General features: G+C 62.8%; 44 protein-coding genes, 2 pseudogenes and 1 other annotated feature (1 of these 47 running past the window's edge). Of the genes and pseudogenes, 25 read left to right on the plus strand and 21 right to left on the minus strand.

The features are described 5' to 3' along the window. Positions 1 to 90 precede the first annotated feature (90 nt). On the minus strand, positions 91 to 864 hold the full coding sequence (locus tag HLH25_RS14845) for an MFS transporter (RefSeq protein WP_182974815.1): 774 nt from the start codon (positions 862 to 864) through the stop codon (positions 91 to 93). A gap of 165 nt (positions 865 to 1,029) precedes the next feature. Here HLH25_RS14845 and HLH25_RS14850 point away from each other — a divergent pair, with 165 nt between their 5' ends. The 4 genes from HLH25_RS14850 (at position 1,030) to HLH25_RS14865 (ending at position 8,981) form a co-directional block, all read left to right on the plus strand. Continuing rightward, complete coding sequence (locus HLH25_RS14850) at positions 1,030 to 2,325, plus strand: MFS transporter (RefSeq protein ID WP_246402514.1); 1,296 nt, start codon at positions 1,030 to 1,032, stop codon at positions 2,323 to 2,325. 483 nt (positions 2,326 to 2,808) lie between these two features. Next, positions 2,809 to 4,239, plus strand: coding sequence for an aldehyde dehydrogenase family protein (locus HLH25_RS14855; RefSeq protein ID WP_281376860.1), 1,431 nt, complete (start codon positions 2,809 to 2,811; stop codon positions 4,237 to 4,239). Positions 4,240 to 4,253: 14 nt separating this feature from the next. Further along, positions 4,254 to 6,371: a PQQ-dependent dehydrogenase, methanol/ethanol family gene (locus HLH25_RS14860; RefSeq protein WP_182974817.1), complete on the plus strand. Its 2,118-nt coding sequence runs from the start codon at positions 4,254 to 4,256 to the stop codon at positions 6,369 to 6,371. Between the two features lie 297 nt (positions 6,372 to 6,668). Continuing rightward, the gene (locus HLH25_RS14865; protein WP_182974881.1) at positions 6,669 to 8,981 is read left to right on the plus strand and encodes a TonB-dependent receptor; all 2,313 of its coding nucleotides are present in this window, start codon (positions 6,669 to 6,671) and stop codon (positions 8,979 to 8,981) included. Between the two features lie 367 nt (positions 8,982 to 9,348). Here HLH25_RS14865 and HLH25_RS14870 read toward each other — a convergent pair whose 3' ends face one another. Continuing rightward, the gene (locus HLH25_RS14870; RefSeq protein WP_182974818.1) at positions 9,349 to 10,359 is read right to left on the minus strand and encodes an AraC family transcriptional regulator; all 1,011 of its coding nucleotides are present in this window, start codon (positions 10,357 to 10,359) and stop codon (positions 9,349 to 9,351) included. Positions 10,360 to 10,489: 130 nt separating this feature from the next. On the opposite strand from HLH25_RS14870, the gene HLH25_RS14875 reads away from it, so the two are divergent. From HLH25_RS14875 to HLH25_RS14900, 6 genes and pseudogenes are all read left to right on the plus strand, one after another. Then, on the plus strand, positions 10,490 to 11,839 hold the full coding sequence (locus HLH25_RS14875; protein WP_182974819.1) for an APC family permease: 1,350 nt from the start codon (positions 10,490 to 10,492) through the stop codon (positions 11,837 to 11,839). Between the two features lie 167 nt (positions 11,840 to 12,006). Further along, complete coding sequence (locus HLH25_RS14880) at positions 12,007 to 14,418, plus strand: TonB-dependent receptor (protein ID WP_182974820.1); 2,412 nt, start codon at positions 12,007 to 12,009, stop codon at positions 14,416 to 14,418. An 80-nt stretch (positions 14,419 to 14,498) separates the two neighbouring features. Further along, positions 14,499 to 15,686, plus strand: coding sequence for a tyramine oxidase subunit B (locus HLH25_RS14885; RefSeq protein WP_182974821.1), 1,188 nt, complete (start codon positions 14,499 to 14,501; stop codon positions 15,684 to 15,686). 23 nt (positions 15,687 to 15,709) lie between these two features. Next, entirely contained in the window at positions 15,710 to 16,126 is a 417-nt protein-coding gene (locus HLH25_RS14890) for a Rid family hydrolase (RefSeq protein WP_182974822.1), read from the plus strand. A gap of 190 nt (positions 16,127 to 16,316) precedes the next feature. Beyond that, entirely contained in the window at positions 16,317 to 17,612 is a 1,296-nt protein-coding gene (locus HLH25_RS14895) for an NAD(P)/FAD-dependent oxidoreductase (RefSeq protein ID WP_182974823.1), read from the plus strand. 172 nt (positions 17,613 to 17,784) lie between these two features. Beyond that, positions 17,785 to 18,201: pseudogene (locus HLH25_RS14900) on the plus strand (IS5 family transposase); the annotation flags it as partial. Between the two features lie 236 nt (positions 18,202 to 18,437). On the opposite strand, the gene HLH25_RS14905 reads toward HLH25_RS14900, so the two are convergent. Both HLH25_RS14905 and HLH25_RS14910 read right to left on the minus strand, forming a co-directional pair. Further along, entirely contained in the window at positions 18,438 to 18,947 is a 510-nt protein-coding gene (locus HLH25_RS14905; RefSeq protein WP_114727577.1) for a hypothetical protein, read from the minus strand. 620 nt (positions 18,948 to 19,567) lie between these two features. After that, complete coding sequence (locus HLH25_RS14910; RefSeq protein ID WP_182974824.1) at positions 19,568 to 19,729, minus strand: hypothetical protein; 162 nt, start codon at positions 19,727 to 19,729, stop codon at positions 19,568 to 19,570. A gap of 249 nt (positions 19,730 to 19,978) precedes the next feature. Here HLH25_RS14910 and HLH25_RS14915 point away from each other — a divergent pair, with 249 nt between their 5' ends. After that, positions 19,979 to 20,488 (plus strand): hypothetical protein, encoded by a 510-nt coding sequence (locus HLH25_RS14915; protein ID WP_182974825.1) that lies wholly within the window; start codon positions 19,979 to 19,981, stop codon positions 20,486 to 20,488. A 73-nt stretch (positions 20,489 to 20,561) separates the two neighbouring features. Here the strand turns inward: HLH25_RS14915 and HLH25_RS14920 are convergent. After that, a pseudogene (locus HLH25_RS14920) lies at positions 20,562 to 21,423 on the minus strand (DDE-type integrase/transposase/recombinase). Continuing rightward, positions 21,028 to 21,142: a sequence feature (AL1L pseudoknot), on the minus strand. It overlaps the preceding pseudogene by 115 nt. A gap of 341 nt (positions 21,424 to 21,764) precedes the next feature. On the opposite strand from HLH25_RS14920, the gene HLH25_RS14925 reads away from it, so the two are divergent. From HLH25_RS14925 to HLH25_RS14935, 3 genes are all read left to right on the plus strand, one after another. Then, positions 21,765 to 24,176 carry a TonB-dependent receptor gene (locus HLH25_RS14925; RefSeq protein WP_375272814.1) on the plus strand — a complete coding sequence of 804 codons (2,412 nt, stop codon included), beginning with the start codon at positions 21,765 to 21,767 and terminating at the stop codon, positions 24,174 to 24,176. A 462-nt stretch (positions 24,177 to 24,638) separates the two neighbouring features. Continuing rightward, positions 24,639 to 25,610, plus strand: coding sequence for a VOC family protein (locus HLH25_RS14930; protein WP_310889122.1), 972 nt, complete (start codon positions 24,639 to 24,641; stop codon positions 25,608 to 25,610). A gap of 177 nt (positions 25,611 to 25,787) precedes the next feature. Beyond that, positions 25,788 to 26,039: a hypothetical protein gene (locus tag HLH25_RS14935; RefSeq protein WP_182974827.1), complete on the plus strand. Its 252-nt coding sequence runs from the start codon at positions 25,788 to 25,790 to the stop codon at positions 26,037 to 26,039. Between the two features lie 163 nt (positions 26,040 to 26,202). Here HLH25_RS14935 and HLH25_RS14940 read toward each other — a convergent pair whose 3' ends face one another. From HLH25_RS14940 to HLH25_RS14955, 4 genes are all read right to left on the minus strand, one after another. Continuing rightward, positions 26,203 to 27,024, minus strand: a complete 822-nt coding sequence (locus HLH25_RS14940) for a DUF429 domain-containing protein (protein ID WP_182974828.1) — start codon at positions 27,022 to 27,024, stop codon at positions 26,203 to 26,205. A gap of 172 nt (positions 27,025 to 27,196) precedes the next feature. Further along, positions 27,197 to 27,892 (minus strand): YkgJ family cysteine cluster protein, encoded by a 696-nt coding sequence (locus HLH25_RS14945; RefSeq protein WP_182974829.1) that lies wholly within the window; start codon positions 27,890 to 27,892, stop codon positions 27,197 to 27,199. Positions 27,893 to 28,376: 484 nt separating this feature from the next. Beyond that, positions 28,377 to 30,014, minus strand: coding sequence for an acetolactate synthase large subunit (locus HLH25_RS14950; protein WP_182974830.1), 1,638 nt, complete (start codon positions 30,012 to 30,014; stop codon positions 28,377 to 28,379). Between the two features lie 279 nt (positions 30,015 to 30,293). Next, positions 30,294 to 30,743: a lipocalin-like domain-containing protein gene (locus tag HLH25_RS14955; protein WP_310888984.1), complete on the minus strand. Its 450-nt coding sequence runs from the start codon at positions 30,741 to 30,743 to the stop codon at positions 30,294 to 30,296. 217 nt (positions 30,744 to 30,960) lie between these two features. Between HLH25_RS14955 and HLH25_RS14960 the strand changes: the two genes are divergently transcribed. The 3 genes from HLH25_RS14960 to HLH25_RS14970 all read left to right on the plus strand — a co-directional run bounded on the left by HLH25_RS14960 (position 30,961) and on the right by HLH25_RS14970 (position 33,940). Beyond that, positions 30,961 to 31,884, plus strand: coding sequence for a LysR substrate-binding domain-containing protein (locus HLH25_RS14960; RefSeq protein ID WP_182974831.1), 924 nt, complete (start codon positions 30,961 to 30,963; stop codon positions 31,882 to 31,884). Between the two features lie 43 nt (positions 31,885 to 31,927). Then, on the plus strand, positions 31,928 to 33,028 hold the full coding sequence (locus HLH25_RS14965) for an NADH:flavin oxidoreductase/NADH oxidase (protein WP_182974832.1): 1,101 nt from the start codon (positions 31,928 to 31,930) through the stop codon (positions 33,026 to 33,028). Between the two features lie 366 nt (positions 33,029 to 33,394). After that, positions 33,395 to 33,940 (plus strand): Dps family protein, encoded by a 546-nt coding sequence (locus HLH25_RS14970; protein WP_114727658.1) that lies wholly within the window; start codon positions 33,395 to 33,397, stop codon positions 33,938 to 33,940. A gap of 121 nt (positions 33,941 to 34,061) precedes the next feature. Here HLH25_RS14970 and HLH25_RS14975 read toward each other — a convergent pair whose 3' ends face one another. Genes HLH25_RS14975 through HLH25_RS14990 form a run of 4 tightly spaced genes read right to left on the minus strand, consistent with a single transcriptional unit; the run spans position 34,062 to position 39,497 of the window. Continuing rightward, a complete protein-coding gene (locus HLH25_RS14975) occupies positions 34,062 to 35,147 on the minus strand; it encodes an MFS transporter (protein WP_182974833.1) in 1,086 nt (361 codons plus the stop codon). Between the two features lies 1 nt (position 35,148). Beyond that, positions 35,149 to 36,249 (minus strand): ROK family transcriptional regulator, encoded by a 1,101-nt coding sequence (locus HLH25_RS14980; protein WP_182974834.1) that lies wholly within the window; start codon positions 36,247 to 36,249, stop codon positions 35,149 to 35,151. Further along, positions 36,246 to 37,013 (minus strand): DUF1868 domain-containing protein, encoded by a 768-nt coding sequence (locus HLH25_RS14985; RefSeq protein ID WP_182974835.1) that lies wholly within the window; start codon positions 37,011 to 37,013, stop codon positions 36,246 to 36,248. The genes HLH25_RS14980 and HLH25_RS14985 overlap by 4 nt, the downstream gene beginning before the upstream one ends. A 3-nt stretch (positions 37,014 to 37,016) precedes the next feature. Next, on the minus strand, positions 37,017 to 39,497 hold the full coding sequence (locus tag HLH25_RS14990; protein WP_182974836.1) for a TonB-dependent receptor: 2,481 nt from the start codon (positions 39,495 to 39,497) through the stop codon (positions 37,017 to 37,019). A gap of 285 nt (positions 39,498 to 39,782) precedes the next feature. On the opposite strand from HLH25_RS14990, the gene HLH25_RS14995 reads away from it, so the two are divergent. Beyond that, the gene (locus tag HLH25_RS14995; protein ID WP_182974837.1) at positions 39,783 to 40,562 is read left to right on the plus strand and encodes an acetoin reductase; all 780 of its coding nucleotides are present in this window, start codon (positions 39,783 to 39,785) and stop codon (positions 40,560 to 40,562) included. 16 nt (positions 40,563 to 40,578) lie between these two features. Here the strand turns inward: HLH25_RS14995 and HLH25_RS15000 are convergent, their stop codons facing one another. Both HLH25_RS15000 and HLH25_RS15005 read right to left on the minus strand, forming a co-directional pair. Further along, the gene (locus tag HLH25_RS15000) at positions 40,579 to 41,247 is read right to left on the minus strand and encodes a flavin reductase family protein (protein WP_182974838.1); all 669 of its coding nucleotides are present in this window, start codon (positions 41,245 to 41,247) and stop codon (positions 40,579 to 40,581) included. A gap of 53 nt (positions 41,248 to 41,300) precedes the next feature. After that, complete coding sequence (locus HLH25_RS15005; RefSeq protein WP_182974839.1) at positions 41,301 to 42,650, minus strand: cytochrome P450; 1,350 nt, start codon at positions 42,648 to 42,650, stop codon at positions 41,301 to 41,303. A 438-nt stretch (positions 42,651 to 43,088) separates the two neighbouring features. On the opposite strand from HLH25_RS15005, the gene HLH25_RS15010 reads away from it, so the two are divergent. Then, positions 43,089 to 44,171, plus strand: a complete 1,083-nt coding sequence (locus tag HLH25_RS15010) for a polyamine ABC transporter substrate-binding protein (protein WP_246402516.1) — start codon at positions 43,089 to 43,091, stop codon at positions 44,169 to 44,171. Further along, positions 44,158 to 45,795, plus strand: coding sequence for a GGDEF domain-containing protein (locus tag HLH25_RS15015; RefSeq protein WP_182974840.1), 1,638 nt, complete (start codon positions 44,158 to 44,160; stop codon positions 45,793 to 45,795). The genes HLH25_RS15010 and HLH25_RS15015 overlap by 14 nt, the downstream gene beginning before the upstream one ends. On the opposite strand, the gene HLH25_RS15020 is transcribed toward HLH25_RS15015, so the two are convergent. The 4 genes from HLH25_RS15020 to HLH25_RS15035 all read right to left on the minus strand — a co-directional run bounded on the left by HLH25_RS15020 (position 45,728) and on the right by HLH25_RS15035 (position 48,051). After that, positions 45,728 to 46,204, minus strand: coding sequence for a GAF domain-containing protein (locus tag HLH25_RS15020; protein WP_182974841.1), 477 nt, complete (start codon positions 46,202 to 46,204; stop codon positions 45,728 to 45,730). The genes HLH25_RS15015 and HLH25_RS15020 overlap by 68 nt on opposite strands. Positions 46,205 to 46,446: 242 nt before the next feature. Continuing rightward, positions 46,447 to 46,731, minus strand: a complete 285-nt coding sequence (locus tag HLH25_RS15025) for a SelT/SelW/SelH family protein (protein WP_182974842.1) — start codon at positions 46,729 to 46,731, stop codon at positions 46,447 to 46,449. Between the two features lie 120 nt (positions 46,732 to 46,851). Beyond that, positions 46,852 to 47,121, minus strand: coding sequence for an HU family DNA-binding protein (locus HLH25_RS15030; RefSeq protein WP_182974843.1), 270 nt, complete (start codon positions 47,119 to 47,121; stop codon positions 46,852 to 46,854). 162 nt (positions 47,122 to 47,283) lie between these two features. Further along, positions 47,284 to 48,051, minus strand: coding sequence for a glucose 1-dehydrogenase (locus HLH25_RS15035; RefSeq protein WP_182974844.1), 768 nt, complete (start codon positions 48,049 to 48,051; stop codon positions 47,284 to 47,286). Positions 48,052 to 48,362: 311 nt separating this feature from the next. Here HLH25_RS15035 and HLH25_RS15040 point away from each other — a divergent pair, with 311 nt between their 5' ends. Further along, complete coding sequence (locus tag HLH25_RS15040; RefSeq protein ID WP_246402518.1) at positions 48,363 to 50,168, plus strand: HAMP domain-containing methyl-accepting chemotaxis protein; 1,806 nt, start codon at positions 48,363 to 48,365, stop codon at positions 50,166 to 50,168. 179 nt (positions 50,169 to 50,347) lie between these two features. On the opposite strand, the gene HLH25_RS15045 is transcribed toward HLH25_RS15040, so the two are convergent. Next, positions 50,348 to 50,917 (minus strand): HNH endonuclease, encoded by a 570-nt coding sequence (locus HLH25_RS15045; protein ID WP_182974846.1) that lies wholly within the window; start codon positions 50,915 to 50,917, stop codon positions 50,348 to 50,350. A 177-nt stretch (positions 50,918 to 51,094) separates the two neighbouring features. Here HLH25_RS15045 and gluQRS point away from each other — a divergent pair, with 177 nt between their 5' ends. From gluQRS to HLH25_RS15060, 3 genes are all read left to right on the plus strand, one after another. Continuing rightward, positions 51,095 to 52,015, plus strand: a complete 921-nt coding sequence (gluQRS, locus tag HLH25_RS15050) for a tRNA glutamyl-Q(34) synthetase GluQRS (RefSeq protein ID WP_182974847.1) — start codon at positions 51,095 to 51,097, stop codon at positions 52,013 to 52,015. Between the two features lie 122 nt (positions 52,016 to 52,137). Further along, on the plus strand, positions 52,138 to 53,340 hold the full coding sequence (locus HLH25_RS15055; protein ID WP_182974848.1) for a pyridoxal phosphate-dependent aminotransferase: 1,203 nt from the start codon (positions 52,138 to 52,140) through the stop codon (positions 53,338 to 53,340). 11 nt (positions 53,341 to 53,351) lie between these two features. Further along, complete coding sequence (locus HLH25_RS15060) at positions 53,352 to 54,566, plus strand: pyridoxal phosphate-dependent aminotransferase (RefSeq protein ID WP_182974849.1); 1,215 nt, start codon at positions 53,352 to 53,354, stop codon at positions 54,564 to 54,566. A gap of 96 nt (positions 54,567 to 54,662) precedes the next feature. Here the strand turns inward: HLH25_RS15060 and HLH25_RS15065 are convergent, their stop codons facing one another. Continuing rightward, positions 54,663 to 55,538 (minus strand): peptidylprolyl isomerase, encoded by an 876-nt coding sequence (locus tag HLH25_RS15065; RefSeq protein ID WP_246402521.1) that lies wholly within the window; start codon positions 55,536 to 55,538, stop codon positions 54,663 to 54,665. A 281-nt stretch (positions 55,539 to 55,819) separates the two neighbouring features. Between HLH25_RS15065 and HLH25_RS15070 the strand changes: the two genes are divergently transcribed. Further along, on the plus strand, positions 55,820 to 57,671 hold the 5' portion of the coding sequence (locus HLH25_RS15070) for a TonB-dependent receptor (RefSeq protein WP_182974850.1). Its footprint extends 518 nt past the window's final position; only the first 1,852 of its 2,370 coding nucleotides appear in the window; its start codon is at positions 55,820 to 55,822; its stop codon lies off the right edge, out of view.

The raw sequence follows: 57,671 nt of genomic DNA on the forward strand, positions 1-57,671 counted from the left end.
ATCACCAATTCCCGCGTCTCCATCGAACGCCGCTGCTATTCGCGCCATGCCGCTTCCCTCCCATCGGAGAGAACCTAGCAGATTATCACTCTAAGTGAACAGTATTGGGGGGAGCCCCATCCCTTGCAGCCCCATCCCTTGTGACGCAGCGTGCGGACGCGCGGAGCGGACGATGGGGGTATCCCGGTGGGGCGTGGCGCGAAGCCAGAGGCCCAGCAGGAGGAAGGGAAACGCCGCCAGAAAGGGGATGCGCCAGCCCCATGACAGGAAAGCGGCTTCGGGCAGTTGGCGGGCAGCCCAGAGAGCCGCGCCCCCCAGGACCATGCCGGCGGCGACGCCGGACTGGGTCAGGGCGAACGCGATCCCGCGATGGCGGGCGGCGGGATTGTCGGCGCCGAGCAGGAGCACGGCGCCCGCCCATTCGCCGCCGGCGGCGAAACCCTGGGCCAGTCGCAGCACCAGCAGCAGAAGCGGCGCCAGCACCCCGATCGTCGCCTGGCCCGGTAGCAGGCCGATGGCTGCGGTGGCGATGCCGATGATCGTAAGGGTGTAGCGCAGGGCGCGCGCGTGGCTCAGCCTGTCGCCCAGCAGCCCGAACAGGATGCCGCCGGCGGGGCGGACCAGAAAGCCCGCACCGAAGACCAGCATGGGCTCGATCTGTGCCAGCAACCCGTCATCGTGCCGGGCGAAGAACAGGCGCTGGAAGACCAGCGGTGTGGCGGCCGTGTAGAGCGCGAAATCATACCATTCGACGATATTGCCGATCGTGGCCGCGGCGACGGTGCGGAGGCGGATCGTCGTGACATGCCCGGTCGGGCGGGCATGGGAGGGGGTACATTCTTCCTGCGTGGATGGCTGGGTCATGAATGCCGGTTTCCGGGAGGGGCGGTCCCTGATTAAAGATTCTTTATCGTTATAAAACCTATATCGAAATGGTGGCATTTTCAACTGATTTATACTATAGCCTGATCGATGCAGGGGCACCGTTCCTGATCGTTCGTCCGCCATGACAGCCTGGAAAAGTAGAGAATGCTCCCATTCGCCATGCGCGGGCCGCGTCCGCTGCCGACGACCTTCCTGTTCGGTTGTGCCTATGTACTGTCATTCGTCGACCGGCAGATCCTGTCCCTGCTGATCGGGCCGGTAAAGGCCGATCTGCATCTGAACGATTTCCAGTTCGCCGTTTTGAACGGCTTTGCGTTCGCGGTCCTGTATTCGGTACTCGGACTGCCGATCTCGATGCTGGCCGACCGGTTTCCACGGCCGCCGATCATCGTCGGCGGCCTGGCCTTGTGGAGCCTGTCCACGATCGGCTGCGGATTGTCCGATGGGTTCTGGGGGCTGTTCTTCTGCCGGATGGGCGTGGGGATCGGCGAGGCCGCGCTGGTGCCGGCCGTCTATTCCTTTCTGGCCGATATCGTGCCGCCGGCACGGCTGGGGCGGATCATCGCCCTGTTTTCCGCCGGTTCGTTCCTGGGGGCCGGACTGGCCTATCTGTCCGGCGGGCTGCTGATGGACGTGCTGCATGCCGGGGCCGTGCCCGGCGGCCTGGTGCCGTGGAAGTTCTGCTTCGTGATTGTCGGCCTGCCGGGCCTGCTGCTGGCGGCGGTCATCGCATTGTTCGTCCATGAACCCTCAACGCGCGGCGCGATCGAGGCGCGAGCGGGGTTGATGAAAACATACGAATTCATTGTTGGACAGAAATGGCTGTTTCCTCTGCATTTCCTCGGATACTCATGCAGTGCGATCATGCTGTTCTCGCTCATGGCCTGGTCGCCGGCCTATCTGATGCGCGTCATGGCCATGCCGCACGGCACCGTCGGGGGCGTCATGGGAGCGATCGCGATCGTCTGCGGGTGTGGTGGGATCTATACCAGCGGGCGACTGATCGATGCCCTGACGACGCGCGGGATCGTCCAGGGGCCGATGATCGTCGGAGCGGGAGGCATGGCGGGCGCGGCGCTGATGTTTCTGGCGAGCGCCCTGTGCGGCAAGGGAAATGCGGGCCTGGTATTCTTTGCGCTTGCGTTCTTCTTCGCCTCCTTTCCCATGGCGCCGTCGGCCTTCGTCATTCAGACGGTATCGCCGCGTGCGATGCGGGCGCAGATTTCGGCGATCATGTTGCTATGCAATGCCCTGATCGGATTGTCGGCAGGTTCGATGCTGATCGGCATGCTGGACGACCGGGTGTTCACCGCCGCGGACGGTATCCGATACGCCCTGCCGATCGTGGCGGTGACCGCCAGCATGGCCGGCGCACTCATGATCGCGGGGACGGCGCCGTTCTATCTGAAGCGCCATCGCGCCCTGTCGCACGCGCCGTAGAACGACGAGGGACCGATGACCTTCGTGAACCCGACTCTTGTCCCGTAATTCACCATTATGGCGGGCTGCGAATCCGATGCGAAACCGTCACAATTAACTTGAATTATCCACTATTGCCTCATAGCATCAACTGACAGGCTTCGTCCGTCGCAGCAGCTTTGCAATCCGCAGGTGGTGAGAATCGTGTGTTTCGATGCAATCGGCCGTCAGCTTTGTCGGCGTCAGTCGGGATGCCGTTTGAGAATCGGGATCACGAATCCTGTCCGGCCCCTGTGTCGGGAGAAACGGGGCGATGCCTGACGCGCCGCTGCTGACCGGGATTCGCTCCGCGCGCGTCTCCGGCGGGCATGCGTCCTTCCCGACACATCTTACGCAACAGGGCATGGTTTCGGCCGCCCCATGCAACATGGAATACTCCATATGACGACGGTGCAGTGTCTCCCGCAGGTTCGGGATTTCCTTTCCCGCGAACATGGACTCTTCTTGGATGGAGAATGGGTTTCGTCGTCGGGACAGGAGCGGATATCCGTTTTCGACCCCGCGACGGGCGAACCGATCGCCTCCATCGCCGATGCGACAGCAAAGGACGTAGACCGGGCTGTCGCGTCAGCGAAGCGCGCTTTCGATTCGGGCGTGTGGCGGCTGATGCGGCCGGGCGAGCGCGAGCGGATCCTGCTCCGTCTTGCCGATCTGGTGGAGCGGGACGCCGAAATCCTTGCCCAGCTTGAAACGCTGGAGCAGGGAAAATCGATTGTTCTCTCGCGGATCGTCGAGGCGGGGGGCGCGCAGAGCTGGATACGCTATGTGGCCGGGCTGAGTACGAAAATCACCGGACAGAGCCTCGATGTCTCCATCCCGCTGCCGCCGGACGCGCGCTATACCACCTATACGAGCAAGGAGCCGATCGGCGTGGTCGCCGGTATCGTGCCGTGGAACTTTCCCCTGGCGATCGGTGTGTGGAAGGTGCTGCCGGCCCTGGCGGCGGGTTGCTCGGTCGTCGCCAAGCCGTCCGAGGTCACGCCGCTGACCTTGCTGAAACTTGCCGAACTGGCCAGCGAAGCCGGCGTGCCCGATGGCGTGTTCAACGTCGTGACCGGCCTTGGTGCCGTCGCGGGCGATGCGCTTGTGCGGCATCCGGATGTGGCGAAAGTCAGCTTTACCGGGTCGACACCGGTCGGTAAGCGGATCGCCCGCGTCTGCGCGGACAGGCTCGTGCGTGCGTCGCTGGAACTTGGCGGAAAAAATCCGGCCATCGTGCTGGCGGACGCGGACCCGGCGCGTGTGGTCGCCGGCCTGACGCTCGCGGGGTTTCTGAACCAGGGACAGGTCTGTGCGGCCTGCTCGCGCGTCTATATCGAAGCGCCGCTGTTCGACCGTGTGGCCGAGGGGTTGCGGGACGTCATCGCCGGCATGCGCATCGGACCCGGCATGGACGAGGCCGCGCAGATCAATCCGCTGGTCTCCGCGATGCAGCAGAAGAAGGTGCGGGCTTTTGTCGATGGCGCGGTCGAGCGGGGGGCGGAGGTTGTTTTTGGACAGGAGGTTCCCGATACGTCCGGTTTCTATGTGCGCCCGGCGCTGGTGCTGAATCCCGACGACGCGATTCCGCTGGTCAGGGAAGAAGTCTTCGGGCCGGTCATGACGCTGACACGGGTCGCGGACGCGGCCGAGGCCCTGGCGCGCGCGAACGACACGCCGTTCGGGCTGGCCGCCAGCGTCTGGACGACCAGCCTGGCCGCCGCGATGGATATGCCGCCACTGATGCAGGCCGGAACGGTCTGGGTCAACAGCCATGTCATGATCGATCCGAACATGCCCTTCGGCGGTGTGAAGGAATCCGGAATGGGCCGGGATTTCGGTACCGGCTGGCTGGATGCCTTCACCGAGACCAAGACCATCTGCATCCGTCATTGAGGGGATTGGGTACCATGCGCAGCGCGGCTTTTTTTCGGACATTTGGCGCGGCATGTCTGGTCGCGGCGGCACCGCTGCGCCTGGCGGCCGCCGACCTCGCCCCCGCGCCCGCGGCGTCCACGCCCCTCGCGGACCCCGTGCCGCGTGGCGACTGGCCCCAGTATGGCCGTACGGCGTCCGAGCAGCGATACAGCCCGCTGGATGCGGTCAATACCGCAACCGTCGGCCGCCTGGGCCTGGCGTGGCATCAGGACCTGCCCTCGATGCGCGGCGAGGAGGCGACGCCGCTCGTCATTGACGGCATCATGTACGTCACCACCAACTGGAGCCGCGTCGAGGCGCTGGACGCCGCGACGGGCGCGGTCCTGTGGCACTACGATCCGGGTGTGCCGGGGACGGTCGCCAGCAGGGGGTGCTGCGATACCGTCAATCGCGGCGCGGCCTACTGGAAGGGCCGGATCTATTTCGGAACGTTCGACGGGCGGCTGATCGCTCTGGATGCCCGGACCGGACACTTGGTCTGGAGCGTCGATACCATCCCCGTCGATGCCGCCCTGGGGGATATCCGCTCCTACACGGTCGATGGTGCGCCGCGTATTGCGAAGGGCGTGGTCATGATCGGCAATGGCGGGGCGGAATTCGGTGCCCGAGGCTTCGTCTCGGGCTTCGATGCCGAGACCGGCAAGCTGAAATGGCGGTTTTTCACGGTCCCCGCGCCCGGCAACAAGCCCGATCACGCCGTCTCGGACGCGATTCTGGCTAAGGCGGCGTACCCGACATGGAGCCCGGATGGCGGGTGGGTCCATTCCGGGGGCGGTGGAACGGTCTGGGATTCCATCGTCTACGATCCGGTGACCGACCTGGTCTATCTCGGCGTCGGCAACGGTGCGCCCTGGAGCTACAAATTCCGCTCCAACGGAACCGGCGACAATCTGTTTCTGGCCAGCATCGTGGCGATCCGGCCGGAAACGGGCGAATATGTCTGGCACTTCCAGGAAACGCCGAAGGATCAATGGGATTTCACGGCCAGCCAGCCGATGATGATCCTGGATCTGCCGCTGAAGGGGGAGATGAGGCACGTCATCGTGCAGGCCCCGAAGAACGGCTTTTTCTATACGCTTGATGCCCGCACCGGTGCCTTCATCTCCGCCATTCCCTATACGTTCCAGAACTGGGCCAGAAGCATCGACCCGGTCACCGGCCGGCCGGATATCGTGCCCGATGCCATGTGGTCGCTGACCGGAAAGACATGGATGGGCATTCCCGGTTCGCTGGGGGGGCATAATTGGGCACCCATGTCGTACAGCCCGAAAACGGGGTATGTCTATATTCCAGCCCAGCAATTGCCCGAACCGTTCAAGGCGCGCGAAAATTTCAGGCTGCACGGCATGGGCGTGAATCTTGGAATCGACATGACCGGCCTGCCGGACGATCCGCAGGTCGTGGCCGAGGTCTCGAAGACGGTTCAGGGGTGGCTCCTGGCATGGGACCCGGTTGCGGGCAAGGCGGCATTCCGCGTTCCGCACGACGCGCCCTGGAATGGGGGCGTCCTGGCAACGGCGGGGGACATCGTGTTCCAGGGCACGGCGACCGGCCGCTTCGAGGCATATGACGCACGGAACGGGAAAACGCTCTACACGTTCGACGCGCATACCGGTATCGTTGCGCCGCCGATCAGTTATGAGGTCAAAGGACGGCAATATGTCGCGGTCATGGCCGGCTGGGGCGGGGTCTTTCCATTGATGGGCGGCGCGTTGGCGCGAATCCGCAATCACAGCGTCAATCACGCGCGGCTGCTGGTGTTTGCCCTGGATGGTAAGGACCATCTGCCGGTGGAAACCCGCCAGGGGCAGGTCCCGGTCCGCAATACGCTGCCCTTCGATGCTGCGCGGGCACAGCGCGGCTATGCGCATTATCAGGATTATTGCATGGCCTGCCATGGCGACAACGCGATTGCGGCCGGTGTGCTGCCCGACCTGCGCTGGTCCGGCGCGCTTGAAACGCGCGACGGATTCTACAGCGTCGTCGGACGGGGCGCGCTGGCCAATTACGGCATGGTGGGGTTCGACAAGGCTCTCAGCCCGAACGATATCGAGGATATCAGGAACTTCCTTTTGAAAAGGTCCAGGTGACCGGGGACGGTCGGGATTGGAAAATTCGCAAAATCAATCCTGACACGAAACAATAATGATAGACATATCGCTTGAACATTCACATAATAACCTCATCGGAGCCTGCTGAGGTCGTGTAACAGGGGATGGGCGCACTCACTCAGGGAGTGCGCCCAGGTGGCCTGCCTGTGTTCCGATATATTACGATATCGTTTTGATATACATGTGGATGAAGGGAGAAATGAGGATATGCGATCAGGCATATGCAATGCCCCTGCGGACTGGCAGATATTCCGTAAGAAGCGCGGCGTGGGAACCATGCTTCGCTTTACCGGTTGCTCCGCCCTGACCATGGCGCTGATACTGAACGCGGCTGCTGCCGAGACCGCTCGGACGAAGAATGCCGGCGCGAGCACCGCGAAGAAAGCGGCGTCGGCGAGTCCTCCGGCCGGCAAGCCGGCCCCACACTATCAGGCGGCACATCTGGAAGATGTGATGGTCACGGCCCGGCGGCGCAACGAGCGTATCGAGCGGACCCCGATTTCCATGACGACCGTTACAGGAACACAGTTTACCGAGCGGGGGATTACCTCGATCGCGAAGATACAGGATCTTTCGCCGAACATCACATTCGGCAATGTCGCCTCGAATTCCGGTGTTGCGAACGCCGCCGCCGTCTTTATCCGCGGTATCGGCCAGACGGATTTCTCGTTCGGCGTCGATCCGGGCGTTGCCATGTATGTCGATGGCGTTTATGTCGGCAGCCCTGTCGGCTCGGTGCTGAATATGGTGGATATCGGCAGTGTTTCGGTGCTGCGCGGTCCGCAGGGGACGCTGTTCGGGCGAAATACGATCGGCGGCGCCGTTTCCGTGACATCGCTGGCACCGGACAGCGTGCTGGCGGCCAGGGCGGACGTGAAATACGGAACGGCCAACCGGATCAATGCCCGCGCATTCTTCAATGTGCCGCTGGCGGAACATCTGTTTGCGAATTTTTCTGTCGGCAGTTTCATGCAGGACGGATACGTGCATGCGCCGTATCAGAAGAACCAGCGTGAAATGGGCAGCCAGGACAGCCGCGTCTTCAAGGGCGCAGTGCGATGGAACCCCGTCGAAAAGCTGAACATCACCCTGCGCGGCGACTGGAACCGGGATCGCAGCAATGGCGCCCCCTTCGTGACCACCGGTGTCAATCCGGATTCGACCAATGGGATGATTTCCCTTGCCAACACTCTTGCCGGCGGCAGCCTGACGAACTGCACGGGACCGAACTGCTATAATTCCCGCTATTTCAGCAAGAACACCAATTACGGGTCCGACCCCGATTTCTCGAACCTCGTCGGCTGGTCGACCTCCGCGACGATCGACTATGAACTCTCGCGTTATCTGGAGCTGAAATCGATCACTTCCTATCGGAAGAGCATGGGCAAGTTTGCCCAGGATCGCGATGGATCGCCGATCGGCATCAATTACGTCTATGACAATTATCAGGAAAAGCAGTTTTCCGAAGAAGTGCAGGCGAACGGGCGGGCGTTCAACAATCATCTGCATTACTCGGCCGGTGTGTATTATTTCGATCAGTCCGGATACGATATCAATCCGACGCAGTTCTATATCATGAGCCTTCTCAGCGGCGGCTCGTTTACGGACAGGAGCTACGCGGCCTACGCGCAGGCGACCTATTCCGTGACGAAGAAGTTCAATATTACCGCCGGCGTGCGCTACACCGAAGACAATAAAAGTTTTCTGCCCAACCAATATTACAAGAATACCATCGGGCCGCCGATTTTCTACGAACCGTATGGCACACGTCTGGTCCCGTATCAGCGTTATCACAACAACAACGCGCGCTGGACGCCGATGGTGAATCTGTCCTACCAGATCACACCGGAACTGATGGCGTATTCGACGTTCTCGCAGGGATTCAAGGGCGGGGGCTTTACCCAGCGCCTGGCCAATATCGCCCCGGCCGCGCCGTCGTTCCGCCCGGAAAGTGTGAATTCCTTCGAAGGCGGCCTGAAATTCTATGGGCTGGGACACAGATTGCGCGTCAGTGCGGCCGGATTCTTCACGTTCTACGACGACGTGCAGTTGCTGGTGGCCGATGCCACCAATATCGGACCATACTACACCAATGCCGGCAAGGCGCAGATCTCGGGCTTTGAACTGGAATCGCAATACGCGCTTGGCGATGGATGGTCGGTCATGGGTTCGGTCGGCATGACCGATGCCCATTATACGAAGCTGACATCGAGCGTTCAGGGACTCAATCTGGATACCATGTTCGTTCTTGTATCGAAATGGACTGGAAACCTGGGTCTGTCCAAGCGGTTCGATTTCGGCACGTATGGCACGCTGACGCCGCGCGCGGATGCGACGTATCGTTCGCGCTATAATGCCAACCTGAATGCGATCATGTATGATACGCTGATCCAGAAGAAGTTCATCACGGTCAATCTGAGCGCGCGATGGCAGAGCAAGAGCGAGCGTTATAATTTCATGGTGGGGCTGGATAACGCCACGAACGAGAAGTTCATGGCCTGGGGCAGCTACTCCGGCAGTTTCGGGAACTTCCAGAAATCCTTCGATCGCGGCCGGCAATGGTATATTCAGGGCGGCGTGTCGTTCTGACAGTTCGACTGATGGTCTGACTGATGGTTCGTGGGTGGATGTCTTTCGTCGCGTTCCGGTCTTCGACCCGTTCGCTGTCGGCCGTCGCGGTATCCGCCGGGCAGGGAGGCGCATCCTGCGCTGCGCCATCCTGCCCCTTCAGAGAGCCGTGGGGGCGACCGGGCCGTTAAGGCCGCGCCGCTCCGAGGCTTCGGAACATGGAACGGGTGCGGCTTATGCGGGGCCGCCCCCGCTCGCCAGCGCGCATGTCCGGAGCCTTTCCACCCAATGCCGTCTCGACGGCAAGGCGCTGGCTTACCGGTTATGCGGACATTCTCATCTGTTCGACCCTGCGTATTCAGGCAGGGGATCTGTTCTCGATGGACGTTCAGTCGTCCTGCCGGGACTTTTCCCATCGGCGGCGGGCGCGCCAGAACGCGGTGGCCTCCGAATAACCGAGAGAAAATCCGATCTTGGAAAGATGGCCCTCTCCGTTTTCCATGCGGGCGGCGGCATTTTCCCGCCTGAACTCATCAAGGCAATGCCGCAGCGTTACACCCTTCTCCTGAAGGCGTCTCTGCAATGTTCTTGACGAGAGACCGAGGGCACCCGCGATAAACGATACCGTTATCTTTTCCCGCCCTATATGATTTTCGATCACGGCGTGGACACTCGTCATGATCTCGTCCTGATGATCGTGTCCGGAAATATCGTCTATGTGCCGTTCGAGTATGTTGATCAGGCCGCGATCTTCCTCGCGCACGCTTTCGTCCAGCCGGTTGCTTTCGAAAATGATGGCATTGCCGGGGGCGCCGAAGACGACGGGACTGCGGAACAGTCGTTCCAGCTTTCGCGCCTGACCGGTATCGTCATGCTCGAACCGGATTTCGACCGGTCGCCAGTCGGCGTGGAAATACATGCGGATCATCTGGCAGAGGCTGGCCAGGGAATATTCGGCGTCCTGACGGCGCGGCCATATTCTTCGATCCCTGATGGAATAATGCACCGTCGATATTTCGGAATCGAAGTCGAAATAGAATGAACTGTGACTCTGAAAGGTGTCGCCTTCGGCCGCGATTCTCTGAAGGGCGCGCCCGAGCGTGCCGGAAAGCGAGAACAGCACGCCTCTCGGCCCCAGGTCGGACGGTCTGAACCCGTTGCCGATATCCGCCCCCAGCATCGGATTGTTCAGACGCGATGCGGCGAATTCGAACAGGCGGACATAGGCGTTCAGCGAAACGAAACTATATGGATTTCTGGCATCATCCATATTGATTCCGTATTTTTTAAAAGAATCCTTCGCATCGAATCCTCGGGACACCAGATGCTGGAGCACCGGCCGCAGCGCCGACGCACGCAGGAAGGGATAGCTCGGCAGGGTCGGTTTGTGTTCCCGCATCGCTTTTGGCCATCATGATGAACGATGGCGCATAATGTTATCTTTTTGGCGCACTATGCAATACGGTTCGACCTCTCCGGCACCGTAACGTTGCGACACGATAACGTGTGCTTCGGAGGAGGAACATCAGATGAGTGGCAAGCCTCTGAACGGCCCGCCCGGCGCGATGACGATCAGCCTCTTCGTGATCTCCGCGGCGGCTCCGCTCACAACCGTGTTCGGGGCTGTTCCGGCCGCCTTTGCTTCCGGCATGACATCGGTGGTGCCGGAGATGTTCCTGTTGACGGGCCTGCTGTATCTCGCCTTTTACAAGCTGCTTCTCTCGGCCGCACGCAGCATGCCGGCATCCGGCGCCTATCATACCTATATCGCACACGGGCTGGGCAGGCGCGTCTCGTTCGCCATGGGGGCCGTTTCGCTGGTGTCCTACCTGTTCATCCAGCTGGGCGTGGCGGCGCTGTTCGGCGTCTTCATTCGTGACGTGCTCGGTCCCGCCGGTGCCTCGCTCTCGCCCTGGGTGTGGAGCATAGCGGCACTGTTGCTCGCCAATCCGCTCTGTCGGCGGCCCGTCAGGACATCGGCGCTGATTCTGGGCCTCATCATCGGCGTCGAACTGTCGGTGCTTTTCATCGTCAATCTCTTCCTGGTCTTTCACGCGAATATTCCCGGCAGCCTGCACAGGAGCTTTTCCGGTGCCGCATTGATGCATGACAGGACCGGTGCCACGCTGGCCTTTATCGTGGGTTCCTTCGTCGGGCTTGAAGCCACGTCGATGTTCAAGGACAACACGCCACAGGCGGCACGTAACGAGCGACGGGCAACCTATCTCTCGGTCCTGGTCATCACGCTCCTGTATGTCGTGTCCGCATACTGTATCGAGGCCTATTATTTTCCCTCGGATATCGCTGCCCAGGCGGTGCAGAAGCAGGAAGGGCTCTATTTCGACGCGATCCGCCTGCTCATGGGACAATGGTGCAATGCGGGCATTCGCATCCTGCTGATCGTCAGCCTGTTCGCCTGCATTCTCTCGCTCGGCCGCAATATCGATGAATATCTGTCGTTGTTTCTTTTGTTGCGTGACAGGGCCTCATCGGCCAGGCGCGGTGCGACTTATCATGTCCAGACCGCGTCGTTGATCGCGGGGGTGATGCTCTGCCTTGTTTTCGGCCTTGACCCGTACCGTGTCGTTTTTCCTGTCTGTTCTGAAATCGCGATATTCGGCATCGTTGTTACCCAGATAGCCGTCTGTCTGTCTTTCGTCGCCGGCCTTGGTACGGGAGGCCGGACGATGCTTCCTCGTTCCATGATGCCGTGGGTCGCGCTCGTTCTCGCCGGGCTTCTGGTCGAGTTCGTCTTCATCGTCGTGAATCCCCAGATCCTTTGCCGGAACTCGCTGATTCTTTCGTGCTGGCCGCTGGCCGGCATCGGCCTGACCGGCATTCTGACCTTCCTGATCGCGCCCCGTCGCATGACCGTCTGACCGCGCTTCGCCGCGCATATTCATCAATCGTTCTGACTACTGGAAAACGAAGAGAAAGGACGCCCATCATGTTGCCTTTGCAGCAGCCTTGCAACCGGGGGCCTGTCGCCTCGTCCGCGGCCGGCATCCGGCATGCCCGACCGTTCGTTCGTCGGGAGAGAGCCACGATGGCGCTGTTCCTGTTTGGCGTCAGCGTGCTGGCCTTGTCCGGCGCGCGCGCCGAGCCGGTGTCGCGGCATGCCGTCAAGGCATCGCATCCGGCCGGTGCCGGTGCCGGTGCCGGTGCTGGTGCCGGTGCCGGTGCTGGTGCCGGTGCTGGTGCTGGTGCTGGTGCCGGGCGGCGTGCGCCGTCACGGACACGGACCCCGCTCCGGACCCCTGCCAGGACGGCGGAAACCCTGACCGTCAGTACCCGCCGGCTTGCGCACAGTCCGGCGGAACAGGTTGTGACCCGCACGACGCTGGATCGCTTCGTGCCCGGCTCCAGCCCGCTTCAGGCGCTTGCCATGACCACGCCGGGCGTCTCTTTCGCATCGGACGACCCTTATGGTGTGGATAGCTTGGCCAATACCACCTACATGCGGGGGTTCAGCCAGAACCAGCTTGCCTTTGCGATGGATGGCGTACCGCTGGGCGACCAGTATTTCTTTTCCGGCAACGGTCTCGATATCAATCAGGCAGTGATCCAGGACAATATCGCGACGGTCAGCGCCTCGCAGGGCGCGGGCGCGCTCGACGTGCCGGGTGCGGAGAATCTGGGGGGCGCGATCCAGTTCACGACCGCCGATCCGGAGAACAGGATGGGGGGACGGATTTCCCAGACCTTTGGCAGCAACGCCAATTTCCGGACCTTCGGCCGCTTTGACAGCGGTGTGCTCAACCCGACGGGGACCAGATTCTACGTCGCCTACGCCCGGACCGACAACAAGCTGTGGAAGGGTTACGGGCATCAGACCGAGCAGCAGGCCAATATGAAGCTCGTCCAGCCGCTCGGTCCGCATGGGACGCTCACGGGGTTTTTCGGCTGGTCCAACTACAACCAGAACAACTACCTGAACATGAGCATGAACATGGTGAACCGGCTGGGGAAGGACTGGAGCTATCTGACCCCGAACTATCAGGAAGCCTATGATGCCGCGAACGGCATTTACACGCCCGCGGTGCAGGCACTGGGCAACGGCGCGGACGAGGCGTTCGCGACCTATTACGACGCGGCGACCATCCAGCGGAACTATCTGTCCTATCTGAAGCTGAACGAAGACCTGACGTCGCGGCTGTCATCCACAACCCTGTTGTACGCGCATGTGGGTAGCGGGGATTCCGAGGCTTCGGCCACCATTCCCTCACCGAACGGGGCCAGCCTCTCCCAGTCCGTCATCATGATGAACACGCGACGTATCGGCGGTATCCAGAGCTTTCATTACACGCTGGGCCGTCACACCATCCGGACGGGATTCTGGTTCGAGAACGAGACGTCGGACATGCCGGAGCGGCTGTTTGCCCAGCCCTATCCGGGCGAAGGGCCGGTCCGCTCGGCAACCGGGCCGTTTGTCGGGCCTTATGCGACCGCATGGGCCAGTTCCTTCAGCACCAATCTGTTTCAGTTCTATCTTCAGGACGAATGGCAGATCAGGGACGATCTGCGGCTTCTCGCCGGATTCCGTTCGCTGACGCAGACGACGCACGGCGGCGCGTCTTATAACAATACCGCCTATAGCGGCCAGGATGCGCTGCCTTCCGGGTCGCTCACCGCGTCCAATGCGTTCCTGCCGCACGTCTCGTTGAGCTGGCACCCGATCCTGAATCATGAATTCTATGTCGATATCGCCGAGAATATGAAAACCTATCCTTACAGCATCTGGGGCAGCAATCCCTCGGGCCTGTGGGGCGACTCCAACCAGCAGGCGTTCCAGCAGGGCAGGCAGGGCCTGCGTCCCGAGCGCACCTGGACCTATGTCGTGGGCTATCGTTATTCATCCGACCTGCTTTCGGCCAGCGTCGATTATTTTCATATTCATTATTACAATCGTGCCCTTACCGTCACGACGGGGCCGGTTTACCAGCTTGTCAATTCCTATTCCGATGTGGGGTCGGAGACGACCGATGGCGCGGATGCGGCTCTGACGATCCGTCCGATTCGTAACCTGTCGATCGACAACATGTTCAGTTATGCCGATGCGCGATACCAGGGCGGCACCATGTATGGCGGCGAATATTACAATCTGAACGGAAAGAACCAGGTTGCCTATCCAAAATATATGTACAAAGCGGGTATCAGTTATCAGGTCCGGAATGTCATGTTGAATTTCAACGTGAACTATCTGTCCCGTCGTCCTCTGTCTTATATGAACGACGCGCATGTGCCGTCATACTGGCTGGCCAATCTTGGCGTTTCATACGATTTCGGTGCGATCGGCGTGCTCCGTAATCTGAAAGCCTCTTTTAATATCTATAACCTGTTTAATACAACCTATATCGGCGGCATGGGGGTTGCAGGCTTTCCGATGGCGGGCGATCTGCCGACGGTGTTCGTCGGTGCGCCCCGGCAGTTCTTCGGGACTCTGTCCGCCCGTTTCTGATGTCCGTCGCGGCCCCGCATGGACCGGAGCCGCCGGACATGTGCGACTCTGTGCCGCGTATAAAAGAAAGATATCCATTCATGATGAAGACGAGCCAGGATTCTGTATCCCTGTCGGAGACGACGGTGGGGCAGGGGCTTCCACGCATCGATTTCCTCTATCTCTCCGAACAGGACATGCTGCGCGCGGGCGTGGCCGACATGGCTGGCTGCGTCGATACCATGGAGGAGATGTTCGCCCTTCTCCACGCTGGCGATTACCGTATGGCCGGCCCCAACAGCGATTCCCACGGCGCCATGGTCAGCTTTCCCGCACATTCGCCTTTTCCGACGATGCCGAAGCCGACGCCGGATCGGCGCTTCATGGCAATGCCGGCTTATCTGGGTGGCCGGTTCGGAACAACGGGCATGAAATGGTACGGATCGAACATCGCCAATCGGGAGAAGGGTCTTCCCCGTTCCATCCTGATGTTCATGCTTAATGATACCGATACCGGCGCGCCGCTGGCCCTGATGTCGGGTAACCTGCTGTCCGCTTATCGCACCGGCGCGATCCCCGGGGTGGGCGCGCGCCATCTGGCACGGGCCGATGCGCGGAGCATCGGCATTCTCGGTCCGGGGGTGATGGCGCGCACCGTACTCAGTGCCTGCATCGTGGCCCGACCGGGGATCGACACACTCAGAATCAAGGGGCGGGGACAGGCGAGTCTCGCGGCGTTCTGTGCCTGGGCACGAGAAACCTATCCGCAGCTCCGCGAGATTACGGTTGTTGAGAGGGATGAGGATGTGGTGAGGGACAGCGATATCGTCAGTTATTGCACGTCCGGCAGTGCGGGCGACGCGCGGACCTATCCCATCGTCCGGCGTGACTGGGTCAAGCCGGGGGCGTTTATGGCCATGCCGTCGCTCTGCAATATCGATTCCGGTCTGGAAGATAAGACTGTCCGGAAAGTCGTCGATAATATCGGATTGTATGATGCCTGGTATGAGGAAATTCCGCACCCGCTCCATAACACGGTGCCGATGATCGGCTGCAAGTTCATGGACATGATTGCCGATGGACGCATGGCCAGGGAAGAGCTGGAGGATATCGGCGGCATCGTCGCGCGCGACGCGCCGGGACGGCGCAATGACGACGAGATCATCATCATGTCTGTCGGCGGCATGCCGGTCGAGGATGTGGCGTGGGGCACGGTCATCTACCGCAACGCGATCCGTGACGGAATCGGCGTCACGCTCAATCTCTGGGACCGGCCGGTCCTGGCCTGATGCCGGCAACGAAAGGAAACATCATGTCCACGATACGCAAGGTCGCCACGGCGTCCATATACGAGGCAATGGGCAGCTATTCGCGCGCCGTTGCCGTCGGTGACTGGATCTTCGTGTCCAATACCGCTGGGCGGGACCCACAGACACAGGAAATGCCGGAGGATGTCCGCGACCAGACGATTCAGGTCTTCGCCAATATCTCGCGTGCTCTTCAGGCCGTGGATGCCGATCTGGCGGATATCGTGGCCGCCCGCATCTTCGTGCAGGACCCGAAGGATGTGCCGATCGTCATGGGCGTGGTGGGCGAAAGCTTCCGGGCCAGTCGTCCGGCCGCCACCGTGACCTGCCCGCCCCTGGGGAGCACGATCTACAAGGTCGAACTCGAAGTCACCGCCTTTCGCGGCGCATCGCGCATGCCGGTCGAGAGCGTGGTGATCTGAGAGCCAGACCGAAAATGCGCGCTGGCGGCGATCCAACGCGTGTTCCCTGCGCTTCGGTGCTCGGAAACACATGTCGGGCGCGGCCCGACACGGGCCGCTCTCGCTCGCCAGCCCACATTTTCGGTCAGGCTCTGAAGGCGTGCTGTCACCACGCCGTGTCTTTCCTTTCCTGTCGTCGAGGCTTGTTCCCATGGCTCCAGTCGTGTCTCCCGTTCCGACCTCGGAGGATCTTCCGTCTTCGACCGTCGTCGGCATCATCGGGGGAGGGATCGTCGGTTTGACGGCGGCGCTTGTGCTCGCCGAGCGCGGTATTCCGGTCGTCGTGCTGGAAAAGGGCCGTTTGGCGGGCGAGCAATCCTCCCGCAATCTGGGCTGGATTCGCAAGATGGGTCGATCGGTCGCCGATGTTCCCCTGGCTTGCGTGGCCGACCGGCTGTGGGCCGGCCTCGCCGCGCGGGTGGGCGAGGATGTCGGCTACCGGCAGGCGGGTATTATGTATCTGGCTCGGACACAGGCCGAGATGGACATGCATCGGGGTTGGCTCGACTCCGTTCGCGACCTGTCGCTTGATTCGCGCCTGCTGACGGCACCCCAGGTCGATATGTTGGTGCCGCATGGCCAGGGGACCTGGGCTGGCGGCATCTACACCCCTTCTGACGGGCGTGCCGAGCCGACACGCGCGGCCAGTGCGATCGCCCGTGCGGCGACCAGGCATGGCGCGATCATCGTCGAACAATGTGCCGTACGCACGCTCTCCATGGAGGGGGGACAGGTCAAGGGCCTCGTCACCGAGCGCGGCGAAATGCGGTGTGAGCAGGTTCTGCTTGCCGGGGGCCTGTGGTCCCGGCGTTTTTTGGGAAATCTGGGAATCGGCCTGCCGACCCTGCCGCTGGTCTGCTCGGCTTTGCGCACGAGCCCTCTGGACGGTATGGGCGAGATCGCTGTCGGAGCACCCGATTTCTCGTTCCGCAAACGGCTGGATGGTGGCTACACCATTACCCAACGTGGTGCATTGGACGCGCCCCTGACACTGGACCATCTGCGGATCGGGATGCGCTATCTGCCGACATTACGTCAGCAGATCGGGAACCTGCGGATTGGGATCGGTCGCGAGTTCGTCGAAGACCTTATGCTGGCGCGCCGCTGGGACAAGGCCGCCGTTTCGCCGTTCGAGCGCGTGCGCGTCAAGGACCCTGCTGCGAATGCGGCGCTGGTTGCCGAGGCCATGGACAATCTCGTGCGGGCATGGCCGACCTTTGGCAACGCGGCCGTCGCGCAGAGCTGGGCGGGGACCATGGATATCACGCCTGATTCTCTTCCCGTGATCGGCGCGGTGACGAAAATGCCGGGGCTTACGCTTGCGTCGGGCTTTTCCGGCCACGGGTTCGGCACGTCTCTCGCCGCAGGCGCGTTGGCTGTCGATCTGCTGACTGGACAGGCCCCGATCGTCGAGGCTACCCCCTATCGCCTTGACCGTTTTACCTAGGGTCTGTTAAATTTTAAAATTCTTCCCATATTGTATGGGATGGAAGAAGGAGAAGGAACGGGCACTTTTACGGACGAGACATGGGCGATCTGGGAACCTCTGATTGAGGCGGTTCGGTCACGAGGCAAGACGCCGCCCCATGATCTGCGGCGCACGATAGCAGCGATCGTGAGCACTTGGCCGCTCTCGCGGCGGTTATGGCACGAAAGTCTGCGTGATCGCTGATGGTCATGGAAAAGCCTTTGGTTTTGCGCTGACCCTTGGACAGCCTCATGAACTGTCCCTGGCACCAGCCATGCTCGACAGCCTTCCCGCCATTCCCCTGTGGGTCGTGGCGGACAAGGGCTACGCGTCGAACGCCTTTCGTGAACGGATATGGGACATGGGAGCCCGGCCCGCCATTCCTGCGAAACGACGCGATGGGGCGGTCGCCTGCCCAAAATGGGTCTACCGGTACCGGCATCTCGTTGAGAACCTCTGGGCTCGCCTCAAGGAGTCGCGTGCTGTCACAACCGGATACGAAAAAACAGCAACATCGTTCGTCGCCGTCATCCACATCGCTGCCGCAGCAGACTGGATCAAGCCATAACAGACCCTCGCGTTGCCAGGCGGTCAAGGGCGCGGCAGGGTCGCAACTCCGACGCAGGGATGTGGTGTCGATCGAACGTTTGAAGCAGCCTCTGCGACCTCTGGCGAGGCGGCCAGGGTCGAGACGGCGCAAGTTAGCAAGTCGATGGTGGTAAGACTGTGGACAGGTCGCATGAAAGGCGGGCGAAACGGCAATCTTGACCGGGGGTCTTGTCTGGCGAACGAAAACTTTCGGAGTCAAAGTTCCTGCCGCATGCGTTCGCGCAATTCATTGCATCTTTTGGCGTAACGCGAGGCTTTCGAGGCGGTGAAGAGATTGACGCACAATGCGCCCGCCAAGGAAATAAAAGAGAGGCTCGTCAGACTCTCGCCGAATGTGGAAAGCGTGTCGTCATAATGCGTGGCTGAATACCACAAGAGAGCAAGGCTCAATACGGCACCGAAGAAACCGAATACCCCCGTTGAACGCAGGAGAGAGTCTTCAGTGCTCTCAAACGCGGCTGTTTCCCGCCATAAATCGAATAACTGCCGATCTATGGCTCCGACGGCTTCGGTGTGCTTGCTCTCTTCTTCCGGTGTGCGCTTGTGGGGGTTCTTTCTGTGGATCTCTAGTTCTTCTCTCGCCTTGGCGAAGACGCGCCGTCGCTCCTTGATCGCGGGCAGGCTGATGTCCACGAAGCTGAATATAGCCACATTGAGGCCCGCGGATAATTGCGCGATCGCCTGAAAATCTCCCCAAGTCGTCATCTGGGTTGAGTCCTCTTTCCCTGTATCGGTACTGGACAGAGTTAATGAACGATGCCCACGACAGGTAGTAAGAGGAACGCGCATCTGCCCTTATAAGGATCAAATACCTACGCGCCGGTCCGAAAGAGAGCCGCTGCCAATGTGTATTTCCAGATTGGCTCTGACCGTCGAGGCCAGCCGCCATTCATGATGGTTCGATGATACCGGAAAGATGAAGATCCGAGGTGGTGATTGGGAAATGGGATGAATTTTGGGACGATCTGGCGATCGCGCACGCAGGGGCTGCCTGATTGGACCGAACAGTGAGAATGGGATGGCAGGGATTGTGGGCCGGAACGGAGGCTATCCTGACCCTGTTGCATCGTCCGGCGCGACGCTGGCAGATCGACGCTGGCAAACCCTTGAGGCAACCGCACGATCGACCCAGGCGACAAGGCGGGCTCGTGGCAGGGAGTGTGACCCAGAGCAGACGCATCTGGCGCGTGCGAAGAGCGGCAACCGCATATGCCTGTCAGCACGGCAGCCTGCCGACGGGGGCACGGAGCCATTTTTCAATGGCCGCTATGCACGCCAGGATCTGCCCCGACCTGTGTGGCCGGGGCGGTTCCAGGGAGGTGGTTTTATTGTGTCTTGATGTGTTCGATCACGTCGAGCCAGAAGCCCTGTTCCTTGAGGTCCAGCATTTCCAGCGCCACGCCATAGCGCTTCTCGGCTTCCGGCAGAGCCTGGGCCCCGAGTTCCTTTGCCATCTGTTCGGCTTTCTCTTTTGGATGCAACGCCATTGAGTTCGTCCTTCAGATTTGAGATCGGCCATCAGATCGCGCGATCCGCGGACCGGGAGCGAGTTAAGCCTTAAATTCGGGCGGAGCCAATATGGTCGGTATCCGGGTGCCTGGCAGCGGTGGAATGCGCCCATGAATCGCGACCGATCATTAAGGGCAGGTGTGCGTTCCCCTGACTACCTTTGGGGGGCATTTTTCATTATGAATTCCGCTTCGTAAGGTAAAGTGGGTAAAAAGGGCGCAACCTGGATGACGACTTGGGGAGATTTTCAGGCGATCACGCAATTATCCGCGGGTCTCAACGTGGCTATATTGAGTTTTGTGGATATCAGCCTGCCCGCGATCAAGGAACGGCGGCGCGTCTTTGCCAAGGCGAGAGAAGAACTGGAGATCCACAGGAAGAATCCCCATAAGCGGACGGCGGTTGAAAAGAGCGATCACGCCGAAGCCGTTGGGGCCGTGGATCGACAGTTATTCGATCTGTGGCGGGAGACCGCCGCGTTCGAGAGTGTTGAAGATTCTCTCATGCGCTCGACTGGGGTGTTCGGCTTTTTTGGCGCTATATTGAGCCTTGGTCTGCTGTGGTATTCGGCTATTCACTATAACGATACGCTTTCCTTGTCTGGCGAAATGCTGACGAGCCTTTCCTTTATTTCTTTGGCGGGGGCGTTGGGTGTCAATCTCTTCACCGCCTCGAAAGCCTCGCATTACGCTAAAAAGTGCAACGAGTTACGTGAGCACATGAGGCAGAAGCTCTGACATTGTGTCTCCGGGCTTGCTCCTCTTCAGGCTCTGAAGCGTCCCGGGTTTCCCGGAGGCTAATTGGTTTGAGTCACGCAGCCATATCGATGATCTGAAGGGCTGCATAGTAGTTGGCCTCGGCCTCGGCGGGAGGGATATAGCCGATAGGACCAAAGAGGCGGTGGTTGTTGAACCAATCGACCCAGCGTAATGTTGCCATTTCCACGGCCGATACGCTTGGCCAAGAGGCTTGCCGGCAGATGATTTCGGCCTTGTAGAGGCCGTTGATGGTCTCGGCCAGGGCGTTGTCACAGGAATCCCCGACGCTACCGACCGAAGGCACCAGATTGGCCTCGGCCAGGCGTTGGGTATAGTTCATGGCTAGGTATTGGACGCCCCGGTCACTTTGGTGGATCAAAGCATCCTCGGGGCTGGGCCTGCGTGCATGGATCGCCTGCTCCAGGGCGTCGAGCACGAAGCCGGCAGTGGCCGACGTGCTGACCTTCCAGCCGACGACGCGCCGGGCATACGCGCGGCATGTTCATGACAGGAGGATGGGGCGATCGCCAGTTCGCGGCAGATCGGCTCGATACCCAACTCCTCACGATGGCCGTCGATGAACGACATCATCATTTCCCGCGGCGGTCGAACTCCGCCATCGCAAAATACGCGGAGGTCTTGCGCAGGATCTCATTGGCGCGGCGCAATTCCTTGACCTCGCGTTCAAGCTCCTTGAGCCGAACCCGCTCGTCACCAGCTTGCCCAGCCGGCCCCTCTCGCCGCCTGGCCTCATCGCGGCACCAGCGGCACAAAGTCTCCGCCGGGCAACCAATCCTGGCAGCAATCGATGTCATCGCAGGCCATTCCGAGCCGTAGTCGGCCCGATGCTCACCAACCATACGGACCGCACGTTCCCGGACCTCAGGAGAAAATCTCTGGCTCATCGTGTTCATGATAGCTCCTTCTCGCAGATAGGAGCCTCCGGGAAACCCGGGACGCTTCAGACAACGCACCGGGCCATAAGCGGCGTGCATGGACGGATGTTGTCGTCAACCATGATCTGCAAGTGGACGTGCTGGCGGGCCCCTGAATGTTGCGACGTTGATTCTGCGTAGGCGGAATCTTTTGCAGAAGAAAGCTTGGTTTATGACAGTTCAATGAAGAAGAGCCCGCTTCGTTGAGGGTTCCCTGTATGGGCGGTGTCTCTCTGGCGACCGATCCGGATCGATAGATCGACGCTGGTCGTTCCGCGGATGTCGGAGCGGTGGCGGCAGCATGGTACCAGGGGACTCAAGTGAAGAAATATCTTCTTTTTTCGGCATGTGTCATATGTTGTTACGGCACGGCCGCCGACGCGGCGGGCAAGAATCAGAAGACTGATTCCAATGACGGCACGGCGCATTGGACGCCGGGCGGGAACGGTACATCCGCTGCTGCCGCGAAGGATGGGAAATCTTCCAGATCGGTCGAGAAATCGAAAGCTGAGAAACTGGATGTTCTGGGATACCGGACCATGGCGGGGGGCGGTATGATGGTGAAGCATACGACGCCGAAGACCGTCAGTACGCTGACCCATGACTATATCGATATGCAGTCGCCGACCTCGACGATCGAGTCCCTTATCCAGATGGTGCCTGGTGTCGTCTCCGCCAGTGAAGGTCCGCTGACGACCTCGTTCTCGACGCTTCATATCCGGGGCATGGCCCAGGCGGAAATCGGCGTGACGCTGGAGGGAATGCCGGCCGCGAATCCCTTTACCTACAGCACATATACCCCGTCACTGGTGGATAGCGAGAATATCAGCCAGATCAATGTGATGCAGGGATCGGTGGATATCAATTCGCCTACCTACAATGCGACTGGCGCCGAGATTTCCGCTTCGATCCGCAGGCCGTCCGACAAGCAGAATTTCTATGTTGCCGCGTCCGGTGGCTCTTATGGTACCAATAAGGATTTCATTCGCTACGATACCGGTGAGATCGGGCATACGGGCGTTCGTGGCTTCATTTCCGGGTCTTACGCGCGTTCTGACATGTGGCGCGGGACGGGTGATATCAGGAAATGGCATGTGGACGCGGCACTGACGAAGAGCTGGACGGCCAACAGCAATTCCGAAATTATTTTCGGTTTTACGCAGGCCGCGCAGAATGAATGGCTGTATCCATCGCTGGCGAACTGGAAAACCTATGGGATGAATTACGGGCTGGATGACCATTATTCGCCCGGAGATACGCATTACCAGGACCTGAACGGCAAGAATACCGGATCGTATTACGGCGCGCTGAAAAACCATTTCAGTTTCGGTCATGGGCTGAGCCTCGACGCGGAAGCCTATTCGGTCGAGTTTCATGGACCTTACTATTATGGGGAGACGATCCCGGTCAAGAATGGCTATGTCGGTGCGGTTCCCTATAAATATCTCGATAATTACAATAATCTTCCTGGATATGATCCGACCAGCAGCAAGCTGACGGGAGCGGAGATTTCGGACTGGTACACCTTGTCGTCAGGTGTGAATCTGGTCGGGCACTGGCAGCATAAATTCAATACGCTGAGCGTGTCGTACTGGTATTCCTACGCCCAGGAAGCGGCGAGCGAGCGGTTCTATCCTGTCAGCAGCACCGGGCAATGGAGTTCCAAGGTGCCGCTGACGGCGAACGGCGGGGTTCCTCTGAACGAAGATAATGAAAATGCCTTGCAGCAATTGAACAGCTTTGCCGTTGACGACAAGATATCGTTCTTCAACCATCGCCTGACGATCGATGGCGGTATCAGGATGGCGATGGCCAATCGGCAATATACCCAGGATCTGCCAGGTGTTGTCGGAAACAATTACAAGTCGATCAAGAATGTCTTCGTTCCGTCACCTCAGGTTCTGATCAATTATCAGTTCAATCCGCATCATCAGATCTATATCAACGGCACGACTGGCTATCATCTCCCGGCGGGACTGAGCTCCCAGCTTGCGACGTACAGCCGTTCTACCGGCAAGCCTGCGTCCATACCGATGTCGGATTACAAGCCGGAATATATGATCACCGAGGAAATCGGGTATCGCTATAGTGGCGCCGTGATGGCCAATGTGGCCGGGTTCCATTACAACGTTACCAACCATCAGATTTCCGCCCTGAGCTACCAGCCCGGATCGACCTCCACGATTTCGCAGTTGATCAATGCCGGTGGGCTGGAGGCCTATGGCATTCAGGCGGAAGTGGCTACGCATCCCTGGCACCATGTGAGCGTCTATGCCTCCGGCCAGTATATGCATACCCGTAATGGCAACAATATTGCCTATGCCGGCGACTATCTGGCGACCAAGGGAAAGCAGGAGGTCGGGGCGCCGAAATTCTCAGGCTCGCTCGGCCTGACCTATAACGATGGGACCTGGTTCGGGAACTTTAATTTGCAATATACGGATTCCCAGTACTCGACCCTGATGAACGACCAGAGCATTCCCCATTACATCACCGCCAATCTCGGCTTCGGGCGGCGTCTGCCGAAGATCGGGAATATCTCGCCCAAGCTGAAGATCAATCTGGTCAATATCGGGGACGCGCATTACCTGTCCTCGATGTATGGCTATACGACCAATGCGGCGGCGCAGACGGGCATCGTCACCGGGAAGAAGCTCAGCGGTTCTCAGCCGACCTATGTTATCGGCTCTCCGTTTGTCGTCATGGCGACGCTTTCGGCCACCTTCCCGTAAGGGCGGGCGGAGACAGCGAAGGGTTTTCCTGGCTTGCCGCCTGCCGGGCGGTGTGTCTGTCCGGCAACGGTTTGATGGGACAGAATGGGGCAGGTTCGGTTGAGCATGCCTGGAAATGCGCGTTGGCTCGCTGCCGGCGCGCATTTTCTTTTTGGCGCGCATGGAGCGCACGGCTGCCATGCTGTCGCCTCTTCGTGTCTGGATGATTGCTGCCTGATCATCCCGGGTGGGCGCATGTCTGCCGGAAACCGCGCGCCCCGTGAGGATGCGTCATCGTCGGAATTTTTGCGCACGAAGACTTTTACTCATGCAGGCTTTTACCCATGCAGGCAGTGAAACGCGCATAAGGGGTTCGGTGTTATTGCCATCACACGCAGACTGCTTCGTCGCCCGGTGCGGGAACTCGTGCCGCTTCATACGGGGCCGCTGCCTGGCGCCGGTCGGAAGAGAGGAACTCCAGACGTGTCATTACTGAACCCGCGCGTGTTTCGCTGGCATATATCCGGGCGCCGCGTGGCGGTGCTCGGGGTTACATTGGGGATGGCCCTGGCGAGCCTTGCCCGGCCGGCCGTTGCCGACGATGCCCCGTTCGTTGAGGCGGTGTCCTCTGTAGCGCACATGCCGGGAAAGCTGCTTTACGCCGAACTCGCGACGCCGGACCTGGACGCGGCAAAAGCCTTCTATGGCGCGTTGCTTGGGTGGACGTACCGCGATGCGACCAGCCCACGGGGGCGGGCGGTCGTGGCCCTGGTTCATGATCGGCCGGTCGCCAGTCTGATCGAACGGCCTCATCCCCCACGGCATGGGAGTCCGGCGTGGTTGCCTGTGCTCTCGGTAATCGATCCGGCCGATGCGGTGGCCAAGACGACATATTGGGGTGGCAGGGTGATCATGCCGCCTGCCGCCGTCGCCGAGAGCGGTCTTGCGCAAGGGGAGGAAACGATCCTGGCTGATCCGCAGGGCGCGCCTTTTGCCGCCTTCCATGCCCGGACGGGGGACGCGCCGGACGACGACGTGCCGCCCGCGCAGGGCGAATGGATCTGGAGCGCTCTGCTGACGCGCGACCCGTTCACGGCTGCCGGATTCTATCAGAAGGTCTTCGGCTATCAGGTGCAGGCCGCGCCGGATGCGACCAAGGACACCGCGTATCTGCTGCTGTCTCAATCCGTCACGCGGGGGACCGTCAACCCGCTGCCGGCGCGCGTGCTGCCCAACGCTCGGGGGCGCTGGGTGACCTTCGTTCAGGTGGATGGTGTTGGCGCCTCGGCCGAAGCGGTCGAGCGGCTGGGTGGAAAGGTGCTGGTCCAGCCGCATCCGGACCGCCGGAACGTGATGATCGCAATCGTGTCGGACCCCGCCGGAACGGTGTTCGGGCTTATGGAATGGCATGGGGCCGACCCGACGCCAGCAGAGCAGACGGAGAACGCGAAATGAAGCGCGGTTTCTTTCGCGTCCGCATCATGATCGGCGCGCTTTCCCTCATCGGGCTTCTTGGCGGTTGTGCCGATTATGGTGGGTATGGCGGTGGAAATGGCGGCTATTACGACTACGGCCCCGGCTGGGGTGGTGGCTGGGGCGGCGGCTGGGGCCCCGGATATCGGGTCGGCCCCTATGTCGGCGGTCGCTGGCGTGGTGGACCACATGGTGGTGGCGGTTTCGGCGGACGCGGGGGCGGAGGGCGCGGGGATGGTCGCCCCGGTGGCGGTGGATATGGTGGCGGTGGTCGCGGCGGACATGGTGGCGGTGGACCCGGCGGTCCTGGCGGTGGCGGACATGGTGGTGGTCCCGGGGGCGGCCATGGGGGCGGTGGCGGTGGTCGTGGCGGCCCCGGCGGTGGTGGGAGGCATCACTGACGCGGCGTGATCGGACGACCGTTTATATCAGTGACCTCCCGGCGGCCCGTTTTCGGGCCGCTATGGCGCGCTGATGTGCGGTGCGCGCGGTCCCCGGCCATGATCGTCGCGACGCGGCCACCTTACCCGGTGCCGGTAACCCGGCCTCGATTCCTGTGGCGGGGCTGTGGTTGTCAGATCGGGATGCTGCCGTCTATCTTTACCGAAAGTCTGCGGGCAGATCGCGTCAGATATTCGCGCACCGGCTGACTTGCCGGCAGAACCATGTAGCCCGAACATCGATCGCCAAGGAGCAAGGACGCTTCACGATGGCGTAGCCGCCAATGGAGCGCGATCAGCACACAGAGTGCCGCGTCCAGCTTGTCCTGATCCGGCTTGCGGGGGCTGGCCGTTTCACCCGCGACGCGGCACCATTCCGCCAGTTCCGTGCAGCCCAGAAGCCGGGCCTGTTGCGCGGCGCATGTCGCGACGTGGATCCAGTCGGCCATGCGAAAGGTCTTTGCGCGCGCCGGATTATATCGGGGCGCGTTTAGCCGCCCGTAGAAGTCGTCGCGTAGTGATGCCAGTGCGAGAGCCGGGAAGACCTCCATCAGATAGAGTCCGCTGGTCGCCTGCCGCGCTTCCTCGGGATGCTCCTTGGCGTTCAATGCCGTCAGGAAACGCCAGATTGGCGAGGCGTTGCAGAACATGCCCGATCGCCCCCGATTGGCCGGCTGCACGCCGCCGCCAAGCCAACTGACGAGGGTGGCGGCTACCCGCTCTACCGGCCGCATGCCGGTGGCATTGGGCACGATCGTCGGTTGATCCAGCGCGACAAGTGTGGTGCCGTGTCGGGAGCGGACGGTCTGGATGAAGGCGAGAGCCTGGTCGAAGGAAACCCGTCGCGGTGGGTGGAAGCATGCTGGATGGCTGTTCTCGATACCGACGGCGCAGATGGCACCGGGTGCCTTCGGGCTGTCGGTCCATGCGGAATCGAAGCCGATATACATGTCCATGCCTGCCTCCCTGGGGCGAGTTTCTCGCGCGAGAGCATAGGGGCGGGGTGTAAATATATCGCTCATCGTCAGTCGTGGCGTCCGATTGATCGGACGCGCAACGACGTGCGCGGTGGGCCTGGTCGGCAGGGTATTCTGCATTCAGGCGCACCGGACGAATGGGCTTTTTCCGCTATGATTCGGGTTGCAATGGCGGCGGGTCGAAGGGCTGGGCGCCGGTGCGCCAGCGCTCGGGTGCATCGGGCGTGGCGAGAAGCGTCCGGGCTGCGGTGTTGAGAAAGACGGGCTCGTTCCGGAGGCCGATTTCGGCTTCGATGCTTTCCAGGCGTTTTTCCAGGGCGAACAGAAAGATCATGAACTGGTGCGCGGCGTGCGCCTGATCGCCCTGGTAGCCGAGATGCTTTTCGCAGAAATCTCCCTGCCTGCATAAATCGACATTCAGGCTATAGTAACCCCTGCATACCATGGGGCGGGCAGCGTAGATCGAGCAGCTTCCCTCGAAGAGAAACGGGCAGAACGGGACGCCGGCCTCCGTGCGGTCTTTCAGGGCCTGAAGGCGATCCGGCGGGAAGGTCTGCCGTGCCTCATGGACGGCAAGAAGCGCGAACAGCGGATTGACCTGCACCAGGCTGCGGCAGCACGTATCGCAGCCTTTTGTGCAGGCCAGTGGCGCGGTGGGGCTGATCTGCCGGAGTGTCTCCGCGACATCCTCGCAGAGGTCGAGCGTGCGCCGCGCGAGACGAAGGAGATCGGCTTCGTCTCGCGCGGCTGGCAGGTCGCGTCGGAACGCGGCGTCGGCCTGATTCATCTTCTGGCGCATGGCGGCGAGGGGCGAGGCATCGCGGGGGGCGGGCTCGTCAGTGTTCATAAAACGGTTTGGTCCGAATTGACTGGAGGCTCTGCTGGGAGCGCCTTTTGAGGTTTGTGGTCGGGCCTGATCGAAAGACGGATTTCTATTGTGTTCAGAGGGGCTTGGAGAGGAAACGGGGGATATGTCGATCAGTTGCCGTGGGTTGGTTTGTGTCTGGATTTCTTTTCGTGGTGTCATGAATGGCGGGGATGGTCAAAGGAAAATGCCTGTCAATAGAGAAGATTTCTGAATGTTGGCTTCTGTCTGTTTTGCCTGATGGAAAGACGGGCGGGTGTCGATTCCATTTGGGGTGTGTGTGGATTTATTGGGATCGAATGATAAAATATTTACGGAATGCCACGGATTTTTTTGTTTTGAGGTGTGGTTTCGTATGCGCTGTCGGCAGGTTCGTACGGTCGGTGAACCGGACGGGGCGGCCGGCTTACGCCATGACCGGGCGCCGTTGGGGGATGGATGCGGGCGCCCGGCGGGGGGAGAGTGTTCAGGTGACGGGGATGCGCTTGCTCAGTTCGTCGATCAGTACGCGGATATTGTCGGAATAGTCGATCGGGATGGCGATGATCTGCACGCCGCCCTCGACGAAGGCGCGTTCGAGTGTTGCTTCGAAATCTTCGATCTTTTCGACGAAATGGCCCCTGGCGCCGTAGGATTCGGCGTATTTGACGAAATCGGGGTTGCCGAAGGTCATGCCGTAATCGGGGAAATGATCGACCGCCTGTTTCCAGCGGATCATGCCGAAGGCGCCGTCGTCGATGATCAGGGACACGAGGTTGAGCTTGAGGCGGACGGCGGTTTCGATCTCCTGGCTGTTCATCATGAAGCCGCCATCGCCCGAGACGGCCAGCACGCGCCGCTCGGGGTAGAGGAGGGCCGCCGCGATGGCCGATGGCAGGCCCGCGCCCATGGTCGCCAGCGCGTTGTCCAGCAGGAGCGTGTTCGCGACGCTGGTGCGGTAGTTGCGCGCGAACCAGATCTTGTACATCCCGTTATCCAGCGTCACGATGCCGTCCTGCGGCATGACCTTGCGGATATCGGCGACGACCCGCTGTGGCGTCCAGCGATTGTCGGTCGAGCCCTCCAGGATGTGCGCCAGGATGCCGTCGCGCAGGCCGAGAAGGGCATCGGCGTTGGTGAGGCGGCCCTCGACCTGATCGGCCAGGCGCGACAGCGAGACGCCGATATCGCCGATGACTTCGGCCTGCGGGAAATAGACCTGTTCGACCTGCGCGGGCTCGTAGCCGAAATGCACGACGTCCGGCCCGTTGGCGCCCATGATGAAAGGGGGTTTTTCGACTGTGTCGTGGCCGATCGACAGGATCAGGTCCGCGCGTTCGATGGCCTCGTGGACGTAATCGCGTTCGCTCAGCGCGGCGGTGCCCATGTAGAGGTCGCTGCATCCGCCGACCGCGCCCTTGCCCATCTGGGTCGTGAAATAGGGCAGGCGCGTGCGCGAGAAGAATTCATACAATTTGCCGGCCAGGCGGGGGCGGGAGGCCGCGGCCCCCAGCATGACCAGCGGGCGCTTGGCGGACAGCAGCAGGTTGGCCGCGATGCGCAGCGCCTCGTCACCGGCGACGGGGGCGTCGATGGGGTGCGGATGGATCGGCGCCAGATTGCCGCATTCCTCGCGCGCGATGTCTTCGGGCAGTTCGAGGTGGACCGGGCCGGGACGTTCTTCCGCCGCCACGCGGAAGGCGTCGCGGATCAGGGTCGGGATCATGTGGGCGGAGACGATCTGCCGCGCCATCTTGGTGAGCGGGCGCATCGTCGCCACCACGTCGACGATCTGGAAGCGGGCCTGGCGTTCCGACAGGATCGGCTTCTGGCCGGTCAGCATCACCATCGGCATCGCGCCCAGATGGGCGTATGCGGCGCCGGTGGCGAGATTGAGCGCGCCCGGACCGAGTGTTGCGAGGCATACGCCCGGCTTGCCCGTGAGGCGGCCATGGGTCGCGGCCATGAAGGCCGCCGCCTGTTCGTGGCGCGTGACCGTGAGCTTGATCGAGGACGTGCGCAGAGACTCCACGATATCGAGATTCTCTTCGCCGGGAATGCCGAAAATTCGATCGACGCCCTCGTTTTCCAGGGCTGCGATGAGGAGGTCTGATGCTTTTGTCATATGATCATCTCCGGACGGATCCTTGAACCCGTCATGCATCGTTTTACGGAAAGAACAGGGAAGAAAGCGTTCGGGCTCTTCACATCCCAATCAGGTCCGTCATGGTGCAGGGATGTTTCCCCGTGGCGAAAGCCATCCGGGTGGGGGTATCCGAACAGATCCGGTGACAAGGCTCAATCGGCAATTCGTGGCCGTCTGGTCCCCGGAATGCGCATGCGCTGCCGTTGTGTCGCAGGGGGGGAATGCGCACGTCACCGGTGCGCATTTCCGGTCTGGCGGTCAGGCGCGTTCGAAGCGGATCAGGCTGCGGGAGGCGCCGCGATCGGCCCAGTTGGGCATTTCGCGCCAGGGCGTGACCACGGTGGCGTAGGAACCCTCGACGCTGACGGTCCGCCGTTGTTCCGTGCCGACCCATTCGGGCGCCCAGGCGGTTTCGACGTCGGTGATCCACTGGTCCTGCTCGATCCGGTAGCGGCCGATATAGGCAACCAGCGTTTTCATGAGCTGCGCGCGGTCCCAGTCCGTCTCGGCCGGCTGGCGGTCGCTGCCTTCCAGGTTGAAGGCGACCCAGCCGTCGGCGGTGAAAACGACCCGGCCGCGCGGGGTTTCGCCCATGGCCTCGATCATCTCGCCGGTCTTCTTGTCTTCGACCTGATAGGAAACGAGCTTCCAGGTGCCGATCAATTGCTGTGCCAGATCGTTGGAGTGGGCGTGTTTTAACTGCGTCACTTTTGGAATGACTCCTCTTGAAACAAAAGGCCAAGTAAGTGAAGCCTTGTGGCTTCAGGCAGTATTCTTATTGTTCTTGTTTTGACTGTTTCATTGGATGTTTCGTGAATAATTATTCATTTATACGAGAGGACTGTAGGCCATTCGAGCGGTTTTTTCTATTCAAAATGGGACAAAAGATTTATGCTCAGGCGACAAAAATGGGAGCCGTCCAAAAATGATCTACGATGAAGTAGGCGATCTGAGGTTCTTCGTGATGCTGGCCGAGGCGCAGAGCATGACCAAGGCGGCGCGCGGCATGGGGACCTCGCCGGCCGTGGTGTCGCGGCGGCTGGCCCGGCTGGAGGGCCGGCTGGGCAGTTGCCTGGTGAACCGGAGCACGCGGCGCTTCAAACTGAGCGACACGGGGCAGATCCTGTATGATCGCGCGCTGCGGATCGTGACCGATATCACCGATCTGGAAGCCGAGATTTCCTCGGCCGAGCGGATGCCGCAGGGCAGCCTGAATATCGGCGCGCCGCTGGAACTGGGGCGGCGCCTGATCGCGCCCTTCGTGGAGGCGTTCAACGAACGGTATCCGGAACTGAAAATCGGGCTGGCGCTGGTCAGCGAGGGGCGGCACGAATTCGGCGACTGCCTGGACCTGATCGTGCGGCTGGGCATGCCCGACATGCCGACCGCCATCGTGACGCATCTGGCTTCGACGACGCGCATTCTGTGTGCCTCGCCGACCTATCTGGCCCGCGCGGCGGCGCCTGCGACGCTTCAGGATCTGGCGGTGCATGACTGTCTTTGCCTGCGGCGCAGCAAATCCATGACGCTGGTCAACCGTTGGGCGTTCGGCGAGGAGGAGAACAGGGAGGTGGTGACGGTGCAGCCGCGCCTGTCCTCGACGAGTTGCGAGGTGATCCATGACTGGGCCTTGTCGGGGCAGGGAATCGCCTACAAGCTGATGTGCGACGTTCATGACGACCTGAAATCGGGCAAGCTGGTGCATGTTCTGCCGGAGCTTTCCGGGGAGAGCATCGATTTCTATGCGCTGCGGCCGCACCGGCAGGGCGGGCGGGCGAATGTGGATGTGTTCCTGCGGGAATTGCGGGCTTATCTGCGGCGGTGCGGCGGGTTTTCCTACCGCGCATGAGTGCCTGACCGAAAAACGCGCCGCATGAAGACGGAGGATTTCCATGACGCGATCGAGGTTGTTTCAGCCGGTGGAGGTCGGTGGGCTTGCGCTGGCCAATCGGATCGTCATTGCGCCGATGTGCCAGTATTCGGCGGCCGAGGGCCGGATGACGGACTGGCATCTGATCCATCTGGGGACTCTGGCGCTGTCGGGGGCCGGGCTGCTGACGATCGAGGCGACCGCCGTGCTGCCGGAAGGCCGCATTACCTATGGCGATGTCGGGCTGTGGGATGACGGCACGGAAGCGGCGCTGCGCCGCGTTCTGGACGGTGTGCGGGCGTGGTCGGACATTCCGGTGGGCATCCAGCTTTCGCATGCCGGGCGCAAGGCGTCGTGCGAGGTGCCGTGGAAAGGCGGGCGGCAGATCGCGCCCGACGCCGTGGACGGATGGCGGACGGTCGCCCCTTCGGCCGTGGCGTTTACGCCGGAGACGCATGCGCCGCTGGCCTTGGACCGCGCGGGCATGCGGCAGGTGCGCGAGGCTTTCGCGGCCTCCGCGAAGCGGGCGGCGCGGCTGGGGCTGGACCTGGTGCAGGTGCATGCCGCGCATGGTTATCTGCTGCATCAGTTCCTCTCGCCGCTGTCCAACCTTCGGGATGACGATTATGGCGGCTCGCTGGAAAACCGTATGCGCTTTCCGCTGGAGGTCTTCGATGCCGTGCGTCAGTCCTTTCCGGACAAGCCTGTTTCGGTCCGCGTTTCGGGTACCGACTGGGTGGACGGGGGATGGACGATCGACCAGACTGTGGCCTTCGCGCAGCGCCTGAAGGAACGGGGGTGCGATGCCGTTCATGTCTCCAGTGCGGGATTGAGCCCGTTGCAGGAGATTCCCGTGTCGCCCAGCTATCAGGTTCCGCTGGCGCGGGCCGTGCGGCAGCAGGTGGATCTGCCCGTGGTGGCGGTGGGCCTGATTACCGATTTCGACCAGGCGGAAGGGATCGTCGCCACCGGCGATGCGGACATGGTGGCGCTGGCGCGGACGATCCTGTACGACCCCCGCTGGCCGTGGCACGCGGCGGCCCATCTGGGGGCGCGGGTGAAAGCGCCGGACCAGTATCTGCGGTGCCAGCCTTCGCGCTATCGGGATCTGTTCGCGGTCTGACGACCGGTTGCGGGAGGGGATGAAAAAACGGCACCGCCATCGGAGGATGGCGATGCCGCTTGAGGTTTCACGGCGCGAGGGTTGGGAAATCGACGGTTGGGAACTGCCGGAACGCCGTGAGTTCCTGACTAATAATGAGAATGAATATTAATTGCAACATAAATTATGGTCGGGTGTCCGTTTCCGGGGGAGCGGTGCTTTCTGGAGGGGCGGGTCGGGAGGGTATTGATTTATCTCAGGTCCATGGAAGCCGGGATGCAGGCGCATGCCCGATATGATTGTTCCATGACGGCGGGGCGGCGGGGTTGCCGATGCCGGGACCGCTCCCCACATGGCCTGTCGAACGTCATGTTCATGGAGAAGACAATGTCGAACAAGTCCAAGGGTCTGACCGCTGGCGAGGCCCATGTTCACACCTATCTCGGGACACCGACCGATCTGAAGAAAGAGGCGGTCGAAGGCATTTCCGCCGGTCTGCGCTCCGTTCTGGCCGATGTGTTCGCGCTCTATATCAAGACCAAGAATTTCCACTGGCACATGAGCGGTCGCCATTTCCGTGATTTCCATCTGCTGCTGGACGAGCAGAGCGACCAGATTTTCGCCATGACCGACCCGCTGGCCGAGCGCGCGCGCAAGCTGGGGGGGACGACGCTGCATTCGATCGGCGAGATCAGCCGCCTGACCAAGGTTGCCGATAACGACGCGCTTTATGTGACGCCGGAAGACATGCTGGCCGAACTGCGCGAGGATAATCTGGCGCTGACGGGCCGGCTGCGCGCGGTGCATGCGATCTGCGACGAGGGCGGCGACGTGGCGACGGCGAGCCTGCTGGAAAACTGGATCGACGAAACCGAGCGCCGGACCTGGTTCCTGTTCGAATCCACCCGCCCGTCTTTCGGCGGTAACGACTGACAGAGGCTGGCGTGCCTCACGCGGGCTGACTGGCGTTTTGTGCCCCGTCACGGCCGATGGCCGTGGCGGGGTTTATTGTCTGATCGGGGGTATGGAACCCGCTTTGGCGGCTGTGCCTGGATCAGACTGTCAGGAATGTCGCCAGATTGGCGAGCGAGAGCGCGAGCCGGAACAGCAAGGTGGCGGCGCCGGCGGTTTCGGCCTGTCTGTGTGCGGGGGACCACGCCGCCACCGCCGCCCAGAAGCCGACGACATTCATGCCGTGGCCAAGGCCGATGACGAAGGCGAAGGAGAGCGGGATGTCCATGCCCGCAACAGAGCTGGCGGAGGCATGTATCGCCGTGGCGGACAGCAGGATGGCCGCTGGAATGCCGAGCATGCCGACCACGCGGCCCTGGGTCCATCTGTCAACCAGAACGGTGGCCGTGATTCCGCATAATTCTCCGGCCATGCGAAGGATGTAGGCGTTGGTGGCGCCGGCATCGACGGCGTGGCGAATGATGGCCTGGGTGGCCGCATTGTCCATGATGGCCAGAAGAAACAGGACGAACAGCCCCTTCCAGGGCACCGGCAGAACGGTCGCGGACGCGGGCGGCGTGGCGGGGGCGGTCATGAGCGCGGGTCCGTGTGGCAGCCAGAGGAACCCGGCCATGCCCGCAAGGGAGGTCGCGGCCAGTCCGACCGCTGTCACCATGAGCGGCCAGCGGAGCGTATCGTCGTGGCTGGCCATGAACTGCATGAGCACGAACGTCACAGCGATATTGGCCAGCACTCCGCTGGCCGACCGCCAGCGGGACAGGCTGTGCCGGTCGGCTTCGCTGGCCGACAGGCGGGAGATCAGGCTGTTGGCCTGGGCATCGAGCCATGCATAGACCAGATGCAGCAGCAGGCCCGTCGCCAGCAGAAGAGGGATCGGCGCATGCGACAGGGCTTCGAGGAGCAGGGCGCAGAACAGGATCGTGAGGCAGAACGCGCGGGCGAACAGGGGGACCGGGGCCTGCCTGCGGTCGTCGAAGCGCCCGAAGCCGTAGCCGGCGAACGCGCCCACCGCGAACCATATGGCGAAAACGATGGCGGCCGCGTGTGCGGACAGGCCCGCTATGGCCGTCAGGAGGGGAAAGGTCAGCACTTCGTCAGCGTGCCAGATCAGGCTTTTGCCGCCATGGGCGGCGGCATAGGCGATCCGGGTGCGGCGGCTGACCGCCATGTCAGGGCAGAAACTGACTCAGGGGCAGGGAAGCGGCGCCGAGTGCCACGGGGCCGTTCAGGGACGAGGCATGAATGGCGGGTCTGCTCAGTCCGTTTTCCAGGGATTCGAGCGGCGCATCCTGAAGGAAGGTCGCCAGTTTTCGGCGTACATCCAGCGGAAGCGTGCCCCCGATGACGAATTGTGCCGGATCCAGCACCCAGATCAGGGTATCGAGCAGGCGCGCGAGTTGTCGGCCGGCCCGTTCGACCCATTGATCGACCAAGGCTTCGGGAGGTGTCAGACTGTCGAGAGCGGCGGTCGATCCGTCTCCGTGCCCATGTTCCGCCAGGAAAATCGCGAAATCCTCGGCGGAGGGGCGTGCGTGGCTGCGCGGGAAGCACATGCCGAATTCGCCGGCGTTGCCGTTATGCCCCTGTCGGACCCGCCCGCCTTCGACCAGGGCGCCGCCGACACCGTTGGTGAGGTATGCATAGGCGAAGCCGTCCGCCGAGAGGTCTCGGTTGAACAGGGCTTCGGCCAATGCCGCGGCATTGGCGTCATTGTCATGATAGATTGGCAGGTTACTGATGGCCGCGAATTGTCCAGTGATGTCGAGCGTGCCCCACTGCTCGATGCCCGGTACGGGCAGGCGCCGCCTGCCGCCCTCGGTGAAGGCGCCTGGCAGTGCGATCCCCAGCCCCAGGACGCGGGCGTATCGTGCCGCCGCCGGCCGGTGGGCCGCCAGCATCGAACGGGCATGTGTGACGACGATCTGCGGATCGTCGGAGCGGGTGGGTTCCACACGGTCGAGAATGATCCGGCCGGTGAAGTCGAGAGCCATGAGATGCAGGTGGTTGTAGCCGATCGACAGTCCGTAGGTCATCGCGCCTTGCGGATCGAGTTCCAGCAATTGCTCGGGCACGCCCTTGCGCCCGTCATTGTGGCGGGCGCCCTCGCGTACCAGACCCAGATTGAGCAAAGATCCCGCAACGCGGGTCAGCGTGGAGGGCGTGACGTGGGCCAGGGGAGACAGGCGGGCACGCGAAATGGCACCATGGCGTCTGACCAGTTCGAGAACGCGGCGTTCCGATGGAATCAGGTCTGGAATCGGAGCTGTCATGACTGGCGCGGTAGCGGAAAAAGCGGCGTGAAGGCAAGCATGTCGTCATAGGTGCAGAAGCGCGGGGCGCCGAGGGAAAGGGCGCGCCGTTCCGCCGGTGTTTCCGCGAGCAGGGCATCGATGCGTGCCTGTGTCCGGGCTCTCGCGTCCGGGTCCAGCGGGGCGATCGTGTAGGCCAGCGACATGTGGAATCCGTACCGGGCGTGACTGGGCCGGTGGATTGCCAGCCGGGCGGCGATTTCGTCGCGCAGGTGACGGATGGCGCCTTCCTGCGTGTCGTCGAAGCCCGTGACATTGAGCCGGACACCGCGATCGGTGATGCTCAGGCCCCTGGCGCGCATGACGATGGGTTGCGGATAGTCGAACGGGGCGGCGGTCAGCGCACGGGTCGCGTACTGCGTCGCGGTAGCGATCGGCGCGTCGATCGGCAGGGCGGCGGGCCAGTTCCGAGGGGTGCGGTCGTGGTCGTTCACGCCCTCGAAGACCGTCATGTGGAATGACGAGAGGGGGAGAAGGGCGATCTGGCGTGCAATCGGACTGTCCGCCAGGGCGTCATGCAGTGTTGCCATCAGGGTGGCTGCTGCCGAGCCGCGATCGAGCGGGATGATGATCGTATTGCCGTGGAATGGCAGCGCCGCGCCGCTGGCGTCGAACTTGCGTCCGACCTCGGGGATCTGGGCGGCGCGGCCGGTGCATGCGGGCAGGAGGCTGCCGGCGATGGCCGAGAGGACACGGCGGCGGGTCGTCGGAGCGGTGAGGGCCATGGCTCAGAATTCTGCCGAGAAGGTTGCGGAAACGGCGCGGGGCGAGCCCAGCGTGTAAGTGGGGGTGGAGGCGCCCGGCCCGGACGCGGCCAGATTGTAGGAATTGGGGTTCACGCCGCCGGTCGGGGTCAGATAGCCTTTGTTGAAGATGTTGGTAACGTTGATCAGGAGTTTCGGCGCGCTCATGGCGATGCCTTCGGCCAGCGTGACGGTGGGGAAGCGATAGCCTACGGACAGATCGACCGTCGCGTAAGGGGCGGCGGACTGGTCGTTCGTCAGGGTCGTGTCGCTTCGGCCGACATAGCGCACGCGGAGCGAACCGCTGACCGGCCCGTTGCGGTATGTCATCTGCGCGACGCCGATCCATGGCGGTGTGTTATAGAACTGCTTGCCTTTCGTAGGCAGATAGACCGTGGTGCCCCCGGAGGGATAGGGAATGTCGGCGGCCATTTTCGCGCTGGTATAGGTGGCCGAACCGTAGAAGCTGAAACCGCGCCAAGGTGTCGTGCCGATTTCCAGTTCCGCTCCCCGGTTGTGTGTGCCGCCGAGATTGGCGTAGGTCGCGGCGGCCAGGGGATCGAACGGGTTGGCGAACAGGCCGATGCGGTTGTAAAATTCGATATCGAAGCCGGTCACCTGCATGTTGAACCATTTGTGCTGGAAGCGATATCCCCAGTCCACGCTGACGCTGGTCTCGGCGTTGATATCGGGTGCGGCCCCGATCGCGCCGGTCTTCTTGTCCACCAGTTGCTGATCCACGAAATTGGGCGGCAGCCGTTGACCCGTGCTGATGCTGGCGAAGACCTGGTGGTTGGGCGTTATGAAATAGCGGGCGCCGGCACTGGGCATCATGCGCGTGAAGTCGCGCTCCACAGCATACCATTTATAGGATTGAGCCTGGTCGCTGGGCAGGTTCTCGAAGCGACGCGCGTTCTGCTGCCAGCGTGTTCCAAGTGTGACCAGCAGGCGGTCGTGGAAAAAACGCCCGGTCGCACCAACGGAAAGCTGGTGCGTCGTCATGTCGGTTTTCCAGAGCCGGTTTTGCAGGACCCTGCCGGTGGCGTCCTGAAGCAGGTTGGCGGCGCTGGAGAACAGGATGTCATCCACCGTACCGTCTTCATTGATGGACTGGAACGGGTTGGATTGATGCTGGAACAGGCGCTCGAACCAGTATCCCCCCTCGATCGTCACCCGGCCGATATCCTGCTCAAGGCGCAGGAGGTTGCCGATCCGGTCGAAGGCGCTTTGGCTGAAGCTGTTGACGACCACGGCGTCTTTCGTGTCGCCGTCGCCATTGAGGTCGACGGCGCGGTGCAGGCTGCTCGCCTCCTTCAGCAATGTTTCCGCGGTGCTTCCGCCATATTGGTGATGATAATAGGGCTGAACCGTCAGGCGGGTGTGCGGCGTGGGCGCGAAATGGCCGGCAAGGGTGATCAGCCAGCGGTCGCCGACGGTATTCATCATGCCGTAATAAGGCAGGTTATGGGCTGTATAGGGGACAGCGGCCCCGGTGTTGGCATAGACCGCCGTCTGTGCGGTGCCGGCCACCGGCGTGGGATTGAGGCCGAGGAAAGAGTCCAGATCGGTGCCGTATCCGTTATCGTAGCCATAGGCCCTGTATTGGGCCAGCGTCACATTCCGGTTCTTGCCGCCGTATTTGTAGTCGCGGAATGCCATCAGGTCGATCGTGTTTCCCGCGCCGAGATCGAGATGCGAGCGCAGATCGCCGTGATATTTCAGGATGCCGCCCTTGTCCTGATTATAGACGCTGGCGGTGGAACGGGAAAAACTGATGTAGTTCGTCAGGCGCCCGTCCAGCATCGCGCCGGTATTGTAGCGGGCGAAGGTTCTGACCAGGTCGTAGCTGCCGCCGGTCTGCTCGATGAACGCCTTGCGTGCCTTCGTCGGTGCACAGGTATGGTAAGCCATCGAGCCGCCGATTTCGCCACGCTGGGGCGAGAGCGGATCGGAGCCCGCCTGGGTGACGACAACGTTGCAGTAATTTTCTGAATCGTTGTTGGCCGTCAGCACGAAATCGTAGGTGCTGGCATCGTTCATCGGTACGCCATCGACGGTGAAGCCGATCAGGTTCCGGTCGAAGCCGCGAATGGAGATCGACCCGCCGTCGAACAGCCCCGTCGGATCGCCTGTCGTTGCGATCACGCCTGGTACCGTCTCGACCAGGGTCGCGGCGTTGGCCGAGGGGCGCAGCAGATCGAAGGCTTCTTTCGTCACCGTGCTTTGCGCGGTCGTGCCGGTATGGCCGGTCATCAGGCCGCCGCCGACAGGTTTGCGCGTGGCGCGCACTTCCAGTCTTTCCTCGGCAGACGATGGTCGGAACGCCGCTTTTTCCCGATGTGGCGAAGCACGGAGTGCGGCCTGATCGTCCGGGGCGGCGATCGCGGATGCGAAGGGGATCGGGGACAGGGCGGTCATGAGCATCAGGCCGCCGCGAATGAGACCGTGCGGATACGATCTGGACATATGAGGATTTCCCAAGGGCGAGAGCGAATGGCTGCTCTATATCGCTCGCCTGTCGGGACTGTCATGTTATAGTTTTGTTGCGGTAGTAAATAAAATTGAGGCGGAACCGTGGTGCGTTCTGGCCGGTGTCCGGCGTGCCGCTGTCGCAAGACCGCGACAGGTGTTGTGCGGGCCTGTCACGAGGACGTGAGAGCGGGGCGGCACGCTCTTTCGTGCGGTATCGGCCTATGGCGATCTGAGGGCAGACAGCCGGCGTCCCGCGCGGCTCAACAGGAGAAGAGTACGATGGCAATCACGGGAAAGGTCGCGCTGGTTACGGGGGCGGCTCAGGGTATCGGCCGCGGCATTGCCCTGCGTCTGGCACAGGATGGCGCGGACGTGGCGCTGGTCGATCTGAAAGCCGAGGGTCTGAGCGAAGTGGCGGCGGAAATCGCGGCCCTGGGGCGCAAAGCCACCATTTTCATGGCTGACGTGGGTGACCGGGCGCAGGTGCGGGCGGCGGTCGATCATGCCGCGCGGGAACTGGGCGGTTTTGACATCATGGTCAATAACGCCGGCATCGCGCAGGTCAAGGCGCTGGCCTCGGTGATGCCGGAGGATGTGGAGCGCATCTTCCGGATCAATGTCCAGGGTGTGCTGTGGGGGATTCAGGCGGCGGCCGACCGGTTTATCGCCAGCGGGCAGAAGGGCAAGATCATCAACGCCTGTTCGATCGCGGGGCATGACGGGTTTGCGCTGCTGGGCGTCTATTCGGCGACGAAATTCGCCGTGCGCGGGCTGACCCAGGCGGCGGCGAAGGAATATGCCAGCAAGGGCATTACCGTGAACGCCTATTGCCCCGGCGTGGTGGGGACCAGCATGTGGGTCGAGATTGACCAGCTTTTCTCGGAAATCACGGGGGCGGAGAAAGGGGCGACCTTCCGCAAATATGTCGATGGCATCGCCCTGGGCCGGGCGCAGACGCCCGAAGACGTGGCGGGGCTGGTGTCGTACCTCTCCGGCCCCGATTCCGATTACATGACGGGGCAGGCGGTCCTGATCGACGGTGGGCTGGTTTATCGCTGATCGCGTCGGGACCGGTTCAGGGCTGGCGGGAGAGGATGGCCTGCCAGGTTTCCTCGGTGGGGCGGCCCATATCGAACATCGCGTCGCGCCGGATCGCGGCGTAATCGCCGGGGCCGCCGGCGCGCAGGATGGGTTGCGCTCCGGCGGTGTCGTAACGGCCTTCGGCCAGCAGGCTGCGCCGGATATGCACCGCCACCACCTCGCCGAAGACCATCCAGCTTTCGACATCCTCGCCCCCGGCGGTGCGCAGTTGCAGCATCTGGGTCAGGCGGCATTCGAAATGCACCGGACTGTCCGCCACCCGTGGCGGGCGGACCTGCGTGGAGGGCAGGCGGGCCAGGCTGGCGAGGTCGAATTCGCTGACATCGGGCGGGACCGCGGCGGAACTCAGATTCATCGAACCGGCCAGGGGCAGGGTAGCGAGGTTCCACACGAATTCGCCCGTGGCGTGGATATTGGCCACCGTGTCTTTCCAGCCGATGCTGGAAAAGCCGATGATCGGCGGCTGGTAGTTGAAGGCGTTGAAGAAACTGTAGGGCGCGAGATTGGCCCGGCCCGCCGCGTCGACCGAGGAAATCCAGCCGATCGGGCGTGGCCCCACGATGGCGTTGAACGGGTCGTGCTTCAGGCCGTGGCCGGTGGCGGGGCGGTAGGAATGGAAGGCGTCGGGCGGATTGGATGACATGGCGGCGTCCTCGATGGAAGCTGTGGGAAGCATCCTGTGGCCGGCGGGTGAGGTCAGCGGCGGCGCAGGTGGAAGGCGGGGGCGTGGCTGGGCCGCGTCGAGAGCACCCCGACCGGCAGCACCGGCCGGTGGTCGGCGAGGGTGAGCGCGAAATCCTGGAGCAGGCGGGCCAGCACCAGCACGGCCTCGGTCATGGCCAGTTGCGCGCCGATGCAGACATGCGGCCCGGCGCCGAACGGCAGGAAGCTGAAGCGCGGGGGATCGGGGCGGTCCAGAAAACGCCGGGGGTCGAATTGCGCCGGGGCGTGCCACAGGGCGGGGTTGCGGTGCAGCATCCAGAAGGGCAGCAGCACCATCGCGTTGTCGGGCAGGGCGTGGCCGCACAGGTCGGTTTCGCCCACGGTTTCCCGGCCGCTCATGAAGGCGGGCGGATAGAGGCGCAGGGTTTCGCGCACCACGGCCGTCGTGACGTGCAGGGAGGGCAGCGAGAAGGCCGCGCCATCCGGCGTCAGGTCCTTGTCCCGCACTTCCTGCGCGATCTCGTTCTGCCATCGGGGGGACTGGGCCAGCAGCAGGCAGGACCAGAACAGGACCGATGCCGTCGTTTCATGCCCGGCCACGATCATGGTGGCGACTTCGTCGATCAGTTCGGACGTGGTGCCGCCGCCCTGGTCGCCGAAGGCCGTCTGCATAAGGTCGAACAGGTCGCGCGGGGCATCGGTGGGGGCCTGCGCGTGGCGCGCGGCGATGATCTGGCCGATCAATGCCACCCATTGGCGGCGGAAACGCGCGCGGCGCCAGCCCAGCAGGGTCGGCGTGCCGGGTGGCAGCAGGAAATCGGAAGGGCGAGGCGTGCCGATACCGGTCATGAAGCGGGTGACGGCGTTACGCAAAGGCTGGTCGAACGCGCCGATCTCCAGCGAGAACATGGAAACCGCCGCGACATCCAGCGCCAGGCGCCGCATGGTCGAGAACAGGTCGATCGGTCCGCTGGTCTCCAGGTTTCGGCAGCCCCGCTCGGCGCAGGCGGCGATATGTCCGGCCAGCACGGGCACCGTGCGCGGGGTGAAGGCCGGGGCCATGGCGCGGCGCTGCCGCCGCCACGTATCGCCCTCGCTGACCAGCAGGCCGCGCCCGACGATGGGGCTGAGCACGCGCTGGCCGACGCGCATGCGGCGATAATGCCCGGCATCCGATGTCAGGATCGCCTGCATGGATTCGGGGCCGGCGGCCAGCACCAGCGGGCGGCCCAGCGCGCGCAGGCTGACCACCGGCTGGGTGAAGCAACGCTGTGGAAAGGCCGAATAGCCGTTGCGCCGCAGGGACGTGAGAACGCGCAGGCCCCCGGCATGTTCCGACAGAAGAGGCGGCATCGGCGGAATGAGAGGGGATGAGTCGAGCACGCGCGGACCTTTGCTGGACGGGACGGCAGCGTAGCCAAACCGGTCGGGGCGGGAAAGCGGGGGTGGTGTGTGGGAGGGGCGATCGAGGGGGTATAGAGGGGCCATGCGCCGGCGGAGAGAGGAGTCGTTAATCCTCTGTCGCAACAAATTTCTGTTATGTGCGCCGGGGGGCGTGATAGAAAAACGAAGAGAACCGGCATTGTTTTGCCGGCGCCTGGATCGTCGCCCGTGGAGAGTTGATTGCGAAACCGAAATGCGCAATAGCACGTCGCCGATCCTTGGCGATGGCGGCGCGTGGTGCCTGTTGCGGGTGTTTTTTCGGTGCTTCGCATGATGGGGCGACGGACATTCAGGCGACGCGGCTATGGGGACAGGCGCGCCGGACGAGGCGATTTTGTGACGGATCGGGGTAGCGTGCGAGCCGGTGTGACAGGCCGTTTGAACAGGCGATCTGCCGGGCAGGGGGGCGGCCCGCGTTTTCTGGCCGCGATGCTGGGGGTCGGTCTGGCCCTTCTGGCCCTGCGGCCCGTCGTCGCGCAGGCGAATGCCCTGAATTTCCTTATCTGGGAATGGGGGATCAGCCCCGACGTGGTGCGGGCCTGGACGGCCATGACCGGGGTCGCGGTCAATCAGATCGTCTTCGACAATGGCGACCGGCGGGACCTGCTGATCGCGAACGTCGATGCGCCGATCGATCTGGCCGTGGTCGATAGTGCCCATGTCCAGGCGTTCGGCGAGCGGGGACTGCTGCTGGATCAGTCCGGCCTGCCCTTGCCCGAGACGTCGCGCAGCGAGGAGCAGTGGCGTGGCATGTGCGGGCGATACGGCGTGCCGTATAGCTGGGGGAATACCGGGATCGTCTATCGCGCCGACCGCCTGAAGGTGGCGCCGCAATCGTGGGGCGACCTGCTGAAGCCGGACCCCGCGCTGGCCGGGCATATCGCCATGACCGACGACCAGGAGGAATTGCTGGCCGCCGCCCTGAATTTCATGGGGCGCCCGATGAACAGCGGCGATCCGGGGGATCTGCGGCGGGCCTTCGAACTGCTGCGCGCGCAGTCGCCCGCCGTGCTGACCTATGGCCTGCCCTCGACGGCGCAGAGGCGGCGCGATATCCGGGGGCGGATCTTTATCGGCCTGGGAGCGACGGGAGACCAGAAGACCCTGAACATGGCCGGCGCGGGGACGGAGACGTGGCGCTTCGTGACGCCGCGCGAGGGCGCCATGGTGTGGACCGACTGCCTGGTCGTGCCCAAGCGTACGCGCAATCCGGGCATGGCGGAACGGTTCGTCGCGTTTCTGGCGCAGGCCGACAATGCGGCGGCGAATGCCATGTTCCTGCGCCAGCCGACGACCAACCCGCATGCCGCCGCCCTGTTGCCGGCCAGGATGCGCGAGGACCCGCAGATCTACCCGCCCGCGGAGTACCCCATTCTCTATCGCGGGCCTTTTCCGACCGCCAGCCTGCCGTTGCGCCGGCATATCCTCAGTGCCCTGCTGGCGATTCATGACGCTCAGTAGGCGCGCGCTCGCGGTTCTGTTCCCTATCGTCCTGCTGGGGCATATCCTGGCGGGCGGGGCGGCGTATCTGGGGTATCGCCATGCGCTGCTCACGCAGAACAGGGCCAGGCTTCAGCAGAATCTGTCGCAGCTTCAGAATGCCTATTCCGACTATGCGTCGCTGGATTCGCAATTGCTGTATGTGGTGCGCAACAGTCCGGCCTTTCTGACTTTCGTCGATGAAAGCGATGCCGAATACCGGACCAGGGTTCTGGCGATCGGTGTGCAGGACAGCCTGCAATCGCTCGTTCCCAATGACGGGGCGAACGTGTCGTGCAGCGTTTTCCAGACGGATGGGAAGCAGATCTTCTATTTCGACAATGGCACGGACCCGTTCCAGAAGCTGGGGGCCGGCCAGTCGGCCTTCGCGCAGGCGGTGCTGAACGATGATGTGGCTTCGCGTTCGGGACTGGTGACCGAAGGAGACGGCACGACCTATCTGGCGATGGCCGCGAAGGTGCAGGCGCGCACGGGGGGCGTGGGCGTTGCGGGGCCGCAGCCGGATCAGTCGGTCGTCATGCAGGTGGCGGTGCGGCCCCGCCGGTTCGAGACGATCCGCGACACCATGGCCAGGGAATATGGCGCGCCGGTCGCGCTGACGGATTTGCCGCCGGTATCGCACGGGGAATTATCCGCCAGTATTCGGCTGGCGCCTGGTCTTTATGCGCAGGAGACGCCGTCCGTCGCCTATCTGCGTGGCCCGCTGACGCGCTTTGCCGCCGTGACCGGCCTGTTCGTCATCGTGCTCAGCGTGGTGTCGGTCTCGGTGCTGATGGCGCTGGTGCGCCGCTATATCATCGCGCCGGTCGAGGAACTTGACCGGCAGGTGACGGCGATTACGGAAAATCGCCGGCAGGATATCGATGTACCCGATATGGGGGAGGTCGGTCGGCTGGCGGCGAACGTGCGGCTGCTGCATGGCCAGTTGACGCGATCGCTGCGGCAGATCCGGCAGCTTTACGAGACGGATCTGGTGACGGGGATCGGCAACCGGATCTATTTCAACGACAAGCTCGACCAGTTCTATCAACTCAGCGCCACGACCGGCCGGCCGCTGACCATGCTGTTCATCGATCTGGACAATTTCAAGCAGGTCAATGACGTGCATGGGCACCGGACCGGGGATGCGTTGCTGGAGGCGGTAGCGCATGCGCTGAGTGCCGCCGTTCGCGACGCGACCGAGGACGGGGCCGAGGCGATGGGGATCGTGGCGCGGCTGTCGGGAGACGAATTCACCGCGCTGATCATGGCCGACCCACGGAGTGCTGTGGTCGGGACGCTGATCGACGCCTTCCTGCTGAAATTTCGCGGTGGTTTTCAGGTCGATGCGGCGTCTTATCCCGTCACCGCCAGCATCGGGGTGGCGGCGGCGCCCGGCGATGCGGATACACCGGCGCATCTGCTCTGGTGCGCGGACCATGCGATGTATCACGCCAAGGCGGCCGGCCGGAACACGGTGGCCTTTTATGCCGACCTGCCGCGCGATGAAGCGGCCGGGGCGGCGCCGGAGCGGGACGTTATGCCGGAAGAGCGCGGACGAGCAATGCGGCCACCGCTTCCACAAGCTGCCGGTCCTGCGGTGTGAAGCGGTCGGGGATCGGGCTGTCGATATCCAGGACGCCGATCAGCCGGTCGCCGGCGAGCAGCGGCACCACGATTTCCGAGGCCGAGGCGGCGTCGCAGGCGATATGGCCGGGAAAGGCGTGGACGTCCGCCACCACGATGGTCTCGCGGCGGGTTGCGGCGGTGCCGCATACGCCCTTGCCCAGCGGGATGCGGGTGCAGGCGACCCGGCCCTGGAACGGCCCGAGGACAAGCTGGTCGTCGCGCAGGAAATAGAAGCCGGCCCAGTTGATGCGGGGCAGGGCCTCGAACAGCAGGGCGGCGACATTCGCGGCATTGGCGATCAGGTCGGGTTCGTCGGCCAGGATGGCCGCGACACTGTCCAGCAGGTCGTCCGGCGTGACACGTTGATCGGCAGGCTGGTGGCTCATGGACATGCTCCGGTCGTCGAACGTCCTCTCATACCGCGAAGCGGAACGCAGTGGAATGTGGCGTCATTCTGGTGGAGGGAAAGCGTGGCTGGACATGTGGGCTGGTGAGCGAGAGTGCCGCGAAGCGGCACGGCCGTCGTGTGTTTCCGAGCACCGAAGCGGAGCGGCCTTGATGGCCGTGAGCATCGGAGCGCAGGAAACGCGCGTCGGATCGTCGCCAGCGCGCATGTCCAGCCACGCTTTTAGCGGTCGGTGTGGCCTAGGGATCTCTCGGGATCAATTCTGTCGCGCACTCTCTGCTTCAGGTCCTTGGGGCCGGGGAAGCCGCCGTCGCGGGTGCGTTCCCACAGCAGGGTGTCATCCAGCATGATCTCGAAGCGGCCGCCGCTGTCGTCGGGGATCAGCGCGACCTCGCCCAGTACGGCGCCGAAGGTCGAGAGAAGTTCCTGCGCCATCCAGGCCGCGCGCAGCAGCCAGTTGCAGCGGACGCAATAGCGGATCGTCAGGCGCGGGGACTGGGTGGGCATGGAGCGGTCTTTCCCGAGGCGGTGGTCCGGGGGGAGGGGCGCCCGGCCGGTTCCCGGAAGGAACGCGGCCTGCCTCGCAAAGGATGCATGGGGGCGGGCGGGGCGGCCCGCCCGGGCCGATCAGACCGCCTTTTTCAGGTTCGGGCTGGCCTTGAAGCGGACGGTCTTGCCGGCCTTGACCTTGACCGGCTCGCCGGTGCGGGGGTTGAGAGCCTTGCGGGCCTTTGTCTTGTGCACGCTGAAGGTGCCGAAGGAGGGCAGGGTGAAGCCGCCTTCCTTGTGCAGCTCGGCCACGATCGCATCGATCAGGTCGTTGGCGGCCTTGCCGGCGGCGACACCCGTGCAGCTAAGAGAATCCTGAAGAACGGCGGCGATGAAAGCCTTGCTCATGGAGGAGCGTGTCCCAATAGTTAAAGATGTCGGGACGGTAGCAGCGGGATCGGAAAAATGTCTAATCCGATCGTAACGAAATATGCCTGAAACGCCGTCTTTTTTTGGCAGGTGTGGACGAAAAGCTGCTTTTGGCAGATTTTCGTCCGGTAAAATGCGCTCTTACTGGGCGGTATAGCCGCCATCGATGACCAGTTCGCTGCCGGTCATGAATTTCGATTCGTCGGAGGCCAGGTAAAGGATGCCGTAGGCGATGTCGTCGGCTTCGCCCAGATGGCCGACCGGGTGCAGGGCCTCCAGCCGCTTGCGCGCGGCGGCCTGGTCCGGGCTTTCGCCCGTCAGGCCCTGGACCATCGGGGTCCAGATATAGCCGGGATGGACCGAATTGACGCGGACCCGGTAGCCGGAGCGGGCGCAATGCAGGGCGGCCGACTTGGTGAACAGACGCACGCCGCCCTTGCTGGCGTTGTAGGCGGCCAGGGTGGGGTCGCCGATCAGGCCCTCGATCGAGGACAGGTTGATGATCGAACCGCCATGGTCCTTCATGGCGGCGACGGCGGCCTTCGTGCCCAGGAACACGCCGTCGAGATTGATCGACTGCACGCGGCGCCAGTCGTCCAGGCTGGTGCTTTCCACCGTGCCGGCATAGGCGATGCCGGCATTGTTGACCGCGATGTCCAGCCGGCCGAAGCGGGCCAGGACGGCGGCGATGGCCCGCGTCCAGTCCTCTTCGCGGCTGACATCGAGGGGTACGAAGAGGGCTTCGCCGCCCGCTGCCTCGATTTCGGCGACGACGGCGTGGCCTTCATCGGCCTTCAGGTCGGCGACCGCGACCTTCGCGCCTTCCCTGGCCAGCAGCAGGGCGGTTGCCTTGCCGATGCCGAGGGCGGCGCCTGTGACGATCGCGACTTTTCCGGAAACGCGTGCCATGACGGTGCTCCATGATCAGAAATGGCGTGCACTATGGTGAGGGCGCTGAACGGGATTCCATGATCTGGGTCAAGGCGCGGATGCGGCTCTTTGGCCTTGGCAGGGCCGCGCATGGGGCGGGATGATAGGGCGGCGTATCGGGGTTTGCCAGGAAATTAGGTGGCGTGCCGCCGACGGTGCGGCGGAAAAGTACATATAAACTTAATAATTCGGGTGGGGGTTCGATTGTAGGGTCGCGCGCCCATCGCCTGCTGTGGTGGCGCGAGAGAGCGAAAGGATGGCTTGTGCGATCGCCCGGCATCAAAGGATCGTTGAGTATTGTTCTGTTTTTTATCGTTCTTTCCTGTATCGTTTCGGGACTGTTTTCGATACGGGGGCTGACTTACGTCAACGGGCGGGTCGAGGACATTACCAACCGGTCGCTGGCCAGCATCAAGGCGCTTTCGACCCTTCGCACCGAGATCCAGAATTTCCGGGGTATCGAGATCCGCCAGCTTACCGTGGCGTCGCAGGGTGATTTCAAGACGCTTGCCGGCGAAAGCGACGCGGCGTCCGACAGGATCGCCCATGCTATCGACCGGTATGTGCCGTTTATTACGACCGATCGGGAGCAGGCGCTGTTCCATAATATTCAGGAGCAGTGGTATCAGTACAAAGACCTGCACGACGATACGTTCAAGGACTGGTCGGTTTCCCAGGACCATGCCCATGCGGTGGTGACGGCCAGCCAGGGGCTGGTCGATGCCGAGGAAACGGTCTCGGAGACCCTGACCTCGTTCCTTGATGGCAGCATCGGGGATGCTGCGTCCTATGGTGTTGAGTCGGAGGCCGCCTACAGGACGACGGTTCGTTGGGTTTATGCGGCCTATGCCGTGCTGTTCGTCGTGATGCTGGCGGCTATTCTCGTGGTTCTGTACAAGATCCTGCGGCCGCTTCAGCGGATCAATGCTTCCATTACCCGGCTGGCGGCGGGAGAGACTGATCTGGTCTTTCCCATGGCCGGCCGGCGGGACGAGATCGGCGCGATTTCCCGTTCGCTTGAGGTCTTTCGTGTTGCGGCCATCGCGAAGCAGGCGCTGGAGCGGGATGCGGAGGGCCAGCGCCGCCGTGCGGAGGCTGAGCGCGTGGCCATTCAGGAGCGGGCGGAAGCCGAGGCGCGGGAACGGTTGCTTCAGGCGACCAGCGCGTTGGCCGACGGGTTGAGGCGGATGGCGGGCGGCGACCTTTCCTTTCAGATCGCTACGCCGTTTTCGGCGGAATTCGAATCCCTGCGTCGCGATTTCAACCGGTCGCTGGCGCAGCTTGGCGCGGCGTTCGGCCATATGTCGGGCGCCGTTCGCGTGATCAGCGACGGCACGCATGGGCTGGCGGGCGGCGCGGAGACGCTGGCACGGCGCACCGAGCACCAGGCTGCCACGCTGGAGGAGACGAATACGGCCGTGGCGGAGATTGCCCGGAGCGTGGCGGATACGGCGGAACGCTCGGAGATGGCCCGCGAGATCGGGACGCGGGCCCGCCGGTCGGCCGCGACGTCGAGCACCGTTACGCTGGAGACGGAAGAGGCGATGCGGCGGATCGAGCAGGGATCGGAGAAGATTGCCGCGATCGTCGACATGATCGACGGGATTGCCTTCCAGACCAATATCCTGGCGCTGAATGCCAGCGTCGAGGCGGCCAGGGCGGGGGAGGCCGGCAGGGGCTTTACCGTGGTGGCCAGCGAAGTGCGCATGCTGGCGCAGAAAAGCGCCGACGCCGCGCGGGATGTGCGCGGCGTGATCCGCGCGACCGCCGCCGACGTGAAGGAAGGGGCCAGCCGGGTCAAGGATTGCAGCGGGACGCTGCGGACGATTTCCGATTTCATCGACCAGATGGGGCAGCATCTGGATGCCATCGCCGTAGCGGCGAAGGAGCAGTCATCGAGCCTGTCGGAAATCAACGCCGCCATGGGGGCGCTGGACCAGACAACCCAGCAGAATACGGCCGTTGCCGAGACATTCAACGGAACCTCCCGGCAGTTGGCCGCCGAAGGGCGCAGGCTCAGCGGGCTGGTGGAAAAATTCCGGCTGCCGGGGGGAAGGGAGAATGCGTCTCGGGTGATCGCGATAAGCGGGGGCTAGGAGGGGGCGCGTTCGCTCGCGCTCTCTCTCGGAGGCTGATCGAAACGTGGGCTGGGGAGCGAGTGGGCTGCCCACGCGCGTTTTCGGCCGGTCTTCGAGACCGTTTGCAAAATCGGCCTGCCGGGCGAGAGGACATGCGCGCTGGATCGGCGGCACGGTGACTTTGCTGGCAGCCTTTCTCAGGTATCCAGTTCGCTGTCCCAGTAGAGATAGTCCCGCCAGCTTTCATGCAGGTAGTTGGGCGGGAAGGAACGGCCGTTTTCCTGGAGTTCCCAGGTTGAGGGCTGGGCGGGAGTGCGGCGCGGATACATATGGAGTTCGTGCGGCATCCGCGAGCCCTTCATCAGGTTGCAGGGGCTACAGGCGGTGACGACGTTTTCCCAGGTGGTGCGGCCGCCCTTGCAGCGGGGAACGACGTGATCGAACGTCAGGTCGTGGGTCGGCAGGCGGTCGAGACAATATTGGCAGGCGAAATTGTCGCGCAGGAAGACATTGAAACGGGTAAAGGCCGGTCGGCGCGCGGTCGGGATGTAATCCTTCAGGGCGATGACGCTGGGTAGTCGAAGCGACCGGCTGGGGGAGCGGACTTCCTCATCATATTCGCTGAGGACCGAGACCCGGTCGAGGAATACGGCCTTGATGGCATCCTGCCATGACCAGAGCGAGAGCGGGAAATAGGAAAGTGGCCTGAAATCAGCATTCAGGACCAGGGCCGGATAATGTGGACTGCCAGCAAGCAAGGGGCGCATCCTTTCGCGATGCCGCCACACCATCATCAGGCGTTGTTACTCAAAATCGGAACGCCGAATGATATGCGCCGTTGAGAACCTTCAATCCATATCGCAAATATTCGGTGTTTCCGCAAGGGAGAGCGGGGGATTCGTGCCGGTTATGCGGCATGGTGGCGCGCGAGAGGATGTGAAGGCATGACGGCATCCTGCTGTTTTCAGGATGGAAATCCGCAGGATGGTCGTGGGTGGGCGACGCGCTTTGCGCCCAGCCCGACCGGTTTTCTGCATCTGGGGCATGCCGCTGCCGCGCTGGTGGCGTGGCATGCGGCCTGCGATTCGGGCGGGCGCTTCCTGTTCCGGATCGAGGATATCGATCCCGGCCGTTGCCGCGAGGCGTTCGAGGCGGCGATCGTGGAGGATCTTGCCTGGCTGGGCATCGTGCCGGATGGGGCGGTTCGCCGGCAGTCCGATCATATGGCGGATTATCGGGGCGTGCTGGATGAACTGGCGGGGCGCGGACTGCTCTATCCCTGTTTCTGCACCCGCGCCGATATCAGGCGGGAGGCCGCCGAGGCCGCCCATGCGCCGCATCATGCCCCCGACGGCACGCTGGCCTATGGCGGCACCTGTCGCGGCCTGTCGGCGGCGGAGCGGGCCGAACGCATCGCGGCCGGGGTGCCGCATGTGCTGCGGCTGGACATGGCGCGGGCGACCGCCGAGGCGGGCGGCGACGTGATGAACTGGCGGGAATGGGTCGGGGGGGAGCGGCGGATGGTGTCGGCGCCGGTCGCGCCGTTTGGCGATGTGGTGCTGGCGCGCAAGGATTGCCCGGCGTCCTATCATCTGTGCGTGACGCATGACGATGCGTTGCAGGGGGTCAGCCTGGTGACGCGGGGCGAGGACCTGCGCCCCGCGACATCGGTGCATCGGCTGTTGCAGGTGCTGATGGGCTGGCCGGCGCCGGATTATGTCCATCATCCGCTGCTGCTGGATGACGCGGGCCGCCGGCTGGCCAAGCGCGACCGGGCACAGACCCTGCGGGCGCTGCGGGCGGCGGGGTATGATGCGCGGGCCGTGCGCGACGCCGCGATGGGAAAAGCGGCCCTGCCGGCCTGATCTGTGGCGATGGGCGGTTTCCTCGGCCGGCACTTCGCATTACGGTGTGCGCCCGCCGGGCCGTCTGTGGTGCCGGCGCGTTCCCCCGTTACTGGTTTCCCCGTTACTGTGGACTTGGTGTCATGGATCTTATCGCCGCCCGTCTGAACAAGGTCAGCCCCAGCCAGACCATCGCCATTTCGACCAAGGCGCGCGCCTTGAAGGCGGCTGGACAGGATATTATCAGCCTGTCGGCCGGCGAGCCCGATTTCGACACGCCGCAGAACATCAAGGACGCGGCGATCCGTGCGATCGCCGAGGGCCAGACCAAATATACCGACGTGGCCGGGACCCTGGCGCTGCGCCGGGCGGTGGCCGAACGGTTCCGCATCGATTCCGGGCTGGATTACTCGGCCGACGAGATCATCGTTTCCACCGGCGGCAAGCAGGTGATCTACAACGCGATGGTCGCGACCCTGAATCCGGGGGACGAGGCGGTCATCCCCGCGCCGTGCTGGGTGTCGTACCCCGACATCGTGGCGCTGGCCGACGGGGTGCCGGTGATCGTGCCGTGCCCGGAGGAGACCGGCTTCAAGCTGCGGGCCGAGGATCTGGAGGCCGCGATCACGCCCCGGACCAAGTGGTTCTTCCTCAATTCGCCCTGCAACCCGACGGGGGCGGCCTATTCGGCCGAGGATCTGCGGCCGATCTGCGATGTGCTGCTGCGGCACCCGGATGTGTGGATCTTTACCGACGATATCTATGACAAGCTGGTTTATGACGGCTTCGTGCCCGCGACCATCGTGCAGGTGGAGCCGAAGCTGCGCGACCGCACCGTGACGATGAACGGGGTGTCGAAAGCCTATGCCATGACCGGCTGGCGCATCGGTTTTTCGGGCGCGCCGGCGGTGCTGACCAAGGCGATGAACAAGTTGCAGAGCCAGTCGACCTCCGGCACCTGCTCGATCAGCCAGGCGGCGGCGGTGGAGGCCCTTTCCGGCCCGCAAGAGTTTATCGGCGAGATGGTGCGGGCTTATCAGGACCGGCGCGACCTGGTGGTGGGGATGCTTAATCAAGCCAAGGGGCTGCGCTGCCATCGGCCGGAGGGGGCGTTCTATGTCTTTCCGTCGATCGAAGGCTGTCTGGGGAAGGTGAGTGCCGGCGGGCGCACCATCGGCAATGACGAGGATTTCGTCACCGCGCTGCTGGAGGAAGAGGGCGTGGCGGCGGTGCATGGCGCGGCCTTCATGTTCGCCGGGCATTTCCGCATTTCCTATGCCACCGACACCGAGAGCCTGCGCGAGGCCTGTGCGCGCATTCAGCGCTTCTGCGCCGGTCTGCGCTGAGGGGGCGTGCGATGATCGTGGATGAACCCGGCTTTGCCGCCCGCACCGGGCGGCTGGAATCGCCTGCCACCATCGCCATGGCGGTGCGGGCGCGGGCGTTGCGGGCCGAGGGGCATCAGGTGCTGTCGCTGGCGCTGGGCGAGCCGGATTTCGCGACCCCGCGCGCGGTGATCGAGGCCGCGCATCGGGCGGCGCTCGACGGGCAGACGAAATATCCGCCCGTCGATGGCACGCCGGCGCTGAAGGCGGCGATCGCGCGCAAATTCGCGCGTGAGAACGGGCTGGATTACAAGCTGTCGGAGATCATGGTCTCCAACGGCGGCAAGCAGGTGATCTTCAACGCCTTCATGGCGACGATCGATGCAGGCGACGAGGTGGTGATCCCGGCGCCGTACTGGGTCAGCTATCCGCTTGCGGCGCGGCTGTTCGGCGGGGTGCCGGTGGTGGCCGAATGCCGCGAGGAAGACGGGTTTCGGCTGACCGCGCCGGCGCTGGAGGCGGCGATGTCGTCGCGCACGCGCTGGGTGGTGCTGAACTTTCCCAGCAATCCGACCGGCGCGGTGATGGGGCTGGCGGATCTGGAAGCCGTCGCCGAGGTGCTGCGCCGGTACCCGCAGGCGTGGATTCTTTCCGACGAGATCTATGAACATCTGGTTTTCGACGGGGCGCGGCATCATGCGCTGGCGGCTGTGGCGCCGGATCTGGCGTCGCGTATCCTGACGGTGAACGGGGTTTCCAAATCCTATGCCATGACCGGCTGGCGCGTGGGTTATGCGGGTGGTCCGGAGCGGCTGATCCGCATGATGACGCGGATTCAGGGCAATGCGACCTCGGGCATCTGTTCGATCGCGCAGGCTGCTGCTGCGGCGGCGCTGGACGGGCCGGCATCGCTGATCGGGGAGATGCGCGATACCTATGCGCGGCGCCGTACGATGGTGGTGGAAGCCTTGCGGGCCATTCCCGGTGTGACCTGCGCCATGCCGCAGGGGGCGTTCTATGCCTATCCCGGCATTGCCGGTTGCCTGGGGCGGACCAGCCGGGGCGGGCAGGAGGTGCGGACGGACGAGGATTTTGCCCGTGCGCTGCTGGAAGAACAGCATGTGGCCTGTGTGCATGGCAGTGCGTTCGGGCTCGGCCCTTACCTGCGGCTTTCCTGCGCCACGAGTGACGACGTGCTGCGCGAAGCCTGCGCCAGGATCGCTGATTTCGTAGATGGCCTGCGCTAGGCTAAGCGTTCAGGGATATTCGCTGCCCCCAGCAAAAAGTCCCAGAACGAATAAAAGTTTTTTGGTTCTTTTTTTCAAAAAAGAACGAATACGGCCTTACGGCTTTGGCCGCACGGGCACCGGCACGTTGCACAACGCGACACCGTTGGCGGGACGGACGAAGAACGGGTCCGTGCGGTTGGCGCGGGCGTTCAGGTATTCCGTGAATGTGGGGCTGTCGGTGCGCATGACCTGAAGATGCGGCTGACTGGCGCGGGGCAGGTCGGCGGCGAGCGAGATGCTCCGGATTGCGACGTTCTGATCCTTTCTGGCGTAAAAGCCCAGGGCGGCCGTGCCGCGCGGCAAGGCGCCGAAATGCTCCATGCCGGTGAGAACGCGCCCTACGACGGCGAGATTGCGGTCGAGCTGGCGGGGGGCTTCGCTGTTGACGGCGTACAGTTCCTGCCCGTCGCCGGTATCGGGGGGCATGTCGCGGCCAGCGCCGACCATGCCGTAGCAATGGGGAAGCCAGACGCGGTCGCCCTCGGCGGCGACGGGCCACCCTGACCAGAAGCCGGACGACGGCGCGTAGGGATCGGGAAAGCCGAGCGGACGAATGGCGATATCCTGACGCGCGCGATCATATTCCGCAGGCGGATGGGCGACGAAGCCTGCGGGTGGCTTGGCCTTTCCGTCGCGGGTGGTCCATTGCACGACGTAATTGTCCTGCACGCGGACGATCGCGCCGCCGTCCCATCCGTGGGCGCGGGCCTGGCGCACGATATTGCCGGTGTGGACCGGTGCGAACTGGGGGGCGAGTTCGATCGTCACCTGCGCGCCGTCGGCCAGTGTCATGACCAGCAGCCGGTCCGGCGGGACATCCGCCCAGGCGGCATCCGGGGCGTGGGCCACGATCTCGGCGGGGGTGGGGTTTGGCGCTGCGGCGGCGATATTCGGCAGGAGCAGGGCAGGGATTGGCAGGAAACGGCGCATGAAGACGATCATGCCTGCTGCGAAAGGATGACGGCAAGCAGGAAAACGGAGGATTGCCGCGTCTGTTGCGGATCGTCTTCGATCGGTCGAATGGTTGCCGGAGTGGGTGCATTCGACGGGCGGCCTTGCCGCGTCGCACCTGTATGATTCCGGCAACAGTCTGTGATTATATTTCATCGTATATGGACCTATATACGGTCGTATATAGACAGGGCCGGATTGGGGGTGGCAACAAAGACACAACTTACGGTCTCTGTTCATCATCCGGGCGCGCCAGATCCATGCATCATCGCTTTTCTCCCTTTTTCATCGCCGGAACATTTGGCGCCTTTCTATTGACCACTTCGGCGCTGGCCGCGCCGACTGTTTCCACGCAGGGCAAGACCGGTAGCCATGCCCCCGGCAAGACGGAGCCGGCCAAGGCGCGCGCCGCCGGAACGCGGGCTGCGAAAGTCCCGGCCGGAGCGGCCCCCATTGCCGGGATACTGGATGGTTCCAACGGTGAGACGGTCACCGTCCTTGGCCATCATGCGGCGGATGGCACGGCCGCCAAATATATGAACAAGACCGTCTATCTCGGGCCGCTGGGTAATCGGGACACGCTGGATACGCCTTATTCCATCATGGGCGTTCCGCATGACGTCGTGGTCAACCAGCAGATCCGCAACATCAATGACATGGCGCAGTACCTGCCTTCGGTGCAGTTGGAGATCCGGGGGGACCCCAATACGTCTCGCCCGCAGTCGCGCGGGTTCGAGGCCGATGTGGTGGCGAACTCGCGCCTCGACGGGCTGAACGTGGTTTCCACCACGCCTTATCCGGCGGAATGGGTCGATAACCTGCAAGTCCTCAACGGGCTGGCGGGGGCGATGTATGGGCCGGAGAATCCGGCTGGCGTCTTTGAATATACGCTCAAGCGCCCGACCGACCGGCGGACGGAGCGGCTTTCGGTCGGTGCGGATTCCATCGGCACGCCGATCGTCAATGGCGATATCTCCGGGCGCGTCGGCCGGAATGGCTGGTTCGGCTACCGCCTGAACATGCTGCATGCCGATGGCACGGGCTATGCGTCGGGAAGCGCGATCCGGCGTGAGATGGTCAGCGCGGATTTCGATATCCATCTGGATGACAGGACGGTGATCGAACTCGATGCCAGCCATTATACCTACGTCGCGCGTGGCCTCGCCCCCGGCTTTGGTATTCCGGCCGGTACTGCCGCCAATCCGACCGGTATCGGCGGGCAATTGCCCGAAGCGCCGGATCTGGGCAGGCGTCTGGCGCCGGGATGGAGCGGCTATAACATGGAGACCAATACGTTCCTGGCCAAGGTCCGGCACCAGATCAACGATGACTGGAGCTTTACGCTGGGCGGGCTTTACCAGGACGCCATGCGGCAGTCCTTCGGGGTCAGCGATACGCTGACCGCGACCGGGGGGACGGATGGGTTCTATTCCTCGCGCGCCACGGCGACCACGACGGCCAACGACTTCCGTGTTGGCAGCAACATGGCGTATTTCAACGGCCGTGTTTACACCGGCCCGGTCAGGCATGATCTGGTGATCGGCACCAATGGCTACATGATGGGGAACTACAATCCTGTCAGGGGGGTGACGCCCGCGCAGAGCCTTGGCACATACAATATGTATGGGGACGCGCCCACCAACGGCAGGCAGCCTTATTATGAGGGGCGCTACAAATCCAGCAGCATCGTCAGCCAGTCCTTTATCGTTGGAGACACGCTGACGATTGATAAACACTGGTCGATCATGGGGACGCTCGCCTGGAGCTGGCTTGACCAGAAGGGTGCGCTGAATGCCAGCAGTGCGCTGCGGAAAACCTTTTCGGCCAACGCGGCCTTTAGCCCGACGACCAGCCTGATGTACAAACCGACCGACAACCAGACCTTCTATTTCACCTATGGGCGGTCGGTCGAGGCGGGGCCGGTGACGCCGAACAGCCAGTATTATACCAATACGAACATCGCATTGCCGATTGCGCATGCTGAGGAATATGAGGTCGGCTATAAGCTGCGTTATCAGAAAATGCAGCTTAACGTTGCTGGTTTCCGCATGACGTCGCCTTATGCGATGTATGTTGCGGCGGCGAATGGTACGTGCGCGGGCGGCAGGACCT

Source organism: Gluconacetobacter dulcium, from assembly GCF_014174165.1.
In the GTDB taxonomy this organism is placed as follows: domain Bacteria; phylum Pseudomonadota; class Alphaproteobacteria; order Acetobacterales; family Acetobacteraceae; genus Gluconacetobacter; species Gluconacetobacter dulcium.

Bases quoted from the DNA above. Each gene is read 5' to 3' on its own strand.
- HLH25_RS14845 (WP_182974815.1), bottom strand. From the start codon at position 864: ATGACCCAGCCATCCACGCAGGAAGAATGTACCCCCTCCCATGCCCGC.
- HLH25_RS14850 (WP_246402514.1), top strand. From the start codon at position 1,030: ATGCTCCCATTCGCCATGCGCGGGCCGCGTCCGCTGCCGACGACCTTC.
- HLH25_RS14860 (WP_182974817.1), top strand. From the start codon at position 4,254: ATGCGCAGCGCGGCTTTTTTTCGGACATTTGGCGCGGCATGTCTGGTC.
- HLH25_RS14865 (WP_182974881.1), top strand. From the start codon at position 6,669: ATGCTTCGCTTTACCGGTTGCTCCGCCCTGACCATGGCGCTGATACTG.
- HLH25_RS14870 (WP_182974818.1), bottom strand. From the start codon at position 10,359: ATGCGGGAACACAAACCGACCCTGCCGAGCTATCCCTTCCTGCGTGCG.
- HLH25_RS14875 (WP_182974819.1), top strand. From the start codon at position 10,490: ATGAGTGGCAAGCCTCTGAACGGCCCGCCCGGCGCGATGACGATCAGC.
- HLH25_RS14880 (WP_182974820.1), top strand. From the start codon at position 12,007: ATGGCGCTGTTCCTGTTTGGCGTCAGCGTGCTGGCCTTGTCCGGCGCG.
- HLH25_RS14885 (WP_182974821.1), top strand. From the start codon at position 14,499: ATGATGAAGACGAGCCAGGATTCTGTATCCCTGTCGGAGACGACGGTG.
- HLH25_RS14890 (WP_182974822.1), top strand. From the start codon at position 15,710: ATGTCCACGATACGCAAGGTCGCCACGGCGTCCATATACGAGGCAATG.
- HLH25_RS14895 (WP_182974823.1), top strand. From the start codon at position 16,317: ATGGCTCCAGTCGTGTCTCCCGTTCCGACCTCGGAGGATCTTCCGTCT.
- HLH25_RS14905 (WP_114727577.1), bottom strand. From the start codon at position 18,947: ATGACGACTTGGGGAGATTTTCAGGCGATCGCGCAATTATCCGCGGGC.
- HLH25_RS14910 (WP_182974824.1), bottom strand. From the start codon at position 19,729: ATGGCGTTGCATCCAAAAGAGAAAGCCGAACAGATGGCAAAGGAACTC.
- HLH25_RS14915 (WP_182974825.1), top strand. From the start codon at position 19,979: ATGACGACTTGGGGAGATTTTCAGGCGATCACGCAATTATCCGCGGGT.
- HLH25_RS14935 (WP_182974827.1), top strand. From the start codon at position 25,788: ATGTCGGCGGTCGCTGGCGTGGTGGACCACATGGTGGTGGCGGTTTCG.
- HLH25_RS14940 (WP_182974828.1), bottom strand. From the start codon at position 27,024: ATGGACATGTATATCGGCTTCGATTCCGCATGGACCGACAGCCCGAAG.
- HLH25_RS14945 (WP_182974829.1), bottom strand. From the start codon at position 27,892: ATGAACACTGACGAGCCCGCCCCCCGCGATGCCTCGCCCCTCGCCGCC.
- HLH25_RS14950 (WP_182974830.1), bottom strand. From the start codon at position 30,014: ATGACAAAAGCATCAGACCTCCTCATCGCAGCCCTGGAAAACGAGGGC.
- HLH25_RS14960 (WP_182974831.1), top strand. From the start codon at position 30,961: ATGATCTACGATGAAGTAGGCGATCTGAGGTTCTTCGTGATGCTGGCC.
- HLH25_RS14965 (WP_182974832.1), top strand. From the start codon at position 31,928: ATGACGCGATCGAGGTTGTTTCAGCCGGTGGAGGTCGGTGGGCTTGCG.
- HLH25_RS14970 (WP_114727658.1), top strand. From the start codon at position 33,395: ATGTCGAACAAGTCCAAGGGTCTGACCGCTGGCGAGGCCCATGTTCAC.
- HLH25_RS14975 (WP_182974833.1), bottom strand. From the start codon at position 35,147: ATGGCGGTCAGCCGCCGCACCCGGATCGCCTATGCCGCCGCCCATGGC.
- HLH25_RS14980 (WP_182974834.1), bottom strand. From the start codon at position 36,249: ATGACAGCTCCGATTCCAGACCTGATTCCATCGGAACGCCGCGTTCTC.
- HLH25_RS14985 (WP_182974835.1), bottom strand. From the start codon at position 37,013: ATGGCCCTCACCGCTCCGACGACCCGCCGCCGTGTCCTCTCGGCCATC.
- HLH25_RS14990 (WP_182974836.1), bottom strand. From the start codon at position 39,497: ATGTCCAGATCGTATCCGCACGGTCTCATTCGCGGCGGCCTGATGCTC.
- HLH25_RS14995 (WP_182974837.1), top strand. From the start codon at position 39,783: ATGGCAATCACGGGAAAGGTCGCGCTGGTTACGGGGGCGGCTCAGGGT.
- HLH25_RS15000 (WP_182974838.1), bottom strand. From the start codon at position 41,247: ATGTCATCCAATCCGCCCGACGCCTTCCATTCCTACCGCCCCGCCACC.
- HLH25_RS15015 (WP_182974840.1), top strand. From the start codon at position 44,158: ATGACGCTCAGTAGGCGCGCGCTCGCGGTTCTGTTCCCTATCGTCCTG.
- HLH25_RS15020 (WP_182974841.1), bottom strand. From the start codon at position 46,204: ATGAGCCACCAGCCTGCCGATCAACGTGTCACGCCGGACGACCTGCTG.
- HLH25_RS15025 (WP_182974842.1), bottom strand. From the start codon at position 46,731: ATGCCCACCCAGTCCCCGCGCCTGACGATCCGCTATTGCGTCCGCTGC.
- HLH25_RS15030 (WP_182974843.1), bottom strand. From the start codon at position 47,121: ATGAGCAAGGCTTTCATCGCCGCCGTTCTTCAGGATTCTCTTAGCTGC.
- HLH25_RS15035 (WP_182974844.1), bottom strand. From the start codon at position 48,051: ATGGCACGCGTTTCCGGAAAAGTCGCGATCGTCACAGGCGCCGCCCTC.
- HLH25_RS15045 (WP_182974846.1), bottom strand. From the start codon at position 50,917: ATGCGCCCCTTGCTTGCTGGCAGTCCACATTATCCGGCCCTGGTCCTG.
- gluQRS (WP_182974847.1), top strand. From the start codon at position 51,095: ATGACGGCATCCTGCTGTTTTCAGGATGGAAATCCGCAGGATGGTCGT.
- HLH25_RS15055 (WP_182974848.1), top strand. From the start codon at position 52,138: ATGGATCTTATCGCCGCCCGTCTGAACAAGGTCAGCCCCAGCCAGACC.
- HLH25_RS15060 (WP_182974849.1), top strand. From the start codon at position 53,352: ATGATCGTGGATGAACCCGGCTTTGCCGCCCGCACCGGGCGGCTGGAA.
- HLH25_RS15065 (WP_246402521.1), bottom strand. From the start codon at position 55,538: ATGCGCCGTTTCCTGCCAATCCCTGCCCTGCTCCTGCCGAATATCGCC.